The organism is Erwinia psychrophila (assembly GCF_039023475.1).
GTDB lineage: Bacteria > Pseudomonadota > Gammaproteobacteria > Enterobacterales > Enterobacteriaceae > Erwinia.
This window is the reverse complement of the sequence record NZ_JBCHVB010000002.1, coordinates 572,866-629,091: the sequence shown is the minus strand read 5'-3', so window position 1 is coordinate 629,091 and position 56,226 is coordinate 572,866. Positions and strand designations below refer to the sequence as shown.

54 protein-coding genes, 1 tRNA gene, 1 pseudogene and 1 other annotated feature (1 of these 57 only partly in view) are annotated in these 56,226 nt (G+C 55.0%); of the genes and pseudogenes, 29 read left to right on the top strand and 27 right to left on the bottom strand.

The features are described 5' to 3' along the window. Positions 1–945 precede the first annotated feature (945 nt). The 5 genes and pseudogenes from AAH446_RS08955 (at position 946) to AAH446_RS08935 (ending at position 4,545) form a co-directional block, all read left to right on the top strand. Positions 946–1,830, top strand: coding sequence for an integrase domain-containing protein (locus AAH446_RS08955; protein WP_342906353.1), 885 nt, complete (start codon positions 946–948; stop codon positions 1,828–1,830). Then, complete coding sequence (locus tag AAH446_RS08950; protein ID WP_342906352.1) at positions 1,827–2,021, top strand: helix-turn-helix transcriptional regulator; 195 nt, start codon at positions 1,827–1,829, stop codon at positions 2,019–2,021. The genes AAH446_RS08955 and AAH446_RS08950 overlap by 4 nt, the downstream gene beginning before the upstream one ends. Before the next feature lie 2 nt (positions 2,022–2,023). Further along, positions 2,024–2,530: an ash family protein gene (locus tag AAH446_RS08945; protein WP_342906351.1), complete on the top strand. Its 507-nt coding sequence runs from the start codon at positions 2,024–2,026 to the stop codon at positions 2,528–2,530. Next, positions 2,527–3,393, top strand: a pseudogene (locus AAH446_RS08940) (primase-helicase zinc-binding domain-containing protein); the annotation flags it as partial. The gene AAH446_RS08945 and the pseudogene AAH446_RS08940, both read left to right, overlap by 4 nt. A 54-nt stretch (positions 3,394–3,447) precedes the next feature. After that, positions 3,448–4,545, top strand: a complete 1,098-nt coding sequence (locus AAH446_RS08935; RefSeq protein ID WP_342906384.1) for a helicase RepA family protein — start codon at positions 3,448–3,450, stop codon at positions 4,543–4,545. A gap of 227 nt (positions 4,546–4,772) precedes the next feature. On the opposite strand, the gene AAH446_RS08930 is transcribed toward AAH446_RS08935, so the two are convergent. From AAH446_RS08930 to AAH446_RS08905, 6 genes are all read right to left on the bottom strand, one after another. Next, a complete protein-coding gene (locus tag AAH446_RS08930) occupies positions 4,773–7,889 on the bottom strand; it encodes an HsdR family type I site-specific deoxyribonuclease (RefSeq protein ID WP_342906350.1) in 3,117 nt (1,038 codons plus the stop codon). Positions 7,890–8,011: 122 nt separating this feature from the next. After that, on the bottom strand, positions 8,012–9,298 hold the full coding sequence (locus AAH446_RS08925) for a restriction endonuclease subunit S (RefSeq protein ID WP_342906349.1): 1,287 nt from the start codon (positions 9,296–9,298) through the stop codon (positions 8,012–8,014). After that, positions 9,295–10,851, bottom strand: coding sequence for a type I restriction-modification system subunit M (locus tag AAH446_RS08920; RefSeq protein WP_342906348.1), 1,557 nt, complete (start codon positions 10,849–10,851; stop codon positions 9,295–9,297). Before AAH446_RS08920 ends, AAH446_RS08925 begins: the two co-directional genes overlap by 4 nt. A gap of 130 nt (positions 10,852–10,981) precedes the next feature. Next, positions 10,982–11,230 (bottom strand): DUF2442 domain-containing protein, encoded by a 249-nt coding sequence (locus AAH446_RS08915; RefSeq protein WP_342906347.1) that lies wholly within the window; start codon positions 11,228–11,230, stop codon positions 10,982–10,984. 19 nt (positions 11,231–11,249) lie between these two features. Next, on the bottom strand, positions 11,250–12,431 hold the full coding sequence (locus AAH446_RS08910) for a tyrosine-type recombinase/integrase (protein WP_342906346.1): 1,182 nt from the start codon (positions 12,429–12,431) through the stop codon (positions 11,250–11,252). 165 nt (positions 12,432–12,596) lie between these two features. Next, positions 12,597–12,673 (bottom strand) — tRNA-Arg (locus tag AAH446_RS08905). A 184-nt stretch (positions 12,674–12,857) separates the two neighbouring features. Here AAH446_RS08905 and folD point away from each other — a divergent pair. The 4 genes from folD to malI all read left to right on the top strand — a co-directional run bounded on the left by folD (position 12,858) and on the right by malI (position 16,807). Beyond that, positions 12,858–13,724 carry a bifunctional methylenetetrahydrofolate dehydrogenase/methenyltetrahydrofolate cyclohydrolase FolD gene (gene folD / locus AAH446_RS08900; RefSeq protein ID WP_342906345.1) on the top strand — a complete coding sequence of 289 codons (867 nt, stop codon included), beginning with the start codon at positions 12,858–12,860 and terminating at the stop codon, positions 13,722–13,724. Continuing rightward, positions 13,724–13,936, top strand: a complete 213-nt coding sequence (gene ybcJ, locus AAH446_RS08895) for a ribosome-associated protein YbcJ (RefSeq protein WP_342906344.1) — start codon at positions 13,724–13,726, stop codon at positions 13,934–13,936. The genes folD and ybcJ overlap by 1 nt, the downstream gene beginning before the upstream one ends. Before the next feature lie 270 nt (positions 13,937–14,206). Next, complete coding sequence (locus AAH446_RS08890) at positions 14,207–15,706, top strand: PTS transporter subunit EIIC (RefSeq protein WP_342906343.1); 1,500 nt, start codon at positions 14,207–14,209, stop codon at positions 15,704–15,706. An 84-nt stretch (positions 15,707–15,790) separates the two neighbouring features. Next, a complete protein-coding gene (gene malI / locus AAH446_RS08885; protein ID WP_342906342.1) occupies positions 15,791–16,807 on the top strand; it encodes a Mal regulon transcriptional regulator MalI in 1,017 nt (338 codons plus the stop codon). A gap of 189 nt (positions 16,808–16,996) precedes the next feature. Here malI and cysS read toward each other — a convergent pair whose 3' ends face one another. Beyond that, on the bottom strand, positions 16,997–18,385 hold the full coding sequence (gene cysS / locus AAH446_RS08880) for a cysteine--tRNA ligase (protein WP_342906341.1): 1,389 nt from the start codon (positions 18,383–18,385) through the stop codon (positions 16,997–16,999). 241 nt (positions 18,386–18,626) lie between these two features. On the opposite strand from cysS, the gene ppiB reads away from it, so the two are divergent. The 5 genes from ppiB (at position 18,627) to AAH446_RS08855 (ending at position 22,816) form a co-directional block, all read left to right on the top strand. Further along, positions 18,627–19,121 carry a peptidylprolyl isomerase B gene (ppiB, locus tag AAH446_RS08875; RefSeq protein ID WP_342906340.1) on the top strand — a complete coding sequence of 165 codons (495 nt, stop codon included), beginning with the start codon at positions 18,627–18,629 and terminating at the stop codon, positions 19,119–19,121. Beyond that, complete coding sequence (lpxH, locus tag AAH446_RS08870; RefSeq protein ID WP_342906339.1) at positions 19,121–19,846, top strand: UDP-2,3-diacylglucosamine diphosphatase; 726 nt, start codon at positions 19,121–19,123, stop codon at positions 19,844–19,846. The genes ppiB and lpxH overlap by 1 nt, the downstream gene beginning before the upstream one ends. Before the next feature lie 158 nt (positions 19,847–20,004). Next, the gene (purE, locus tag AAH446_RS08865; RefSeq protein ID WP_342906338.1) at positions 20,005–20,514 is read left to right on the top strand and encodes a 5-(carboxyamino)imidazole ribonucleotide mutase; all 510 of its coding nucleotides are present in this window, start codon (positions 20,005–20,007) and stop codon (positions 20,512–20,514) included. Then, a complete protein-coding gene (gene purK, locus AAH446_RS08860) occupies positions 20,511–21,578 on the top strand; it encodes a 5-(carboxyamino)imidazole ribonucleotide synthase (RefSeq protein ID WP_342906337.1) in 1,068 nt (355 codons plus the stop codon). Before purE ends, purK begins: the two co-directional genes overlap by 4 nt. A gap of 491 nt (positions 21,579–22,069) precedes the next feature. After that, a complete protein-coding gene (locus tag AAH446_RS08855) occupies positions 22,070–22,816 on the top strand; it encodes a helix-turn-helix transcriptional regulator (protein WP_342906336.1) in 747 nt (248 codons plus the stop codon). On the opposite strand, the gene AAH446_RS08850 is transcribed toward AAH446_RS08855, so the two are convergent. The 3 genes from AAH446_RS08850 to ybbA all read right to left on the bottom strand — a co-directional run bounded on the left by AAH446_RS08850 (position 22,775) and on the right by ybbA (position 26,693). Next, the gene (locus AAH446_RS08850; protein ID WP_342906335.1) at positions 22,775–23,437 is read right to left on the bottom strand and encodes an acyl-homoserine-lactone synthase; all 663 of its coding nucleotides are present in this window, start codon (positions 23,435–23,437) and stop codon (positions 22,775–22,777) included. The two genes, AAH446_RS08855 and AAH446_RS08850, sit on opposite strands and share 42 nt — an antisense overlap. Before the next feature lie 155 nt (positions 23,438–23,592). Further along, on the bottom strand, positions 23,593–26,010 hold the full coding sequence (gene ybbP, locus AAH446_RS08845) for a putative ABC transporter permease subunit YbbP (protein ID WP_342906334.1): 2,418 nt from the start codon (positions 26,008–26,010) through the stop codon (positions 23,593–23,595). After that, positions 26,007–26,693, bottom strand: coding sequence for a putative ABC transporter ATP-binding protein YbbA (ybbA, locus tag AAH446_RS08840; RefSeq protein ID WP_342906333.1), 687 nt, complete (start codon positions 26,691–26,693; stop codon positions 26,007–26,009). The genes ybbP and ybbA overlap by 4 nt, the downstream gene beginning before the upstream one ends. Between ybbA and tesA the strand changes: the two genes are divergently transcribed. From tesA to AAH446_RS08815, 5 genes are all read left to right on the top strand, one after another. Then, on the top strand, positions 26,664–27,287 hold the full coding sequence (tesA, locus tag AAH446_RS08835; RefSeq protein ID WP_342906383.1) for a multifunctional acyl-CoA thioesterase I/protease I/lysophospholipase L1: 624 nt from the start codon (positions 26,664–26,666) through the stop codon (positions 27,285–27,287). The genes ybbA and tesA overlap by 30 nt on opposite strands. Before the next feature lie 31 nt (positions 27,288–27,318). Next, positions 27,319–28,092 carry an SDR family oxidoreductase gene (locus AAH446_RS08830; RefSeq protein ID WP_342906332.1) on the top strand — a complete coding sequence of 258 codons (774 nt, stop codon included), beginning with the start codon at positions 27,319–27,321 and terminating at the stop codon, positions 28,090–28,092. A gap of 77 nt (positions 28,093–28,169) precedes the next feature. After that, positions 28,170–29,027, top strand: a complete 858-nt coding sequence (locus AAH446_RS08825; protein ID WP_342906331.1) for a co-chaperone YbbN — start codon at positions 28,170–28,172, stop codon at positions 29,025–29,027. Between the two features lie 104 nt (positions 29,028–29,131). Next, entirely contained in the window at positions 29,132–30,046 is a 915-nt protein-coding gene (locus tag AAH446_RS08820; RefSeq protein ID WP_342906330.1) for an SPFH domain-containing protein, read from the top strand. Beyond that, positions 30,046–30,513, top strand: a complete 468-nt coding sequence (locus AAH446_RS08815; protein WP_342906329.1) for an NfeD family protein — start codon at positions 30,046–30,048, stop codon at positions 30,511–30,513. Before AAH446_RS08820 ends, AAH446_RS08815 begins: the two co-directional genes overlap by 1 nt. Before the next feature lie 60 nt (positions 30,514–30,573). Here AAH446_RS08815 and cueR read toward each other — a convergent pair whose 3' ends face one another. Beyond that, on the bottom strand, positions 30,574–30,993 hold the full coding sequence (gene cueR, locus AAH446_RS08810; RefSeq protein ID WP_342906328.1) for a Cu(I)-responsive transcriptional regulator: 420 nt from the start codon (positions 30,991–30,993) through the stop codon (positions 30,574–30,576). A 97-nt stretch (positions 30,994–31,090) separates the two neighbouring features. Here cueR and copA point away from each other — a divergent pair, with 97 nt between their 5' ends. The 3 genes from copA (at position 31,091) to ybaK (ending at position 35,151) form a co-directional block, all read left to right on the top strand. Beyond that, entirely contained in the window at positions 31,091–33,601 is a 2,511-nt protein-coding gene (gene copA, locus AAH446_RS08805; RefSeq protein WP_342906327.1) for a copper-exporting P-type ATPase CopA, read from the top strand. 91 nt (positions 33,602–33,692) lie between these two features. After that, entirely contained in the window at positions 33,693–34,493 is an 801-nt protein-coding gene (locus AAH446_RS08800; RefSeq protein WP_342906326.1) for a TraB/GumN family protein, read from the top strand. Between the two features lie 178 nt (positions 34,494–34,671). Further along, positions 34,672–35,151 (top strand): Cys-tRNA(Pro)/Cys-tRNA(Cys) deacylase YbaK, encoded by a 480-nt coding sequence (gene ybaK, locus AAH446_RS08795; RefSeq protein ID WP_342906325.1) that lies wholly within the window; start codon positions 34,672–34,674, stop codon positions 35,149–35,151. A gap of 62 nt (positions 35,152–35,213) precedes the next feature. On the opposite strand, the gene AAH446_RS08790 is transcribed toward ybaK, so the two are convergent. Next, positions 35,214–36,080: a LysR family transcriptional regulator gene (locus AAH446_RS08790; protein ID WP_342906324.1), complete on the bottom strand. Its 867-nt coding sequence runs from the start codon at positions 36,078–36,080 to the stop codon at positions 35,214–35,216. Positions 36,081–36,168: 88 nt separating this feature from the next. On the opposite strand from AAH446_RS08790, the gene AAH446_RS08785 reads away from it, so the two are divergent. Then, entirely contained in the window at positions 36,169–36,603 is a 435-nt protein-coding gene (locus tag AAH446_RS08785) for a multidrug/biocide efflux PACE transporter (RefSeq protein ID WP_342906323.1), read from the top strand. 47 nt (positions 36,604–36,650) lie between these two features. Here AAH446_RS08785 and ushA read toward each other — a convergent pair whose 3' ends face one another. Beyond that, positions 36,651–38,342: a bifunctional UDP-sugar hydrolase/5'-nucleotidase UshA gene (ushA, locus tag AAH446_RS08780; RefSeq protein ID WP_342906382.1), complete on the bottom strand. Its 1,692-nt coding sequence runs from the start codon at positions 38,340–38,342 to the stop codon at positions 36,651–36,653. A gap of 542 nt (positions 38,343–38,884) precedes the next feature. Between ushA and ybaL the strand changes: the two genes are divergently transcribed. After that, the gene (gene ybaL, locus AAH446_RS08775; RefSeq protein WP_342906322.1) at positions 38,885–40,567 is read left to right on the top strand and encodes a YbaL family putative K(+) efflux transporter; all 1,683 of its coding nucleotides are present in this window, start codon (positions 38,885–38,887) and stop codon (positions 40,565–40,567) included. 128 nt (positions 40,568–40,695) lie between these two features. Here the strand turns inward: ybaL and AAH446_RS08770 are convergent, their stop codons facing one another. From AAH446_RS08770 to AAH446_RS08740, 7 genes are all read right to left on the bottom strand, one after another. Continuing rightward, positions 40,696–42,000 carry an inosine/guanosine kinase gene (locus AAH446_RS08770; RefSeq protein WP_342906321.1) on the bottom strand — a complete coding sequence of 435 codons (1,305 nt, stop codon included), beginning with the start codon at positions 41,998–42,000 and terminating at the stop codon, positions 40,696–40,698. A gap of 82 nt (positions 42,001–42,082) precedes the next feature. After that, entirely contained in the window at positions 42,083–43,042 is a 960-nt protein-coding gene (gene hemH / locus AAH446_RS08765; RefSeq protein ID WP_342906320.1) for a ferrochelatase, read from the bottom strand. 116 nt (positions 43,043–43,158) lie between these two features. Then, positions 43,159–43,803, bottom strand: a complete 645-nt coding sequence (gene adk, locus AAH446_RS08760; RefSeq protein ID WP_342906319.1) for an adenylate kinase — start codon at positions 43,801–43,803, stop codon at positions 43,159–43,161. A 92-nt stretch (positions 43,804–43,895) separates the two neighbouring features. Further along, the gene (locus AAH446_RS08755) at positions 43,896–44,798 is read right to left on the bottom strand and encodes a DMT family transporter (protein ID WP_342906318.1); all 903 of its coding nucleotides are present in this window, start codon (positions 44,796–44,798) and stop codon (positions 43,896–43,898) included. Next, complete coding sequence (locus tag AAH446_RS08750) at positions 44,795–45,670, bottom strand: DUF6024 family protein (RefSeq protein WP_342906317.1); 876 nt, start codon at positions 45,668–45,670, stop codon at positions 44,795–44,797. The genes AAH446_RS08755 and AAH446_RS08750 overlap by 4 nt, the downstream gene beginning before the upstream one ends. Then, a complete protein-coding gene (locus AAH446_RS08745; protein WP_342906316.1) occupies positions 45,670–46,068 on the bottom strand; it encodes an NUDIX hydrolase in 399 nt (132 codons plus the stop codon). Before AAH446_RS08745 ends, AAH446_RS08750 begins: the two co-directional genes overlap by 1 nt. A gap of 55 nt (positions 46,069–46,123) precedes the next feature. After that, on the bottom strand, positions 46,124–46,831 hold the full coding sequence (locus AAH446_RS08740; protein WP_342906315.1) for a hypothetical protein: 708 nt from the start codon (positions 46,829–46,831) through the stop codon (positions 46,124–46,126). 201 nt (positions 46,832–47,032) lie between these two features. Between AAH446_RS08740 and AAH446_RS08735 the strand changes: the two genes are divergently transcribed. Further along, the gene (locus tag AAH446_RS08735; protein ID WP_342906314.1) at positions 47,033–47,908 is read left to right on the top strand and encodes a LysR substrate-binding domain-containing protein; all 876 of its coding nucleotides are present in this window, start codon (positions 47,033–47,035) and stop codon (positions 47,906–47,908) included. A 65-nt stretch (positions 47,909–47,973) separates the two neighbouring features. Here the strand turns inward: AAH446_RS08735 and htpG are convergent, their stop codons facing one another. The 6 genes from htpG to AAH446_RS08705 form a co-directional block, all read right to left on the bottom strand. Further along, positions 47,974–49,842 carry a molecular chaperone HtpG gene (gene htpG / locus AAH446_RS08730; RefSeq protein WP_342906313.1) on the bottom strand — a complete coding sequence of 623 codons (1,869 nt, stop codon included), beginning with the start codon at positions 49,840–49,842 and terminating at the stop codon, positions 47,974–47,976. 105 nt (positions 49,843–49,947) lie between these two features. Continuing rightward, on the bottom strand, positions 49,948–50,553 hold the full coding sequence (gene recR, locus AAH446_RS08725) for a recombination mediator RecR (protein WP_342906312.1): 606 nt from the start codon (positions 50,551–50,553) through the stop codon (positions 49,948–49,950). Next, the gene (locus AAH446_RS08720) at positions 50,553–50,882 is read right to left on the bottom strand and encodes a YbaB/EbfC family nucleoid-associated protein (RefSeq protein ID WP_342906311.1); all 330 of its coding nucleotides are present in this window, start codon (positions 50,880–50,882) and stop codon (positions 50,553–50,555) included. Before AAH446_RS08720 ends, recR begins: the two co-directional genes overlap by 1 nt. Positions 50,883–50,934: 52 nt before the next feature. Next, positions 50,935–52,872 carry a DNA polymerase III subunit gamma/tau gene (gene dnaX, locus AAH446_RS08715; RefSeq protein WP_342906381.1) on the bottom strand — a complete coding sequence of 646 codons (1,938 nt, stop codon included), beginning with the start codon at positions 52,870–52,872 and terminating at the stop codon, positions 50,935–50,937. After that, positions 51,532–51,593, bottom strand: a sequence feature (DnaX frameshifting element). It overlaps the preceding gene by 62 nt. 79 nt (positions 52,873–52,951) lie before the next feature. Next, the gene (gene apt, locus AAH446_RS08710) at positions 52,952–53,503 is read right to left on the bottom strand and encodes an adenine phosphoribosyltransferase (protein WP_342906310.1); all 552 of its coding nucleotides are present in this window, start codon (positions 53,501–53,503) and stop codon (positions 52,952–52,954) included. 158 nt (positions 53,504–53,661) lie between these two features. Next, a complete protein-coding gene (locus AAH446_RS08705) occupies positions 53,662–54,039 on the bottom strand; it encodes a DUF454 family protein (protein WP_342906309.1) in 378 nt (125 codons plus the stop codon). Positions 54,040–54,104: 65 nt separating this feature from the next. Between AAH446_RS08705 and priC the strand changes: the two genes are divergently transcribed. From priC to rsmS, 3 genes are all read left to right on the top strand, one after another. After that, the gene (gene priC / locus AAH446_RS08700) at positions 54,105–54,635 is read left to right on the top strand and encodes a primosomal replication protein (protein WP_342906308.1); all 531 of its coding nucleotides are present in this window, start codon (positions 54,105–54,107) and stop codon (positions 54,633–54,635) included. Positions 54,636–54,720: 85 nt separating this feature from the next. Further along, positions 54,721–54,966, top strand: coding sequence for a GlsB/YeaQ/YmgE family stress response membrane protein (locus AAH446_RS08695; protein ID WP_342906307.1), 246 nt, complete (start codon positions 54,721–54,723; stop codon positions 54,964–54,966). Positions 54,967–55,020: 54 nt separating this feature from the next. Continuing rightward, entirely contained in the window at positions 55,021–55,170 is a 150-nt protein-coding gene (gene rsmS, locus AAH446_RS08690; protein WP_342906306.1) for a pleiotropic regulatory protein RsmS, read from the top strand. A 15-nt stretch (positions 55,171–55,185) separates the two neighbouring features. On the opposite strand, the gene acrR is transcribed toward rsmS, so the two are convergent. After that, the gene (acrR, locus tag AAH446_RS08685; protein ID WP_342906305.1) at positions 55,186–55,824 is read right to left on the bottom strand and encodes a multidrug efflux transporter transcriptional repressor AcrR; all 639 of its coding nucleotides are present in this window, start codon (positions 55,822–55,824) and stop codon (positions 55,186–55,188) included. Between the two features lie 140 nt (positions 55,825–55,964). Between acrR and AAH446_RS08680 the strand changes: the two genes are divergently transcribed. Then, positions 55,965–56,226 carry the 5' portion of an efflux RND transporter periplasmic adaptor subunit gene (locus tag AAH446_RS08680; protein ID WP_342906304.1) on the top strand. Its footprint extends 923 nt past the window's final position, so only the first 262 of its 1,185 coding nucleotides appear in the window; the start codon lies at positions 55,965–55,967; its stop codon lies off the right edge, out of view.

Below are 56,226 nucleotides of genomic sequence, written 5' to 3'. Positions count from 1 at the left end.
ATTTACTTGAATGCCCCCATAAGTGCCCCCAATAAGTTTTTTGGCGCTCAATCTGACGGGTGTTATGAGTAAGGCCCACCTCTTTCATCTCATCGATGCCTTGAAAAATAAAACTCATTAACGTAGATTCGGGTTTGTAACTTTGCTGTCAATGACAGCCACCGATGTTTCGAGTATCAGGATGATGCCGGTGATCTGAGAGAAACGCCTTCGGGCGATCACACAAAACTTGTCGTAGCCTGAAAGGCAATGCTCTTGATTGAGCGGTAAATCTACTCACTCTTGGAAGTAGATATCGTCAACTAAAACCGCTCCTACTGCGTGACGATGAGGGTTCATTTAACTAACTAAACATCCTTATGTGATGTTTCTTGGGTCGAGAAGATTCCATATCAGAAGTAATTCGACTTTCAACCATGCTGATAGTGCTTCGCTATCAGCTTCTTGCGTCACACCACCACAATGCGTCAGTACTGACACAATTTTTACCACTTCACAGCGCAGTCATAACTGCATCAACTCAAAAAATCATTGGCGCGTATTAAACGCTGCGGGCTGCGCTTTGCTATGCCGCTTAGGCATGAGCAAGCGACAGTCGTGCTGCGTGCAATACGTGGCGTCACTTTTGCGTGCTAACGCCTGAAAGTGACGCCATAGCGTAAACCGCTGCCCATCCTCTACCTTCGCCCGTTTCAAGCGGGTATCTGAATCTGACACCGCGTTTTCATACACCAAATATCCATTTAAAGGAGATCTGAATTGTTGCCGAGGCAGGCATTAGCCTGGGGGATTACCTGCAATAGCAGGCAGTTGCACTGAGTGCATCACTGACACCCCGAAATACCTCAACTGCATCCGCTCTGGCGCACAGGCAACTTTCAGTCCGGAACAGCATCGCTGTATCCGTTATTTGCCACGCGCCAGAGAAGCAGATTGGAGTATCAGATGAGTAGAACAGGTAGAGAAATGAAGCAACTGTCGAAGCAGGCTGGCGGCAGTCACAAAACGGTACACGATCGCATTCGTATTGCTGACAGGTTTTGTAATCACTTACTGGCGCTAAATATTCAAATTCGCAGCGTCCAGTATTTGAAAACAAGGCATATCGAGAGCTATATCGCTGCACGCTGTGTACAAGGAATTGCCTTACGTACCTTGCAGAATGAGATGGCCGCTTTGCGTTCGGTTTTGCATCAAGCCGGACGGGAAAAATTAGTAGCCTCAGCGAGATTAACTAACAGGGCGCTGGGTCTCAGCGGCAGTAGCCGAGCAGGCACTAAATTCGCTATTCCAACAGAAAAATATCAGCAAGCCATTAATCAAGCCCGACAGCTTGATGAGGGATTAGCAATTGCCCTTCAGCTATCACGCTTACTGGGTTTGCGTTCACAAGAGGCTGTCCAATGCAGCGCCTCCCTTAAGACCTGGCAAAAACAACTTGGCCATGGAGCTGAAAGACTAAGTGTCGTCTTTGGCACCAAAGGTGGTAGACCGCGCGAAACACGCATTTTGGATCGTGCAGCTGTTAGCAATGTAATCGCTCAAGCTTTGGTTATTGCTAAACAGCGCAACGGCAAACTTATTGACCGCGCTGATCTCAAAACTGCCATGAATTATTGGCGCTCAGCTACAACCCGCATTGGTTTGATTGGCTCCTACTCCCCCCACAGCCTCCGCTATGCATGGGCACAAGATGCGATTCGCTTTTATCAGGAGCAAGGTTTTAGCCGCAAAGAAGCAAATGCCCTCACTTCAATGGATCTCGGTCACGGCGATGGGCGTGGTCGCTATGTCGAACGTGTCTATGGCCTTCAGGAGGTTCAAGCATGAGCACCCTCACCTTAATCCGACTTTGCGATGTGATGAATAAAACCGGTGTCAAAAGAGCCTGGATTTACAAGCTAATGAAAAAAAATGAATTTCCTCAAGCCGTCAAGCTTGGTTCGCGCTCAGTGGCATGGGTAGAGAGCGAAGTTGATGAATGGATCTCAAGTAAAATCAACCAACGTGATGGAGCATAGTAATGTTGAATTCAATTTTTTCCCTGGTAGGCGATTTTAAGTATAATCCGCGCACTGCGGCAAAATCCGTAGTCGGAATTAGCGTTCCGAAATTCTTCTTGATGCCCAAGTATTTGGGCAATGCTTGCGCTCGCCTGTCAATGGTGGCTCAGGCGGGGGCTTCGCAAGAAGCGCCGGTTTCCAAGAAGGCCGGTAACGCTAACTCCGTCTGGGCTACCACCCAAGGGGTTAGCGTCTCTAGTGGTAGTCAACACAACTACTTCTTGGAGGCGGCCCTATGGCTACTACCCTTCCTTGTTTGCACCCGCAATACACCCCTCTTCTTTCGGGGGTGCAATATGTTTGATCTAACACCATTTTCTGCCAAAGAAATCCTCGACTACTGCCGTGCGTTAGCCTTTACGATCGTCAAATCAGACAATGCTCTTGCCAAGGAACTGCTTACCGATGTGTTATGTGAGCGCCTTAATGTGCTGAATGAAAAGATGAAAGCGGGAGGCAAACCATGACTAATTGCGTAACTGAAACCATTTCCGCATCTCGTCATCGTTGGGAGGAAATCCTTCTTCAATTAGGTATCGACTTACCCGGCCTGAACAAACATGGTCCTTGCCCATGCTGCGGAGGAACAGACCGCTTTCGCTTTGATGATAAAGATGGCCGTGGTACATGGTTCTGCAATCAATGTGGAAATGGCGATGGTTTGGATCTGATTGCTAAGGTAAAAAAGTGCAACCCACTGCAGGCGACAAAACTCATTTCAGAACTCAGTCTGCCCTGCCAAACTGCGCCTGCCAGGGAAAAAGTATCAAAGCCCTGTGCATCAATTGAAGCAATGAGACTGCTTAACTCATCGCGCCTTGCTACAAGCCCGTACCTGAAAAACAAAGGGTTATCCGCATCTGTTCAAATGCTCAGCATTCAGAAAGCACTAACAATAGGCGGGGTCAGTTTTGATAACGACTCAATTGTCCTACCAATTCAAGATATCGATGGGACGTTGATTAGCGCACAATTGATCAACGCGGCCGGTGAGAAACGATACTTGCCAGGTACTCGTCAAAATGGTGGATTCATCAAGGTTGGCGATTCGAGTAATACAGCAAACATCATCATCGCGGAAGGCTATGCCACTGCATTAACGGTAAACATTGCAACAGGTCATTTGGCGTTAGCGGCGATGTCTGCAAATAACTTACTGAATATCGCTGTCACTGCGAGGCATAAATATCCCAATAGCAACATCATCATGGCTGCTGAAAATGATTCAATTGAGGCTAATAACGTTGGTTTAGTACAAGCAGAAAAAGCGGCAGTAACCGTGAATGGCTGGGTTTCGTTACCCCCTGATCAAAATGTTAGCGATTGGGATGATTACCGCCAAATTCATGACGAGGCGGCGGTTAACGAAGCATTTCATCTGCGAATGTACAAGCCAGACTCACAGCTCTCATCAATCTCGCGCATTCAAGAACGTAAGCCAGACCTCAGCACCTCCCTCCCTTTGCGCAAAGGCTCTGATGGTTTTGATACCCGGCAGGATTACCTTATCAAGGGGTATCTCCCTAGCGCATCAGTAACCAGCGCATATGGTGCAAGTGGATCTTATAAGTCCTTTCTGGCGGTCTCTTGGGGATGTCATATTGCAACAGGCAAGCCTTGGGCAGGCAGGCCTGTTACGCAAGGTGCAGTAATCTATGTCGTTGGTGAAGGAGGAATTGGGGTTCCACGCCGAATTCGTGCCTGGGAAGAAACTCTCAATAACGGCTCGCCAATCGATACACTCTATCGCATCGACTGCCCCATTTTTCCTGCCAGTTCCGAAAGCGTGCAACAAGTCATCAGGGCCGCCAATGATGTTAAAGCAGCTTCAGGCATGCCTGTTAGATTGATTATTTTAGATACTCTCGCCCGCTGCTTTGGTGGCTCAGATGAGAATGCTGCCAAAGATATGGGTGCATTTATTCAGGGTTGTGATGTTATCAAGGCAGCTACTGAGGCTACAGTCTTAGTCATTCATCACTCCGGTAAAGATCAGGACAAAGGTGCGCGAGGTTCCAGTGCATTCCGTGCTGCCCTTGATGTTGAATTTAACGTCCGCCGCGAAGGTGAAGGCGGAGCGCTGATTCTTAGCTGTACCAAAATGAAGGATGCCGAGGAGCCACCACGGCAGGCTTATGACTTGGTGCCGGTAGATCTCTACATCGATAATGATGGTGACCAGATTTCCTCGCTAGTTTTGAATGATGAGGGACGACCTGTCATGGATGACACCGATCCCGAGCTAACCGGCATTTCACGTCTGACTGACAATCACGTTGCCCTTTGGCAAGCCATTCGCTCCCGAACCGCCAACGGTGATGCCTGTACTCGTGCGCTAGTTAGAGATGACATGCGAGCGATGGGATTCGATGTCTCTAAGAAATTCACTCGTTGGCTGGATAAGCTGGAAAAGGAAGGCCGTGTCATTTGTGACGGTGATCATATCAGGCCGGTTTCTCAGGAATTTAAAGCGGGGGAATAAATGGGGATTATGTGGGGGAAGAAATAATGCAATGTGCATTTGATAATGATTCCCCCACTTCAATGCCTTATATGCGCATCAAGTGGGGGAATCGAACCAAAACTTAAAGTATCAATAGGTTACATTCATTCCGCAGTAATTAATCAGCTAATCTCTTAAACCTTCTAAGCGGGGGAATAAATGGGGGAGTCATACCATCCTTGATGGCCTCCCCTTTTTAACAATTTTTAGATCTGACCACCTACGCCTTTAAACTTCTCAATAAATGATACTATTTTTTGAAATACAGTCTGTTTTTTGGTTTTGTATTGCGGATTCAGTGGGCTTAATTTTGGCAGTGCCTCATTAAGTTCGGTGCCATTTTCCGTCGCGTACTCACGTTTCAGGGATGTACGGATATAGCGCCTTGCGGCTTCTTCGTTAAGATTTTCTGTCTTAATCAACTCTTCCGCCTCACGCTGCTGCTCACGTTGAGCGAAGGTGAAGAATGCATCAATAATTCCAGCCTTATCCGGCAATTCATCAAGATTCGTCTGCTGAATAAAGTCAACGACCAGCCCTTCTTTGGCACGGTTACCCAGACTGGAGCGTATCAGGCGTCTAACTTCTTGGGTCAGGCCTGCTTTGTTTTTACTCTGCTTGTTACGTTCAAATATTAGGCCGAGAATGTAGTCCAGATTGATTTCCTGCGACTTCAGCAGGTCGATCTCAAACACCACGTCTTCCCAGTTGATGGTTGATTTATCTTTGTCATCGGCTGCTTTTTCTTTGCGCTGCCAGTCACGGATATCGTTGTACACCGAGCGATAATCCTGCACCTTCCGCTCGGCTGGCAGGCGGATAGTCTGAAGTTCTGCGAACTTATCATCATCCAGATAATGCGCGGCCTTGAACGCCTCGACGGCTTTCGGGTTACTGATATCGGCTGTTTGCAGCGCTTTCAGCGTGGCAAATTCATCATAGTTTTGCAGGATGTTCTCCGCCCGCAGATATTCACCAAACAGCTTCACAAAGGCTTTTTTCTCTTTCTCGCTTTCAATGTCAGCCGGATCAGGAAAACGGTGTTCCAGTGTAGTGACGATGTCCATAAAGCCACGCTTCGCCTCACCGGTGACGATATCGGTAAAGCCCTCCATGTACTCTTTGTAGCTTTTTTCCAGCACCACGTTTTTCGTATTTTTGTCGCCAAACAGCGTGATGGCATCAATCGTTGCACGCTCCAGATTACGGAAAGTCACAATATTGCCGAACGTTTTGGTCGCATCGTAGATACGGTTGGTGCGTGAAAACGCCTGCATCAGCCCGTGATAGCGCAGGTTTTTATCAACAAACAGGGTGTTCAGCGTCGGGGCGTCGAAGCCGGTCAGGAACATCCCGACAACAATCAGCAGGTCGATATCCTGATTTTTCACGCGCTGGGCTAAATCCCGGTAGTAGTTCTGAAAGCCATTACTGTCAGTGCTGAAGTTGGTTTTAAAGTAGTCGTTGTAGTCATCAATCGCCGCATCCAGGTACTCTTTGGCGCTGCTGTTCATCGCGCTGACATCAAAGCTCTCATCGGTGATATCGCCGATAGCGTTCTGCTCTTCGTTGGCAGCAAAGGAGTATATGGTAGCTACTCTCAGCGGTTTATAAGTTTCTGAGGCCGCTGATGCTTCCTGCTGTTGAGACTTAAAGGCTTCATAATAGGCCTTGGCAGCATCGACACTGCTCACTGCGAACATGGCATTAAAGCCTTTCGCCCCCGGGAAAGCACGATGGGTCTTCTGACGAAAATGCGTCAAGATATAGCGGGTGATTTCATCAATGCGGCGCGGGTGCAAAAAGGCCTGTTGGTTTTCCGCTGCGCTGAGTTTTTTGTCATCGGTTTCCGTTTCCATTGCCTTGAACTGCGGGCGGACATCATTGTAGTCCACCTTAAATTTCAGCACTTTTTCATCCCGGATGGCATCAGTGATTACATAAGAGTGCAACTCGCGACCGAACACGCTGGCCGTGGTTTCTGCCCCCAGAGCGTTCTGCGGGAAAATCGGCGTGCCGGTAAAGCCGAACTGATAAAAGCGGGTGAATTTTTTGTTCAGGTTCTTCTGAGCCTCACCAAACTGGCTGCGGTGGCACTCATCAAAGATAAACACCACCTGCTGCCGGTATACCGGTAAATCTGCCTCTCCCTTCATCAGGTTATTGAGCTTCTGAATGGTGGTGACGATGATTTTATTATCATCCTTCTCCAGATTACGCTTCAGGCCGGCGGTGTTATCTGAGCCATTGACGCTGTCCGGTGAAAAGCGCTGGTACTCCTTCATGGTCTGATAATCGAGGTCCTTGCGATCAACCACAAAGAAAACTTTATCGATGAACTCTAGTTCAGTAGCAAGCCTTGCAGCCTTGAAGCTGGTAAGGGTTTTACCCGAGCCGGTGGTATGCCATATAAAGCCGCCGCTCTCAGGTTTTGACCAGTCTTTTGATTTAAAGGAGCTATTAATTTTCCACAGAATGCGTTCAGTGGCAGCAATCTGATAGGGACGCATCACCAGCAGCGTCTGGCTGCTGTCAAACACGCTGTAGTTAAACAAAATATGCAGTAAGGTATGCTTCTGAAAGAAAGTGGCAGTAAAGTCCTTAAGGTCTTTAATTAGCGTGTTATCGGACTTCGCCCAGTTCATGGTGAAGTCAAAACTGTTTTTATCCCGTTTAGTGGTGTTGGCAAAGTAGCGGGTATCGGTGCCGTTAGAAATCACAAACAGCTGAAGATACCTGAAAAGGGAGTTATCGCTGTTAAAGCTCTCTTTGCTGTAACGGTGTATCTGGTTAAAGGCCTCCCGAATCGCCACGCCACGTTTTTTCAGCTCAACCTGAACCAATGGCAGACCATTGACCAGGATGGTGACGTCATAGCGGTTTGCGCGTGAGCCGGTCTGCTCAAACTGCTGGATAACCTGTACCTTGTTGCGGACCAGATTCTTTCTATCAATCAGGTAAATGTTTTCAAGCTGGCCATTATCAAAGGTGAAGTCGCAGATGTAATCGATATGAATTTTACGGGTCTTATCCAGGCTGGTGTCGCCCGGGCTGTCCAGATAGCTCTCACAGAACCGTCGCCATTCACTGTCATTAAATACCACGCCGTTAAGCGCCTGAAGCTGCGTGCGGATATTCGCCAGCATCAGCGGCTGAGTGGTGAAGGAAACAAATTCATATCCCTGATTGCACAGGTCCTGAATCAGTTCACGCTCCAGATCCGATTCACTCTGGTAGTTATCACCTGTCTCCCATGCTTTAGAGTACTTATCGAGGACAATGAATTTATTCGATTCAGCAATGGTGTGAGTCTGTTGAGTCATCGCGCATCCTGTGTGCTGTATGGCAAAGACCGGCAGCAGATAAAGTAAAAGCTACCAGCCGATGAATTTGCTTATGTATGGCACGGCCAGCAAACGCTGACCGGTTAGTTATAGCATGACTGTCACTGACTGACGGCATCAGGCTTCGGGAAGCTGAACAGCAAATCTCGGTAATACTCATATTGCTTCTGGCGTAGCTCGATTTCGCGGGGGAGACCTTTGCTAATTGAATTTGTTAAAATATCAAAGTTATCCAATATTCTGACAATTCTGTCTTGTTCTGCTAAAGATCTTTCAGGGTCATTTGGATACGGAACAGGAATTGATATTTTTGAAAAACCGTTAATGAGCAATGTATTAACTTTTGTCCTCGCAACATATTTTGCTTTTTTGGCTATGAACGATGCTGTTTGCATACAATACGAAACGAACTTAGGATTCATCGTATGTCGGAAAGCATAACAGTGATCGTGAATAGCCACTTTCTCATCACCAAGCCAAGCCACTGCTTTACCAACATCCTCAACAGTTTCTCCGACATCAGTTAAAACTACATCTCCCGGCTCAGCGTAGCGCAGTGAGTTAGCCATATCAGCTCTTACCTGAGACAACGAATCGGTAGCATAAACACCATAACGAGTGTAAATTTCACCATAGTGGATAACTTTAATTCCCTCTGCTACATAATCCGCTTTAGTAAATCGCTTTCCACGAATAAACTCACCAATATCTCCCAAAGTCTTCCACTCAACCTCACCCTCTTCAAAACTCAGTAACTGATCGCGATAGTAGTTGTACTGTTTTTTCCGTGCGGTAAGCTCAGCGGTAAGCTCAGCGGTAAGCTCAGCGGTAAGGGCGGTAAAGCTATCCAGAATCCGGACGATTTCAGATTGGATAGCGAGCGACTTTTCCGGGTTGTCCGGGCACGGGATAGGAATCACTATTTTCGCCAAGTCACTACTGGAAACCCTGCGAACTTTAGCCCCAGTGATATATTTCATCTTTTGCGTCTGAAATATTTCGGACTGGAAAAAGTAGGCGAGATATTTAACATTCCGCTCATGCCGGAATAACATCATATCCCCGGAAATGGCCGTTTCCCCACCAAGCCAAGCTAAAGGCTTTACGACATCCACATCGTTTTCTGATGTTGTAGCTAACAATAAGTCATTTTTTTGAGCCTTTCGCAGCTTATTAGCTAGCTCTGATGAAACAAAAGTAAATGTTTTATCTGCTGATAATCCATATCGTGTATAAATCTGACCGTAATGTATTGCAGGAAAACCACTTTCAATAAAATCTTTTTTCTGTAGCCCATTTCCTCGTATAAAATTGCCAATATCTCCCAGAGACATCCACTCAACATCAAAGCCATCCAGTAGCTTTTCCAGATAACTCAGCTCACTCATGCCTGCGCCTCGCTGCTTTCTATTTCTGCCACAATCGCATCAATGTCGTTGCGCAACTGGTCAATCTTGCCGACCGTGATTTTCAGTTCGGCATTCAGCTCGGTGATATCCACTATTTCACGGGTGTCTTTGGCTTCCACATAGCTGCTGATAGACAGGTTATAGTCATTGGCAAACACTGCCTCAAACGGCACGGACTTCGCCAAGTGTTCGATATCTGCTTTGCTGTCAAACACCTGCATAATCTGCTGAATATGCGCATCCGTCAGGATGTTATTATTAGTTTCTTTCTTAAACAGCCCGCTGGCGTCAATAAACTGCACGCTGGTATCGGTTTTATGCTTTGACAGCACCAGAATGTTAACGGCAATGGTGGTGCCGAAAAACAGATTTGGCGCGAGTGAAATCACCGTCTCAACATAGTTGTTATCGACCAGATACTGACGGATTTTTTGCTCAGCACCGCCACGGTAGAAAATCCCTGGGAAACAGACAATTGCTGCGCGGCCTTTGGGAGAAAGATAATTCAGCGCATGCAGCACAAAAGCAAAATCGGCTTTTGATTTCGGAGCCAGTACACCTGCCGGAGCAAAGCGCTCATCGTTAATCAGCGTCGGGTCGTCGCTACCAATCCATTTCACCGAGTAAGGCGGGTTGGAGACAATTGCATCAAAGGGTTTCTCATCGCCGAAATGCGGCTCAGTCAGCGTATTCCCCAGTTTGATATCAAATTTGTCGTAGTTGATGTTGTGCAGAAACATGTTCATACGCGCAAGGTTAAACGTCGTATGGTTAATCTCCTGCCCGAAAAAGCCTTCTTCGATGATATGATTATCAAAGTGCTTTTTCGCCTGTAATAGTAGTGAGCCAGAGCCTGCTGCTGGGTCATAAATTTTGTTAACGTGGGTCTGACCATGCATTGCCAGTTGGGCAATCAGTTTAGATACATGCTGTGGCGTAAAGAACTCACCGCCTGACTTCCCGGCATTCGCTGCGTAGTTGGAAATCAGGAACTCGTAGGCATCCCCGAACAGGTCAATCTGGTGCGCATCAAAGTTACCCAGCTTTAAGCCTTCAACGCCTTTCAGCACGGCAGCGAGGCGGCTGTTTTTATCTTTAACGGTGTTACCCAAGCGGTTACTAGTGGTGTCAAAGTCAGCAAACAGGCCTTTGATGTCGGCCTCAGAAGGATAGCCATAGGCTGAGCTTTCGATGGCGACGAATATGCTGTTCAAATCAGCATTCAATCTGTCGTTATTGTTCGCTTTCTCGGCCACATTGCAGAACAGCTGGCTCGGATAAATAAAATAGCCTTTAGTTTTGATGGCATCGTCTTTGATGTCATCGGTAATGATGCTGTCATCCAGCGAGGCATAGTTAACACTGTCATCACCGGCTTCGATGTAACTGGAAAAGTTTTCGCTGATAAAACGATAGAAAAGTGCGCCAAGTACATATTGTTTGAAATCCCATCCATCCACCGATCCGCGAACATTGTTGGCAATTGCCCAGATTTGACGGTGTAATTCTGCTCGTTGTTGGAGGCTTGTCATTTTCATCCTGTCATAATTCTTTAAGTTTATGTTATTTAAGCAATTTTACAGCAACGCACTCTTAAATATGGAACCAAGCGATACTTTATAGCGTAAGCAGCAAAGAGAATCCGATAATTGACCTTGGGTTCTAATTGCTTCCATTCTTTTGATCCCTATCCCTTCCCTCATACAGAGAAGGAACATAAATATCTTCGTCCAGCTCCCCCCAATGAATCCCCGGCCCCAATCCAGATAGCTCCCACTGATTCCGCTGCTCAGGTGTACCGAGCAGCAATCTTGGGAAATTTTGCAATGGGATGTCCAATTGCTCTTTCCCCTCTAGCTGCACATGCATAAATTCATCTGAGAAGTAGATAGTCACTTTAGGTGCTGTCATGCCGTATTCCTCATTGCTATCAAGCATTGTCATGCAGCGTACCGAGATAATCGGCATACCATTGAAGCATTTCACGCCGTCCATCGAGGTACTGAGCATGGTTGTAAGTCCCGCGAATGGTATTTTTATCCGCATGCGCCAGTTGAGTCTCGATCCAAGCCGTGTTGTAGCCCTGCTCATGCAATATGGTGCTCATTGTGTGTCGGAAGCCGTGCCCTGTCGCTTTCCCATCGAATCCAACACGTTTGATCACTTGGTTAATGCTCGCCTCGCTCATGGGCTTACCTGCATGATTTCGGCCTGGAAACACAAATTTACCTCGACCGCTAAGCTCATGCATTTCTTCAAGCAGCGAAAGAGCCTGACTTGAAAGAGGAACAACATGTGGACGCCTCATCTTCATCCGTTCAGCGGGAATCTGCCAAGTTCCCTTCTTCAAATCGAACTCACGCCACTCAGCGGCACGTAATTCGATGGTTCGAGTCCCAGTGAGCATAAGCAAGTGTGTTGCGTGATGTGTGATGCGGCTGCCGCTGTAGCCACTTAACGCACGCAAGAAACCACCGATTTCATGACTTAGTAGATGCGGGAAATGCTTTTGCTTGGGTGCTCTCAATGCCCCCGCGAGATCGGTCACAGGATTATGCTCTGCCCTGCCGGTGATGATGGCATAGGTAAATATCTGCCGGCACGCCTGCCGCGTTTTCTTTAACTTATCCAGCACGCCGCGCTGCTCCATCTTACGCAGCACGGCTAACATTTCAGCCACTTTAATCTCTGCAATAGGTCGTTTGCCCAGCGCGGGGAAAACATCTTTGCGTAAATATTCAAGGATGTCGTCAGCATAGCCCTGGGACCAATTGGGCCGCTTATGTTCGTGCCACTCCTGCGCCAGTGATTCAAAACTGTTGTTGATGGCGAGGATTTTGGCCTGCTTGGCTTCTTGTTTGGCTAGTCCGGGATCTCCTCCCGCTGCCAGTATCTTTTTGGCCTCTTCGCGCTTACCCCTCGCCTCGGCAAGAGATATGGCGGGATAAAGCCCGAATACCACGCGCTTTTCTTTCCCTGCAAAGCGGTACTTTAATCGCCAGCTTTTGCTACCGCTGGGGAAAATTTCGAGATACAAGCCAGCTCCATCAGCCAGTTTATAGGCTTTCTCTTTCGGCTTAGCAGAGTCGATTTGACGGGCATTTAGCTTCATGTGGGGGCATCGTGATCTATTGAACGGGACAATGCCCCCTATGATGCCCCCAATCGAGTGTAGCTTTCAATAGACAAACAGATACAACGCTGGATGTAGTAACCAGTATTGGCAAGGGGTTAGGAGGTATTTGTAGACTTTAGGAGACACTAGCAGAAGAAGAGATGGTACGCCCTACAGGATTCGAACCTGTGACCTACGGCTTAGAAGGCCGGTGCTCTATCCAACTGAGCTAAGGGCGCATGGAGAACTGCGTCGAATTATACGGTGCGAACCTCCTGAGTCAACGATTTTACTCCGAAGCGCGTCCTGTTGCTGCACTCTTGAGCAATGCCCCGACATTCTCTGCCTGACAGCAGCGCCCGCTTCTGACAAAATAGGCGCCACTCCCCGTTTTAAACTCAACACAGATGGATCCTTTCTCTGATGGCAGCAAAAATTATTGACGGTAAAACGATTGCGCAGCAGGTGCGGCAGGAAGTTGCACTAAAAGTCGGGCAGCGTCTGGCCGCCGGAAAACGCGCCCCAGGTCTGGCCGTGGTTCTGGTGGGTGAAAACCCGGCGTCGCAGATTTACGTCGGCAGCAAGCGCCGCGCCTGTGAAGAAGTCGGCTTTGTTTCACGCTCCTACGATCTTCCAGCTGCCACCAGCGAAGCCGATCTGCTGGCGCTGATCGATAAACTGAATCACGACAGCGAAATCGACGGCATCCTGGTTCAGCTGCCGCTGCCAGCGGGCATCGATAACGTGAAAGTGCTGGAAAGCATCTCGCCCTCCAAGGATGTGGATGGTTTCCATCCCTATAACGTTGGCCGTCTCTGCCAGCGTTCGCCCAAGCTGCGTCCCTGTACGCCGCGCGGCATCGTTACGCTGCTGGAGCGCTACAACATAGACACTTTCGGCCTGAACGCCGTGGTCGTTGGCGCATCGAATATCGTGGGCCGTCCGATGAGCATGGAGCTGCTGCTGGCAGGCTGCACCACCACCGTAACGCACCGCTTCACGAAAAACCTGCGTCATCACGTTGAAAATGCGGATTTACTGGTGGTCGCCGTCGGCAAGCCGGGTTTTATTCCCGGTGACTGGATCAAGCCCGGCGCCATCGTCGTCGATGTCGGTATTAACCGCCTGGAAAGCGGCAAGGTGGTGGGCGATGTCGATTTTAACGCCGCCTCCGCCCGCGCCTCCTACATTACGCCCGTTCCGGGCGGCGTCGGCCCGATGACGGTCGCCACGCTGATCCAGAATACCCTACAGGCATGCGAAGAATTTCATGATGGAGCAGAACAATAATGGCAACTTTTTCTCTGGGTAAGCACCCACACGTCGATCTGTGCGATCTGCTCAAGCTGGAAGGCTGGGTAGAAAGTGGCGCGCAGGCGAAAATCGTTATCGCCGATGGCCTGGTAAAGGTGGATGGCGCGATGGAAACCCGCAAACGCTGCAAAATCGTCGCAGGCCAGGTCGTCAGTTTTGAAGGTCAGAGTATAACGGTCACGGCATAAGCCTGCCGCTTCCCGGTAGCTTTGCGCTGCCGGGACTCTCTTATTATCCCCGCGCCGGCTCGGCGCAGTCGCAAACCCTCTTCCATTGCCACACCTTACCTCCCGTAGGGCAATATCCGATCGACTTCAAAGTATCACTATTTCCTCTCGTACTTTGTAAAAATCTTGTTGCAGCAAAATCAGGCTTCTCTCACGATAGGTAGAACGTTCTACTAAAACGTTCTACTTACAATAACAGGGCGTAAAAAGCGCCATTCGGGGGAAGTCAGCATGAGTCTGATATCAAGGTTTGTGAAATCGTTATCTAAATTGTCGATGATTGGCCGCGCGTTAATGCTGCCAATCTCGTTGCTGCCTGCCGCAGGGCTGCTGCTGGCCTTCGGCGACAAGTTCCATCTGCCGCTGATGATGAACGCAGGGGGCGTGATTTTTGACAACCTGCCGATGCTGTTCGCCATCGGCTCCGCCGTCGGTCTGGCGTCAGAGTCGGGCATTGCCGCCCTGTCGGCTGCCGTATCGGTGTTTATTACCAATATCACCATCGGCACGCTGTTAGGCATTACGCCGGAAATGGCATCACAGGGCGGCAAATACGCGATGGTGGTCGGTATTCCGACACTGCAAATGGGCGTATTTGGCGGGCTGATCTGCGGTATTCTCGCCGCCTGGTGCTACAACCGCTTCCATACTCTGCAACTGCCGGAGTTCCTTGGCTTCTTCTCCGGTAAACGCTTTGTTGCCATCGCGACGGCTTTTCTCTCCTTCATTCTGGGGCTGCTGCTGCCGTACGTCTGGCAGCATGTTCAGGCAGGTATCGATGCGCTCTCCCTGGTGGTCAACGGCGATAATCAGGCGGCCTCAACCTTTATTTTTGGACTGGTGGAACGCGCGCTTATCCCGCTCGGCCTGCACCATATCTGGTATCCCTCTTTCTGGTATTCGTTTGGCGACTACACGACGCTGAGCGGCCAGGTGATCCACGGCGATCAGACTATCTGGTTCAAAATGCTGGAAGAAGGACAGAAAACCTTCAGCAGCGATACCTACCAGAATGCCGGTAAGTTTATGCAGGGTGAATTCCCGCTGATGCTGTTCGCCCTGCCCGCCGCCTGTCTGGCGATGTATCACGAAGCGCACACCAAAAATAAGAAAATCGCCTCCGGTATTCTTTTCTCGGCGGCCCTGACCTGCTTCCTGACCGGGATCACCGAGCCGGTAGAGTTTACCTTTATCTTTGTTGCGCCCATCCTGTATGTCTTTAACGCCATCATGGCCGGCGTGGCTTACATGGCGATGTATCTGCTGCATGCGCATATTGCGAAATCGTTTTCCGCAGGCCTGATTGACTACATCTCCTTCGGCATCCTGCCCTCATTCAACGGCTATCAGACCAACTTCCTGAACGCCGTGATTGTCGGCGTGCCCATGGCGCTAATCTATTATTTCACCTTCCGCTTCGTCATCCGGCGCTTCGATGTCAAAACGCCGGGACGGACCGAGGTGACGGCCACGACGGACGATAAAACCGATAAAGAGCTGGCTGGCGAAATTGTCGCTCTGCTGGGCGGTGCGCAAAACATCGACTCCGTCGGTGCCTGTATCACTCGCCTGCGTCTGGAAGTGGCGAAGAGCGAGAATGTGGACAGAGACGGGCTGAACAGTCTGGGGGCACGCGGCGTGGTCTTCGTCGGTGATAATGGTATTCAGGTGATTTTCGGCGCGAGAGCACAGTTTATTGCCCAAAGTATGTCTGAAATAACGGGCAAATAATAAGATGCCTGCCTGACACGTCTCCTGTAGTCTGGGAGACGTTGTCATATCAGGCGGATATGGGTGCAATGTCAGGGAGGGGGTTTGAAGAAAGTCAGTATCATCGATGTCGCAAAACGCGCGGGCGTGTCGGTTTCCACCGTCTCGCTGGTGCTGCGCCGTAAAGGAAAAATTTCGGATGCGACCATCGAAAAAGTGCAGGCTGCCATCAACGATATTGGCTATATCCATAACGTCGCCGCCGCCAATCTGCGTGCCAATACCTCCAATCTTATCGGGCTGATCCTGCGGGATTTCAGCGACAGCTTTTCGATTAAAGTGATGGCAAGCATCGTTCAGGAGCTGGAAAAACAGGGATTTATGGTTTTTCTCGGCCAGCCGCTAAACGATGGCGGGCATCTGGAGCGCTGTCTGCTCTCGTTCAAACAGCAGGGCGTTGCCGGCGTAATTTACCTGGCCTGCGATGCTCGCTCATCACATCTGCCTGAGCAGATCCGGCTCTGTCCGCTACCGCTGGTGGTGGTGTCTCAGCTCATGCTGGAAGATGAGTGCAATCTGGTGATGCGCGATAATCGCCAGGCGGCGACTCTGGCGGCACGCTACCTGATCGAGCGCGGCCATCGCAATATCGCTTATATTGGCGGCACCGAAGGCGACCTGATACGTCAGCAGCGTCTGGCAGGGTTCCGCAGTGCCATGAGCCAGTATGGCCTGGTCTTACGGGATGAAGCGACGCCCGCCTGTAGCGAGGATACCCGCGCAGCAGGTATCGCCACCCGGCAGCTGCTGGAGCAGCATAACACCTTCACCGCCCTGCTCTGCCACTCCCCCGATGCGATGATTGGTTCGATTGCCGGTATCCATCAGGTGGGCCGCACCGTTGGCAAAGATGTGTTTTTAACCCAGCAGGTGGCGCTGATCGGCTTTGAAGATATGCTGCACGTTAACCTCACCTCGCCGTCGTTTACCTATGTCTCTTCCGCCAGCGAAGAGTCAGGACGCCAGGCGGCCGGGCTGATGATCCGCAAGCTGAAAGAGCCGGAACTGCAAACGCAGCGCATCACCCTTTCCGGGCAGCTTATCGCCCGGGAATCGGCGTAAAAAAGGAGGCTTTCGCCCCCAAGGTCATCGACAATGTGCAGGCTCCGGAAACAGGGCCTGTTCGTAAAGACGCAAAAAGCATCATCCCTGACAGCTCGGCCGCGCCGTCCATGGCGCGGGACGCTTTACTCCCAGTCCCTGTTCCCATCGCTTAAGGTTTCTCAGGCGGGGCTTTCGCTCCCTGTTACCTTATTTACGGCGCCAGCTGGTGCCCTGCGGGCCATCTTCCAGCACGATGCCCAGCTCGTTGAGCTTGTCGCGGGCGATATCGGCCTGCGCCCAGTTTTTCTCCTGACGGGCGGTGATGCGCATCTGGACCAGCGCTTCGATTTCCGCCACGTCATCCTCGCCGCCCTTCACGCCGCTTTGCAGGAAAAGTTCAGGATCCTGCTCAAGCAGGCCCAGCACGCCAGCCAGCTTACGCAGGGAGGCCGCCAGTCCGTTCGCGGTCGCCGGTTCTTCTGCCTTCAGACGGTTCACCTCACGGGCCATCTCAAACAGCACGGAATAGGCTTCCGGCGTGTTGAAGTCATCATCCATCGCTTCGCAGAAGCGGGCCTCGAAGGCTTCACCACCGGCGGCTTCCGCTGCGGCATCGGTGTTACGGATAGCAATATAGAGGCGCTCAAGCGCGGCGCGAGCCTGCTTGAGGTTATCTTCACCGTAGTTCAGCTGGCTGCGGTAGTGCCCGGACATCAGGAAGTAGCGCACCGTTTCCGCATCGTAATGCGCCAGCACGTCGCGCACGGTAAAGAAGTTATCGAGAGATTTGGACATCTTCTCCCGGTCAACCATCACCATCCCTGAATGCATCCAGTAGTTAACGTAAGGGCCATCATGCGCACAGGAGGACTGGGCGATCTCATTTTCATGGTGCGGGAACATCAGATCCGAGCCGCCGCCGTGAATGTCGAAATGTTCGCCAAGCTGCTTGCAGTTCATCGCCGAGCACTCAATGTGCCAGCCCGGACGGCCTTCGCCCCACGGCGAGGCCCAGCTTGGTTCGCCAGCTTTCGACATTTTCCACAGCACGAAGTCCATCGGGTTGCGCTTCACGTCAGCGGCCACTTCCACGCGGGCGCCCGCCTGGAGCTGCTCCAGATCCTGACGCGACAGCAGGCCGTAATCCGCATCGCTCTCTACCGAAAACATGACGTCGCCGTTGCTGGCAACGTAGGCGTGATCGCGCGCGATAAGCTTACCGACGATCTCAATTATTTCCGCGATGTGACGGGTAGCGCGTGGCTCCTGGTCCGGCGGCAGAATATTGAGTGCGGCAAAATCCTTGTGCATTTCAGCGATCATGCGGTTGGTGAGATCCTCAACCGTTTCGCCATTTTCGTTGGCACGTTTAATAATTTTGTCGTCAATATCGGTGATATTACGCACATACTTCAGCTCGTAACCGCTGTAGCGCAGGTAGCGCGACACGACGTCAAACGCCACAAAAGTCCGGCCATGGCCGATATGACAGAGGTCGTAAACGGTAATGCCGCACACGTACATGCCGATTTGTCCGGCATGGATAGGTTTGAATTCCTCTTTTTGACGACTCAGGGTGTTGTAAATCTTTAGCATTGAGACATTCCGTTTTGACGTGTGCGGGATAAACCAGGCAAGCTGGTATTTTGCCGTATTGTTAACGCAAGCGCCACGCAAAGCAAGGCAATGCCGGTATCCCTTTACGCGGCTTACGCGGCGAGGCTGACTCGTCATCAGATTTTGTGATATAAAAGCCGTCTGTCAGAAGCGTGCAGCGTCCTGGCGGGCGCTGACACCGGCTTACCGTTAAACACTTCAACCTTTACAGGATGAGAATATGGTCACTTTCCAGACTAATCATGGCGATATCGTTATTAAAACTTTTGACGATAAAGCACCAGCAACCGTTAAAAACTTCCTGGATTACTGCCGTGAAGGTTTCTACGATAACACCATTTTCCACCGTGTTATCAATGGCTTTATGGTTCAGGGCGGCGGCTTCGAGCCGGGCATGACGCAGAAAGCTACCAAAGAAGAGATCCGCAACGAGGCGAATAACGGCCTGAAGAACACCAAAGGTACGCTGGCGATGGCCCGTACTCAGGCGCCTCACTCTGCGACCGCGCAGTTCTTTATCAACGTGGCGGATAACGACTTTCTGAACTTCCGTGACGAAAGCCTGCAGGGCTGGGGCTACTGCGTCTTCGCTGAAGTCGTGGAAGGAATGGACGTCGTGGATAAAATCAAAGGCGTGGCAACCGGCCGCAGCGGAATGCATCAGGACGTGCCGAAAGAGGACGTTGTGATCCAGAAAGTGACCATCAGCGAATAATGTCCCACACGCTGTTTATCGCAGATCTCCATCTGTGTGCTGAAGAACCGGCAATTACTGCCGGTTTTCTTGCATTTTTACGGCGTGAAGCGCGGAACGCCGATGCGCTTTATATCCTGGGCGATCTGTTTGAAGCCTGGATCGGCGATGACGATCCCGATCCGCTTCACGCTGAGATTGCCGCCGCGCTGCACGATCTTCAGCAGCATGGCACCCCCTGCTATTTTATTCACGGCAACCGCGACTTTCTTATCGGCAAGCGTTTCGCTCGTCGTAGCGGCCTTGCTCTGCTGCCGGAAGAACAGGTGCTGACGCTTTATGGCCGGCGCATTCTGATTATGCACGGCGACACGCTTTGTACCGATGACGAAGGCTATCAGCGCTTCCGGCGTAAGGTGCATCAGCCCTGGCTACAGAGGCTGTTTCTGGCGCTGCCCCTTTTTATCCGCCAGCGCATCGCTGCGCGAATGCGGGCAGGCAGTAGAGAGGCCAACAGCAGTAAAGATATGACCATTATGGATGTGAACCCCACGGCGGTAGCGCAAGCCATGACGCGCCAGCAGGTTCACTGTCTGATCCACGGTCACACTCATCGTCCCGCCGTCCACACGCTGGAAATAAATGGCCAGCCGGCCGAACGTATCGTACTGGGTGCCTGGCACACGGAAGGATCAATGATCCGCGTCAGCGCCAGCGAAATCACGCTGGTTTCTTTCCCTTTCTGAGCGGCACAAAATTGCTCATATGGCGCGCATGACGCCTACGCAACCGTTTTCCTTGCCGTACAGTCATGCTATTCTCTCTGCCCTTCCCGTCTGACAGCCTGCCCTGAAACCGCGCAGGCGTCCGGCGACGTTTGTACAATCACAGGAGTCATACCCGCATGTCATCCAACGCCGCACCGGCCCGCATCGCCATTATTATGGGTTCCAAAAGTGACTGGGCAACCATGCAGTTTGCTGCGGAGATCCTCACCAGCCTGAACGTTCCTTTTCACTGCGAAGTGGTCTCTGCCCACCGGACCCCGGATAAGCTGTTCAGCTTCGCCGAACAGGCGGCGGAAAACGGCATTCAGGTGATTATTGCGGGCGCGGGCGGTGCAGCGCATCTGCCGGGTATGCTGGCGGCGAAAACGCTGGTGCCGGTACTCGGTGTACCGGTGCAAAGCGCAGCGCTGAGCGGCGTGGACAGCCTTTATTCCATCGTTCAGATGCCGCGAGGCATCCCGGTCGGGACGCTGGCCATTGGCAAAGCGGGCGCGGCCAATGCGGCGCTGCTGGCGGCGCAAATTCTGGCGATTCATGACACAGAGATCGCTTCCCGGCTGACGCTCTGGCGCCAGACGCAGACCGATGAAGTGCTGAATAACCCGGATCCGCGGGAGGAAGCATGAAGCCGGTTTGCGTACTGGGCAACGGTCAGCTGGGGCGCATGCTGCGTCAGGCCGGTGAGCCGCTGGGCATTGCCGTTTATCCTGTCGGGCTGGATGCCGAGCCGGAGGCGTTGCCGATCCAGCAAAGCGTGATTACCGCTGAAATCGAGCGCTGGCCGGAAACGGCGCTGACCCGTGAACTGGCTAACCACGCCGCGTTTGTGAACCGCGATATTTTTCCCCGGCTGGCCGACAGGCTGACGCAGAAGCAGCTGCTTGACCAGCTTGGCCTGGCGACAGCGCCCTGGCAGCTGCTGGCGGCGGCGACCGACTGGCCGCAGGTCTTTGCTTCACTGGGCGAGCTGGCTATCGTTAAGCGGCGCACCGGCGGCTATGATGGCCGGGGCCAGTGGCGTCTGCGTGCTGATGAGACTGAAACGCTGCCGGCGGAGTGCTACGGCGACTGCATTGTTGAACAGGGCATCAACTTTAGCGGCGAAGTCTCACTGGTAGGCGCGCGCGGTCATGATGGCAGCACCGTATTTTATCCTCTGACGCATAACCTGCATCAGGATGGTATTCTGCGCACCAGCGTGGCGCTGCCGCAGCCGGATCCGGCTCGTCAGCAGCAGGCTGAAGCGATGCTGTCCGCTATCATGCATGAACTCAACTATGTTGGCGTGATGGCGATGGAGTGTTTTGTGGTGCCGGAAGGATTACTGATAAATGAACTGGCGCCGCGCGTACACAACAGCGGTCACTGGACGCAAAACGGCGCTTCCATCAGCCAGTTTGAGCTCCACCTGCGGGCCATCCTCAGCCTGCCTCTGCCGAAGCCGGTGGTCAGCTCCCCTTCGGTCATGGTGAACCTTATTGGTACCCCGGTGAATCTGCACTGGCTCAACGAGCCGCTGGTCCATCTGCACTGGTATGAGAAAGACGTCCGGCCAGGCCGTAAAGTGGGGCACCTTAATTTGTCAGACGTCAGCGTCAGCGCGTTACAAAAGGCGCTTGAAAAACTTGTGCCACAACTACCAGAAGAATATGCCAGCGGTATTGCGTGGGCCATAGAACGCCTTAAGTAAAGGAGCACACCTGGGGTCAGCACTGAAGGGCTCCAGTAATTACCTGTTTTATTTCAAAAGTATAAGACAGGTAACCCGCTTTTTTGCAAAACTGTTACGCAATTTTTCACCACTTTTATCCTGTACGTAACAGAGTGAATTCAGCTTTGTTAATAAAAAGGACAGTGCTTAACTGTACTTAAGTATGGCTATTATTTTTCAGAAAACTTCAGTATTGTATACCCCAGCAGTTAATAAAAAATATATAGTTTACAATTAGTTATTTATTTTTCGTCAACACCAGGGGAACCTTTGCTATCCCGGCGCGGCAATTAAAGATTAGTTTTCCTTACAACTTATTTGATTTCTGTGTCCTGCATCGGTTCCATCTCCCCCTCCCTCATGCTCCCGCGCTTCGCCACAGGCCCGCCGCCGTTCCCATGGGCGAATCAATGAAATTATGTTAACATTACGTTGTTACGGAGGTTTCAGAAACCCAGGGACAACGTTATATGACCAAATCGTCTTTTAGTAACCCAACCATCAATGCTTCGGTCCAGGAATATCTGGAGAGAAAGCTGAATCTGTACAGCAATATCAAATACGCCTACGCCATTATGAGCAAACGTAACCCGGCGGATTTTTCGATCATTTCTAACCGCCGGGAGTGGTTTAAGGTTTATACAGAAAATAATTTCCAGTTTATCGATCCGGTTCTGATCACCGCGCTTTATCGCATGACGCCTTTCTCCTGGGATGAAAACCTCATGCTGAATAAAGGGGTTAAGGTGCCCAAGCTCTTTGATATGGCGAAAAATCACGACATTATCAATGGCTATACCTTTGTCCTGCACGACCACAATAATAATCTGGTGGTGCTCTCTATCATGTTAGATAGAGACTGCGACGAGAATACTGAAGAGCTGATAAAAGAGAACAGGCACAAAATTCAGATGCTGCTTATCGAAACGCATGAGAAGCTGACGACCCTTTATCAGGAACTTTCCGGTAAAAAATATTTTGAGGAGATGAACAATCGTGAAATTTTCTCAAAGCGGGAGAATGAGATTGTCTACTGGGCCAGCGTGGGAAAATCCTATCAGGAAATCGCGTTAATTTTAGGGATTAAGCTGACCACGGTAAAATACCATATTGGCAACGCGGTAAAAAAACTGGGCGTCACCAATGCCAAACATGCGATCAGGCTGGGGATCGAGCTAAATCTCATCCGCCCCATTCTTCCTGACGGGGAAGGCTAAAGGCCAGCTATCCAGCCTGCAGCCGTTGAGCCGGGGGACCTTTGCGCGAAGAGCCTCAATCAGCGTCTGCTGATTCTCTTTGTCCACCGGCATAAAAATAAGATAAATGTTTTGATCCTTTTCGGATAGTCCCTGCTCCATCACCTCTATCTTCCACCCGGACCGTTTAAAAATAAGATACATAGGGTGACTGACGATGGCGTAAATCCCCGCATAGTTATTTTCTCTGGCGTAGTTAATCATTGACAGGAAAAGGAGCGTGCTGATGGGCTGGCGCCGGAGCTTAAGCGCCTGCACCCGCGCTTTATCAATAAATAACCGGCTCGCCTCCAGATAATTTCCGTCAGGAAGATCAAAAGCACGAAAGTAGGATTTGAAAGTGCCGGTAATCATATTGGGGTGCCGGGTTTCAATAAACCGCAAGCTACAGATACAGACATCATCAAACATGCCAAAAACGTAGGTTGTCAGTTCATTATCATACTCATCGGACTCCATATTATCTTCACTGTTTACCATCCAGTTTAGTCTGTCCTTGAATACCGATTTTCTGAGAGTAAACAGCTCTTTCCCCCTTACTTCAGAAAGAGATCGGTAATTAATATCAAGTAAGTGCAACATTGACATGATTCCCTGACGTAAAAATGAACGCCGCATTCATTCTCACTCAGGATGATAATGGATGCGGCGAACGAAAATCTTCCGGTTAAGCGTTTACCGGAAGCGGCTTTGGAACGGCCAATAAAGCGTGAGGCCAGTTTTAACTGGCCTCTATATTACGCAGCATTGTAGCTTCTGAAAAGCGCCTTGCCTTTCAGCAGACGCACGCCCAGCCAGCCGCCGCACAGCGAAAGCAGGATCGCGCCGGTCAGGGGAAGCGTCAGCCAGAGCAGCAGATTTGGCTGCCAGGGGAAGTCGAAGACTTTACGCTGCAGTCCCCACAAGGCCGCCTCGGCACCGATGGCTGCCGCCACGCCGGCCACCACGCCAAGCAGCGCAAACTCACACCAGAGCGTGGTCCGCAGCAGTTTTTTGCCCGCGCCAAGCGTGCGGTAGACCACCAGCTCCTGCCGGCGCTGACGCATACCAACCTGGATCTGCGCCAGCAAAAGCAGTACGCCACAGGCGGTCACCAGAACCACCATGATCTCCAGCGCCTGGCTAACCTGTGCCAGCACCTGGCCTATCTGCCGCAGAATGCCGCCGATATCAAGCAGGCTCAGCGTAGGAAACTCACGGTTCAGCTGGGCCAGCAGGGCATTATTTCCCTCCAGCCGGAAGCTGGTCAGCCAGGTTTGCGGCTGGCCGTCCAGGGCGCCTGGCGGGAATATGAAGAAGAAATTGGGCTTAAGGCTTTCCCAGTCTACCTGACGGAAACTGGTGATTTTGGCCCTGAACTGCTGGGTGTCGCCGGTAAATGTCAGCGTATCGCCCAGCTTCACGCCAAGCCGTTCTGCCAGCTCTTCCTCAATGGAGGTCTCTCCTTTCCCCGGCGGCCAGCTTCCCGCCGTCAGCGGATTATGGTCAGGCAGATCCGCCTGCCATGTCAGATTCAGCTCGCGCTGGAGGGCGCTGTCCAGCGCCGGATCGGCGGGCTTATCATTAATCCCCGTCAGCCTGACCCGCGCAATCGGGTAGAACGTTTGCGGCTCAATCTGATGCTGCTCCAGGAAAGTTTTCACCTGGGGCACCTGATCCTGCGTCAGGTTCAGCAGGAAATAGTTCGGGCTCCCCGGAGGCAACTGCTGCTGCCAGCGATCCAGCAGATCGCCACGCATCACTAACAGCAGAGCCAGCAGCATAAACGACAGCGAGAAGGCAGCCAGCTGACTGAGCGTGGTCCAGGGCTGACGCAGTAGCCGGTTGATCGCCAGCCGGAAGGCGAGATTGCGCACCCGCAAGCGCCGCAGAAGCATCAGAGACGCCCAGCCAAGCCCTCCCAGCAGCAGTGAGAGCAGCACGATCCCCGCCACCAGCGCCCAGAGCAGCTTACTGCCCCCGACCAGCAGCGCCAGCAGGCCCGTTACCACTACCGCCATCGCCGGAAGATAAAATTTCAGCGGCCAGACGTTGGCAACCGCATCCCAGCGAAGAACCCTGAGCGGCTGAGTCGCCAGCAGCAGCCGGTAGGGGCGCAGTCCGACCAGCAGCGAGATGATAAACAGCGCACCCGTGGCCCAGAGCCAGGGCCACGCGCTGGCGGGCGGAAGCTCGCCAGGCAGAACGGGCCTCAGCATCCGCAGCAGCACGGCTTCAAACCCCAGCCCGACCGCGCCACCGGCGACGGCAGCCAGCAACAGAACCGCCAGCCACTGGCCGACAATCAGCTTTCGCAACGCGGCGCGGTTAGCGCCCAGGGTTTTCAGCACCGCCACCAGGTCATAGCGGCTGCGGCAGTAATGGCTCATCGCCACCGCCACGGCAGCAATAGCCAGCATCAGCGTCAGCAGCGCGGAGAGCAGCAGGAACTTCTGGGCGCGCTGCATCGATCTGCCCAGCGCATCCTCCGAATTTTCCACGCTGATCCAGCGCTGATCCGGCTTAAGGCGGGAGGCTATGTAGCTGTCATAGCGGCTCAACTCGTCGGGGTCACCGGCAAACTTATAGCGCCAGGTGACACGGCTGCCGGGCTGAATAGCGCCGGTTTTCGCCACGTCGGCCAGGTTCATCAGTAAGCGGGGGGCGGTCTGGAACGGGTTAAAGCCGGAATCCGGCTCGCGGATCACCTCCCCGGCAACCCGCAGCGTGGTATCCCCCACATCCAGACTGCTGCCCGTTTTGAGATCAAGCAACGCCATCAGCCTGGGCGCTGCCAGCACCGTACCGGCGGCAGGCCGCAGTCCGGCAGGCTGCGTGGCAAGCTCACCAAACATGGGATAAAGATCGTCTACGGCCTTTACCGACGCCAGCTGCGGCGTCTCTCCGGCGAAGGTCATGGTCATAAATGTGAGCTGCCTGCCCACCGTCAGCCCTTCCCGCCTGGCCTCATCAAGCCATTCCGGCGGCACTTCGCGCGCGCTTTGCAGCGTGCGATCGCCCGCCATAAAATCCCGGCTCTGCTGGCTGAGCCCTTTCTCCATGCGGTCGCTGAGCGATCCGAGCGCCAGCACGCACGCCACGGCCAGCGTCAGCGCCAGCCAGACAATCAACAGCGAAGGCGATTTCCATTCACGCCAGAACCAGCGCCAGATCATGCTTCCTCCCACAGCTTGCCGTCGCGCATGCGCAGCCGGCGATCGCAGCGCGCAGCCAGTTGTTCATCATGCGTGACCAGAATCAGCGTGGTGGCTAAATCCCGGTTAAGCGAGAAAAGCAGGTCGGCAATGCGATCGCCGGTTTTCCGGTCAAGGTTGCCGGTGGGCTCATCGGCGAACAGCAGCGCGGGTCGGCCGCTGAAAGCTCTTGCCAGCGCCACACGCTGCTGTTCGCCGCCGGAGAGCTGCGAAGGCATATGCGTCAGGCGCTCCGCCAGCCCCAGCTGGGCAAGCAGCTCGCGGGCCTGCTGACGGCTTTGCCGATCGCTTTCACCGCGCAGCAGGGCGGGAAGCTGTACGTTTTCCAGCGCGTTCAGGGTAGGAACCAGCATAAACGACTGAAACACAAAGCCGACGCTTTTCGCCCGCAGATCGGCCCGCTGCTCTTCATTCATCTGATGCAGGGGATGATCGAGTAAAAACACCTCCCCTTCGCTCCCGTCATCCAGCCCGGCCAGAATGCCTAACAGCGTGGATTTCCCCGACCCCGACTCGCCAATCAGGGCGATGGTCTCAGCTGGTTTGACAACCAGCTCAACTCCGGTAAGGATGGAAAGCTGATGCTCACCCTCACCGACGGACTTACTAAGATGATGAACTTCAAGAATGTTTTCCGCTGGCATTTTCCTTTCCTGTTATTATTGGCCCTGATGACGCTGCGCACGGCGACGGCGGATACGCTGCTGGTCCTCGGCGACAGCCTGAGTGCCGGTTACCGGATGTCCGCCTCCGCCGCATGGCCGGCGTTACTCAATGATAAATGGCAAAAAACGCCCACTATTGTTAACGGTAGCATAAGCGGTGATACCACCACTCAGGGGCTGGCGCGCCTGCCCTCGCTGCTGAAACAGCATCAGCCTCGCTGGGTCCTGATTGAACTGGGTGGTAACGATGGGCTGCGCGGGTTTCCGCCGAAAAACATCGAACAGGACCTCAGTAAAATTATTACCCAGGTGAAGGCTGCCAATGCGCAGCCGCTGCTGATGCAAATTCGCCTTCCGGCTAACTACGGTCGCCGTTATACCGAGTCCTTTAGCGAGATCTATCCCCGTCTGGCGAAGGAGTTCTCCATTCCACTGCTGCCCTTTTTTATGGAGCAGATCTATCTGAAACCGGAATGGATGCAGCAGGACGGCATTCATCCCAGCCCTGAAGCCCAGCCGTTTATCGCCGGGCTGATGGCGAAGGAACTGGCTCCCCTAGTTAAGCATGAGTAAACCGCTTACACCGGGCCTTACAGGTAAAGTTATGCAAAAAATAGTCGTAATCACCGGCAGTTCCAGCGGAATTGGCCTGGCGGCGGCCAACGATCTACTCCGTCGCGGCTACCGCGTGCTGGCAGCCTGCCGTAAGCCGGAGGATGTGCAGCGTATGAATGCACTGGGGTTTACCGGCGTTGAGCTGGATCTCAACGACAGTGCAAGCGTGACGCGGGCCGCCGCGACCATTATCTCGCTCTGCGATAACCGCCTTTATGGACTGTTCAATAACGGCGGCTATGGGGTTTACGGTCCGCTGGCGTCCATTTCACGCGAGCAGTTGGAGCAGCAGTTTGCCACCAATCTGTTTGGTACCCATCAGCTGACCACCCTGCTGCTCCCCGCCTTACGGGCGGGCGGCGGGGCAAGGATCATCAATACCAGTTCGGTGCTGGGCCTGATTTCCACGCCCGGGCGCGGTGCCTACGCCGCCAGTAAATATGCGCTGGAAGCCTGGTCCGACGCGCTGCGGATGGAGTTGCACGGCAGCGGCATCCGGGTAAGCCTGATTGAACCCGGTCCCATAAAGACCCGCTTTACCGACAACGTCCGCCAGGCACAGCAGGAGAAGCCGGTAAAAAATCCCGGCATCGCCGCACGTTTTACCCTGCCGCCGGAAGCGATATTGCCCAAGCTGCGCCATGCTTTAGAGAGCCGCCATCCCCGTTTGCGCTATCCTGTGACCCTGGTCGCGCATGTAATGGCCCTGTTACGCCGGTTGCTACCGGGCTGGATGCTGGATCGTATATTGCGCGGGAAATAACCTGATGCCATTAATAAGACTTGAAGCGCATCAGCGCGCCCCCATAGAGTAAGAAACCCAGAAAAAGAGACGAATTCATGTCACCACAAGCTGCCATTATCCCGATTAACGAAACTAACCTGCAACAGACGCTGGAGCAGTCGATGCAGGTGCCGGTCCTGTTTTACTTCTGGTCAGGCCGCAGCCAGCACTGTCAGGAGCTGACGCCGGTGCTGGAGCGTCTGGCGCAGGAGTATGCAGGTCAGTTCGTGCTTGCCACGCTGGACTGTGATGCTGAACCCGCCGTTGCCCAGCAGTTTGGTCTGCGCTCAATCCCGACCGTTTATCTGTTCCAGAACGGCCAGCCGGTTGACGGCTTCCAGGGCCCGCAGCCGGAAGAGGCGATCCGGGCGCTGCTGCACAAGGTGCTGCCGAAAGAAGAAGAGCTGAAGGCGCAGGAAGCGATGCAGCTGATGCAGGAAGGAAAAACGCTGGAGGCCCTGCCGCTGCTGAAAGATGCCTGGCAGCTGAGCAATAAAAACAGCGAAATGGGCTTTCTGCTGGCGGAGGCGCTGATTGCGCTGAACCGCAGCGATGAAGCGGAAACCGTGCTGAGCGTGGTGCCGTTGCAGGATAAAGACACCCGTTACCAGGGGCTGATTGCGCAGATTGACCTGCTGAAGCAGGCGGCCAACACGCCGGAGATTCAGGAGCTTCAGCAGCAGATTGAGGCGGACCCTGACAATGCAGAGCTCGCCACCAAGCTGGCGGTTCAGCTTCATCAGGTTGGCCGTAATGAAGAGGCGCTGGCGCTGCTGTTCACCCACCTGAAAAAAGATCTTGGCGCTGCAGAGGGCCAGGCGCGTAAAATTCTTCAGGAAATTCTGGCCGCGCTCGGTACCGGTGATGCGCTGGCGGCGAAATACCGTCGTCAGCTCTACTCCCTGCTCTACTGATAATCTGTCTCTTATGTGAGTAGAGTTCAGCCTCCGTAGCGGCCCCGTCGTTGCGGGACAGGGCCGAATGACTCGGCCCTGATATTAACAATCCGGAGGTTAGTATGCTGACAGTGATCCCTGTCATTATTGTCCTTGCCCTGATCCTCGTCTGGTCAGGGATCAAAATCGTTCCGCAGGGCTATCAGTGGACGGTGGAGCGTTTTGGTCGCTACACCACAACGCTGCAGCCCGGGCTTAACCTCGTCGTGCCGTTCATGGATCGCGTGGGCCGCAAAATCAATATGATGGAGCAGGTGCTCGACATCCCTTCCCAGGAAATCATCTCGAAAGATAACGCCAGCGTCACCATCGACGCGGTCTGTTTTATTCAGGTGGTGGATGCGCCCCGTGCGGCCTACGAGGTCAGCAACCTTGAGCTGGCCATCGTGAATCTGACCATGACCAACATGCGTACCGTGCTGGGCTCCATGGAGCTGGACGAAATGCTGTCGCAGCGCGATAACATCAATACGCGCCTGCTGCGGATTGTCGATGAGGCCACCAACCCCTGGGGCGTGAAGATCACCCGCATTGAGATACGTGATGTGCGCCCGCCCGCCGAGCTGATCGCCTCTATGAACGCCCAGATGAAGGCGGAGCGGACCAAGCGGGCCGATATCCTTGAAGCAGAAGGCGTCCGGCAGGCGGCGATCCTGCGCGCGGAGGGGGAAAAACAGTCGCAAATCCTGAAGGCGGAAGGGGAACGGCAGTCGGCCTTTTTGCAGGCCGAAGCGCGGGAGCGTAGCGCAGAGGCGGAAGCCGCCGCCACGAAAATGGTTTCGGAGGCCATCGCCGCCGGCGATATTCAGGCGATAAACTATTTTGTCGCCCAGAATTATACCGAGGCGCTACAGAAAATCGGCACCTCAAACAGCAGCAAGATGATTATGATGCCGCTGGAGGCCAGCAGCCTGATGGGCTCGATTGCGGGTATCGCCGAGCTGCTTAATGAAACCAAAAAAGACCGGAGCCGGTGATGCTTTCCGATCTGTTAGCGAATCCCTGGCGGCTGTGGCTGACGCTGGGCGGCGTGCTGCTGGCGGCCGAAATGCTGGGTGCCAGCGGCTACCTGCTGTGGAGCGGCATCGCTGCCGTGCTGGTGGGCCTGCTGGTCTGGCTGGTGCCGCTTCCCTGGGAGTGGCAGGGCCTCAGTTTTGCGCTGCTGACGGTGCTTTCCGCCCTGTGGTGGTACCGGTGGCTGAAAGGCCGGGTGCGTGAACAGCCGCAGAATTCCCTTAATCAGCGCGGTAGCCAGCTTATCGGCCAGCGGCTGACGCTGGACGAGGCGCTCTCCGGCGGGATCGGCCACGTCAGGGTCGGCGACAGTAGCTGGCGGGTGCAGGCCGCAGAAAACTACCCGGCCGGAACGCCCGTCGTTGTTGTCGCCATCGAAGGAATTACGCTTAAGGTGGTCAGGGAGGATCGGGAGAAAAGCCCGCGCTGACAACCTTCATGAGGCGGATTTAAATGAAGATGCAGAAAATCCGGGGCGAAGATCGCCGATCTAACCGGCTTTTTCTGCGGATTCAGCGTGGCAGCAGCCGGCCAGATTATTGATTATCGGACATTCTGCCCCTTCGTCGCCGGGGCAGCTATCCGCCAGCGCCAGCAGCCGCTCGCGCATCTGGCTTAGCTCAAGAATGTGTGACTCAATTTCTGCCACTTTACTGAGCGTACGGGCCTTAACGTCGGCGCTGTGCCGGTGAGGATCGTTGAAGAGTCCGACCATTTCGCGGCACTCTTCCAGATTAAATCCCACCTGCCTTGCCTGTCGCAGCAGCGTCAGTTCTTCCAGATGCTTCGCCGTGTAGCTGCGGTAGCCGTTTTCACTGCGCAGCGGTGCCGTTACCAGCCCCTTCTCCTCATAAAAACGGATCGCTTTACTGGTCAGCCCGGTTTTTTTCGCCACATCGCTGATATTCATTTCACTCCCCTTGACCTTCCCCTTGATGGAAGGTTTACGCTTTATAACTACTGCAAAACCCGCAAGGGGTCAAACCACACTATCAGGAGTCCTTACTATGTCACAGACTACGTTACTGACGCTGGACGGCTTGTCCTGCGGCCACTGTGTAAAACGGGTGAAAGAGACGCTGGAACAGCGTGATGACGTCACCCAGGCCGATGTTACCCTTGAAGAGGCCCGCATCAGCGGCAACGCCAGCGCGGATGATTTAATCGCCGCCGTTGAGCAGGCCGGCTATCACGCCAGCCTGAAGCAGGACGACACCTCCCCAAAGCCTGATCCGCTGACAGACTCAGAACCTCAGCCGGAAGCGCTGACGGCGGAATCAGAAGCGCTTCCGGCAGAAACGACAGAGAGCTTTCATCTGTTAATTGACGGTATGAGCTGTGCCAGCTGTGTCAGTCGGGTGGAGAAGGCGCTGACAGGCGTTCCCGGCGTCAGCCGGGCGCGCGTTAACCTTGCCGAGCGCAGCGCGCTGGTGATGGGTCAGGCCGCGCCTCAGGCGCTGACCGAAGCGGTTAAAAACGCGGGTTATGGCGCAGAAATTATTGAAGATGACAGCAAACGTCGTGAAAAACAGCAGAAGACGGCGCGTGAGGCAACGCGCCGCTTCCGCTGGCAGGCCATTCTGGCGCTGGCGCTGGGCATCCCGCTGATGGGCTGGGGGATGATCGGCGACAATATGATGCTGACGGAAAGTAACCGCAGCGGCTGGCTTGCCATCGGTGTGGTGACGCTGCTGGTGATGATTATCGCCGGCGGACACTTTTACCGCAGTGCCGCCAAAAGTCTGATGCAGGGCACCGCCACGATGGATACGCTGGTGGCGCTGGGCACCGGCGCGGCCTGGATCTACTCCATGGGCGTTAACCTCTGGCCCGACAGCGTTCCTCCCGAAGCCCGGCATCTCTACTATGAGGCCAGCGTGATGATTATTGGCCTGATCAACCTCGGCCATATGCTGGAGCAGCGAGCCCGCCAGCGCGCCTCTCAGGCGCTGGAGCGCCTGCTGGATCTGACGCCTCCCGTCGCCCGGGTCGTCACGGAGGCGGGCGAAAAAACCCTGGCCTTAAGCGACGTTGAACCCGGCATGACGCTGCGCCTGACCACGGGCGATCGGGTGCCCGTTGACGGTACTATCACCCAGGGGGAAGCCTGGCTGGATGAGGCGATGCTGACCGGTGAAGCTATTCCACTACAGAAAGCCACCGGCGACGAGGTTCATGCCGGTACGGTGATGCAGGATGGCAGCGTGCTGTTTACCGCCAGCGCGGTGGGCCGGAATACCACACTGTCGCGGATCATTAACCTGGTCCGTCAGGCACAAAGCAGCAAGCCGGAAATAGGTCAGCTTGCCGACCGCATTTCAGCGGTGTTTGTGCCGGTGGTGGTCGCCATCGCCCTGATCAGCGCGGCGATCTGGTATTTTGTCGGTCCTGCCCCTCAGCTGGTCTATATGCTGGTGATCGCTACCACGGTGCTGATTATCGCCTGTCCCTGCGCGCTGGGCCTCGCCACGCCGATGTCGATTATCGCAGGCGTGGGCCGCGCCGCTGAGTCTGGCGTACTGGTCCGCGATGCCGACGCGCTACAGCGGGCCAGCACGCTTACCACGCTGGTGTTTGATAAAACCGGTACGCTGACCGAAGGCAAGCCGCAGGTCGCTGAAATCGCGCTTTTCAACGGGACAAGCGAAGCGCAGGCGCTTGCCTGGGCGGCGGCGCTGGAGCAGGGGTCTCAGCATCCGCTGGCGCATGCCATCCTTGAACGCGCTGGTGAGCTGTCGCTGCCGGACGTTGCGCAATTCCGCACCCTGGGCGGGCTGGGCGTCAGCGGTGAAGTTGCAGGCACTTCACTCTGGCTCGGCAATGCTGCGCTGATGGCACAACAGCAGATAGAGATATCCGCTATTTCGGCCCAGCTTGACGAACAGGCAGGTCTGGGCGTGACGCCGGTGCTGCTGGCCGCTGACGGAAAGATTGTTGCGATGTTTTCCGTGCGCGATCCGCTGCGTAGTGAAAGCGTGACGGCACTGCAACGGCTGCGCCAGCAGGGATACCGGCTGGTGATGCTGACCGGCGATAACGAGAAGACCGCCCGCGCCATTGCGCGCGAAGCGGGCCTGGATGACGTCATTGCCGGCGTGCTGCCCGACGGTAAAGCAAAAGCCATTGTCGATCTTCAGCAAAAAGGGGAGCAGGTCGCCATGATTGGCGACGGCATCAATGACGCCCCCGCGCTGGCGCAGGCTGACGTGGGTATCGCCATGGGCAGCGGCAGCGACGTGGCCATTGAGACGGCGGCGATCACGCTGATGCGCCATGATCTGAACGCCGTGGTGGATGGCCTGGCGATCGCTAAAGCGACCCTGCGAAATATGAAGCAGAATTTGCTGGGCGCGTTTATCTATAACGCCATCGGCATTCCCATTGCGGCCGGGGTGTTATATCCGCTGACCGGGACGCTGCTCAGCCCGGTAGTGGCGGGCGCGGCGATGGCGCTCTCGTCCATTACCGTGGTCAGTAACGCCAACCGCCTGATCCGCTACCGGCCTCCGGCAGCCTGATCGGCTACGCGCTTCGCCACGGGCGTGGTATCACTGTTCCTGAGCGTGGTAAACCGTTAGCATGAAGGGTTAACGGACAGGAGGCGAGAGTATGGGAACACTACTGCGTAAGATAACGGGACTGTGGCGAAAATTGTCGCCGGTGCGCTACGCCTATCCGGCACAGGATCTTATTGTTGGGCGCAGCAAGCTGCATCTGGTGGGCAGTATTCATATGGGTACGCAGGGAATGATGCCGCTGCCTGCGCAACTACAGCAGCGGCTTGCCGGTGCCGATGCGCTGATTGTGGAAGCGGATATTACCACTGGCGCCTCTCCGTTCTGCGAGAGCGAGCCCTGCCCGCCGCTGGCTGAACGGCTGAACGCGGATGAGCTGGCTCTCTTCCAGCGCTTATGCGGTGAGGTGGCCATCGCTCCCGAAGCGGCAGACAGGCTGCCCGCCTGGCAGGTGGCGCTGATGCTTCAGGCTCAGCAGGCGCAGCGCTTAGGACTGAGGGCTGATTACGGCATTGATTATCAGCTACTGAAGGCGGCACGCGCCCAGCAGAAACCGGTGATTGAGCTGGAGGGGCCGGAGACTCAGCTGGCGCTGCTCAGGGCGCTGCCGGATAACGGGCTTTCTCTGCTGCAGGACACGTTCAGGCACTGGAATACCAATGCCCGCCTGCTGCAAACCATGATCGGCTGGTGGCTGGAGAGCCCGCCCACCGCCCGTCAGACGGTGCTGCCCGGCACATTTAACAGTGCGCTGAATGATGTGCTGATGCTTCAGCGCAACCGGGAGTGGAACCTGGCGCTCAGGGCGCTGAAGCCGGGTAACTATGTGGTCGCCGTCGGCGCGCTGCATCTCTACGGCGAAGGCAACCTGCCCGGCTTACTGAAAAAAGCATAAAAAAAAGGCCAGTATCGCTACCGGCCCGTCAAAGTAGAATTTTTTTATGATTTTCGTTATCCATCGCAACCAGGTTGCTGATGGGAGGCTGATTGTCGCTCAAAGCCTGAATTTTCGCCACTATTTTCTCTTTTAATGTCCCGGCCTCCGGCCATTACCTGATAAAAGGACCGTTCAGATGACGCCCGCGGTAAAACTTCTCGAAAAGCAAAAAATCCCTTTTCAGCTCCACAGCTATGAGCATGACGCCAGCGACACGCACTATGGCGACGAGGCGGTACGCAAGCTGAACCTTGATGCCGACAGGGTGTATAAGACGCTGCTCGTGGCGCTGAATGGCGACAACAAAACCCTGGCCGTGGCCGTCACGCCGGTGGCAGGGCAGCTCGATCTTAAAAATGTGGCTAAGGCGCTCGGGGCCAAGAAAGTGGAGATGGCCGATCCGCAGATCGCTCAGCGCACCACCGGCTATCTGCTGGGCGGTATCAGTCCGCTGGGCCAGAAAAAGCGCCTGCCTACCGTGATCGATATCCCGGCGCAGCAGTTCGCCACGGTGTTTGTCTCCGGCGGCAGACGGGGACTTGAGATCGAACTTTCGCCGCAGGATCTGGCGGATCTTCTCAACGCAAACTTCGCCGCAATAGCCCGGCTTGTTTAACTTTATCCGGCCGGCCACGGGGAGCAACCTGACGCCGCTATTTTTCCTTATCTCCGCAGGCGCTAACTGGCGCGCTGCGCCATAAGCTGATCGATCATCCAGCGTCCCGCCGGACCAGGCGGCTTGCGTCCTGACCAGACCACATCGACGGAGATCCGCTGCGGCCAGCCGGTTACCGGCAGCTCCTTCAGCACGTTATGCCCAAACTGGTGCGGCATCCAGCGCGGCAAAATGCTCCAGCCGAATCCCTGCTCCGCCATCTCCAGCAGCAGCCAGTAGGAGGGCGCCGACCAGACGCTGCCGGGCTGGACGCGCTCTTTCTCAATCCAGGTGTTCAGGCAAAGCTGCCTGACCGAGTTAAGATCGCCTGCCGTCACCCGATCCTGCTGCGAAAGCGGATGATCCTGATGCAGAAACAGCGCCATTTCCGCCTTAACCTGGAGCCGGGAAGTGATTATGCCAGGCGGGTAGTCAGGCTGGACGCGGATGACACCCAGATGCGCCCTGCCCGCCTGAAGCAGATCGATCACATCAGCATCTTCAGCAACCATGCATTCAAATTCGATGTCAGGATAGCGTCCGGCAAAGCGTTGCAGCAGCGATGCATGATAATCCGCCTGCCAGAAATCTGAGATAGCCAGGCTCAGGCGGGGTTCCACCTCGCCCGTCAGCCGCACGGCCAGATCGTCCAGCTGCGCGCTGGCCGCCAGTATTTCTCTGACCTGGGCCAGCGCCCGCTGGCCATTTTCAGTTAATACCGGCAGACGGGCATCACGACTGAACAGGGCGAAGCCCAGATCGGTTTCCAGATTGGCCACGGCGGTGCTGATCGTTGACTGGCTTTTTCGCAGCGTACGGGCGGCGGCAGAGAAGGAGCCACACTCTACGGTATGAACAAAAGCTTCCAGTGATTCCGGTGAGTAACGCATACTTCTATCGCTTTTTTCGATGGGTACTCATTTTATCTTAGCAAATAATCGGACCAGAATAGCCCGCATTACTGATGGAGGAGTTATTATGCGTACCTGGACGCTTAAAGAGCGTGTTATTCACGCAACAGGCTATGAAGGCGTGGCCATTGTGCTGGTCGCCCCGGTCGCCTCATGGGCGCTTGATAAGCCGCTGTTTCAGATGGGCGCGCTGGCGATCATGCTTTCGACGGTGGCGATGATCTGGAATATGATTTATAACGCCGGCTTCGATCGCCTCTTTCCCCGTGGCGTCGTTGAACGTGGTCTGAAATTGCGTATAGCGCATGCGCTGGGGTTTGAAGGCGGATTTGTGCTGATAGGGCTGCCGGTAGCGGCCTGGATGCTGGGAACGACCCTGTGGCAGGCCTTTCTGCTGGAAGTCGCGTTTTTCCTCTTCTATCTGCCCTATACCGTGGTCTATAACTGGCTTTATGACAAGCTGCGCGGCTGGTGGATGCAGCGCAACGCCTGCCGTGTCTGAGGCGTCTGGCTGACTCTGGCGGCTCCCTCACCGGGAGCCGCTGGCCTTTATTCTGCCTTGTGCATCGCGATCTGGATATTAAACAGCCGCCATTTTTTAGGCGGAGCCGTCTTTTCTTCTGCCGGCGTCGCCGCTTTCTTTTCCTGGCGCACAATTTCACCACCCGGTTCAAACGCCGCCGCGTCCAGCGGTGAATGGCTCTGGATATATTGTTTCAGCACTTCCGCATCAACAAAGCCGGTGTTCACATAGCCCGGCAGTTTATCCACCGCGGGATAGCCATCGCCGCCCGTCGCATTAAAGCTGAGCGTCGCCATGCGATAGATTTTATCCGCCTGAAGCGGTTCGCCCTTGATTTTGATATTACTGACGCCGGTGCCGTCTGCCGTCAGGCTGACGTTAGCAAACTGCGCATAGCCGCCCGAATCCGCCTTGATATTGGCAACCGTGGCCAGATATTTTTCTACTTCACTTCCTTTCATCTCGACCCAGGTCAGCGTATTACCAAAGGGCTGCACTTTCAGCACATCTTTATAGGTAATGACGCCTTCTTCAATGGAATCCCGGATGCCGCCACCGCTCATGACGGCGAAGTCTGCCTGGGTACGCGCAATCTGCGAGGCCAGTAGCAAACGGGCAAGATTGGTCTGAACAAAACGGACTTTGCTGCGATCGCCCTCAAAACGGCCTTTAACGCTGCCAATCTTAACGCCGAGTTCCGCTTCGCCTTTTTTCTGGAAAGGCATCAGCAGCTTCACCATGCCCGGATTTTTTTCGATCTCAGCGGCGTAATTCACCCAACTGGTTGTGCCATCCTCATTTTTAACCATGCGCTTCAGGTTAATGGGCACCAGCTCGTAATGCTCCAGCGTGAGCTTACCGTTGACAAAGCTGAAGTCAGCCCGGCCAATATATTTTCCCCATTCGTGCGCCTGCACGATCCAGGTGCCGTTCTGCTGGTCAGGCTGGCAGGGCGTGCCGGGGACATAATTGGTTTGCCTGACGTTCTCTTTCTCCATGCAGACCGGATTCTGCGAATGTCCGCCGACGATAACATCCAGATAGCCTTTGGGCAGTTCGCGCGCCATCGTAACGTCGCCAGGCGCATTCGAGCCGTGTTGGCCGTTGTCGTAATGTCCCATGTGAGTGGCGGCGATAATAACATCCGGTTTTTCATTTTCACGCAGCGCTTCCACCACCGCTTTCGCTTCCGTTACCGGCTTATGGAACTCAATATCGGTGAAATACTCCGGATTGCCTATCTTTGCCGTGTCATCAGTGGTCAACCCAATCACCGCGATTTTCAGCCCCATCCGGTTAAAGAGCGCATAGGGTTCAAAGAGACGTTTGCCGGTGCTTTTCTGGTAGATATTGGCGGAAAGCAGCGGGAACTTCGCCCATTTCTGCTGCTGACGAAGCACCGACAGCGGATTATCAAATTCATGGTTACCAATAGCCATTGCGTCATAGCCAATCAGGTTCATGCCGCGGAAATCGGGTTCGGCATCCTGAAGATCGGACTCCGGTACGCCAGTGTTGATATCGCCGCCGGACAGGATCAGCACCTGCCCGCCGTGCGCCTGAACGTCGTAACGGATTTTATCCATCATCGTTTTCTGTGCGGCCAGACCATACTCATCATGTTCGTTCTGCCAGAAATGACCGTGATGATCGTTGGTATGCAGAATCGTGAATTTATAGACGCGATCTTTTTCCCAGGCCTGCGCGACTAAGGGCATGCTGAGCAGGGCCAGCGACAGCAGGGTTAGCGCTCTTTTCTTACAGGAATACACAACGGATCTCCTTGTTTATCAACTTAGACGCACCAGCGTAGCGAGTGAGGTCAATCTACCGCAGTTACCTGCAACTAGTGTGACTCTTTTTTGCTTTTGGCGCAGCCTCATCCCGTGATGATACGGGAAAGTCAGCTAAGCAGACCTTCAACGCGGCTAACTGCCGACCTTTAAATACGAGCCTCGCGGCCAGATTAAAGGCTTTTTCTACTCCTTTCAGCAATTTATAGAAATTAACAACTCATTTGCGTTAACAATTCAGCCTCTCCTCTCCGCATTTTTAGGGTTAAAGGAGCAAATCATATTTTTGTGACGCTCATAATCAATAACTTAAGGAGTTAATGCGGCAAAATCCCTCTTACATCATATCAGCGCTTGATCATGGGTTTTTCGGCACCATATCCGCGTTAATGTCAGGCGAAAGGCGCTGAAATGCCATACACTCATTGCTGCGCCCCAACACTATCCGCCCATTAAAGGAGAGAGGCATGCACCATACCACCCCGCTTATCACAACTATTGTCGGAGGCCTCGTTCTCGCCTTTCTCCTGGGAATGCTCGCTAATCGCCTGAAATTCTCGCCGCTGGTGGGATATCTGCTGGCGGGCGTAGTGGTCGGGCCTTTTACGCCAGGCTTTGTGGCCGACACTAATCTGGCGCCGGAGCTGGCCGAGCTTGGCGTGATATTGCTGATGTTCGGCGTGGGGTTACATTTTTCCATGAAGGATCTGCTGGCGGTAAAGAATATCGCGATACCCGGCGCCATTGCTCAAATTATGGTGGCGACGCTGCTGGGGGCTGCGCTTGCCCGGCTGATGGGCTGGCCCTGGATGACCGGACTGGTCTTCGGGCTTTGCCTTTCTACCGCCAGTACGGTCGTGCTGCTGCGTGCGCTGGAGGAGCGACAGCTGATTGACAGCCAGCGTGGACAGATCGCCATCGGCTGGCTGATTGTGGAAGATCTGGTGATGGTACTGGCGCTGGTGCTGCTGCCTGCGCTTGCCGGCATGTTTGAGGAGGGCAATGCCAGCCTGGCTACCGGGCTTACCGACCTGGCGATCGCTATCGGCAAGGTGACCGCCTTTATGGTGCTGATGATGGTGGTTGGACGCCGGGCCGTTCCCTGGATTCTGGCACGTAGCGCCGCCACCGGCTCCAGAGAGCTGTTTACGCTCGCCGTGCTGGCACTCGCTCTGGGTATCGCTTTCGGCGCGGTGAAATTTTTTGACGTCTCCTTTGCCCTGGGCGCGTTTTTCGCCGGGATGGTGCTGAATGAATCTGAGCTGAGCCACCGTGCCGCTCACGACACGCTGCCGCTTCGCGATGCCTTTGCCGTCCTGTTTTTCGTCTCGGTCGGCATGCTGTTTGATCCGATGATCCTGTTGGAGGAGCCGCTGGCGGTCCTCGGCGTGCTGGCGATCATCGTGGTGGGAAAATCGCTTGCGGCCCTCTTGCTGGTGCGTCTGGCTGGCCACTCAAAGCGCACTGCCCTGACCATTTCCGTCAGCCTGGCGCAAATCGGTGAATTCGCCTTTATTCTGGCGGGCCTTGGCATTTCACTCAACCTGCTGCCCGCTGGCGGACGTAACCTGGTGCTTGCGGGCGCGATCCTTTCCATTATGCTCAATCCTGTCCTGTTCGCCCTTCTGCAACGCTATCTCGATAAAACAGAGACGATAGAAGATCAGACGATGGAAGAGGTGCTGGAAGAAGAGAAACAGCTGCCGGTGGATATCAGCAATCACGCGGTGGTGGTCGGCTTTGGTCGCGTGGGCAGCCTGCTGGGCAGGAAACTGCTGGCAAACGGCATTCCAATCGTGGTGGTGGAGAACAGCCGCAGCCGGGTGGAGGCGCTGAGGGAACAGGGTGTCCCGGCGATCCTGGGCAATGCCACACGGAGAGAGACCATGGATCTGGCCTGCCTGACGAGTGCCCGCTGGCTGCTGCTGACTATTCCTAATGGCTATGAGGCTGGCGAGGTCGTGACCGCAGCGCGGGAGAAGCATCCGACGATTGAGATTATCGCCCGGGCGCATTATGACGATGAAGTGGATTACATCATCGGGCGCGGAGCGAATGAAGTGGTGATGGGAGAGCGCGAGATTGCCAGCAGTATGCTGACGCTGATGAAGCTGGAGGCGGATGACGCGCCCCGGTCCTGTCCGGCCTGAGCGCGCCAGTCTGTTAAGAGGCAGAAAGCAAAACGTCCTGAAGGCACAGAGCACAGCAGGACGATTTTTTGCCAGTGACGGTCTGCCCCGGCTCACGCCGCAGGTAACGGGTCAGCTCAGGCGCGGCATTATCTTTCCCAGTATGACTCTTCCAGACTGTCTTCCCGCTCCGGCAGTCCGCGCGTCAGCCGCGGCGAATGCTGGTTCAGTACCTGATAGCTGACGCGGTTGGCGTATTTACACACCTGGGCCAGGGAGGAGTAGGTCAGGTAGCTGCGCCCATGCTTGCTGGAGTTCGGCACGTTCAGGCGATGATAATTATTTGCGGTGATATCATGCAGCAGCGCCGCCAGCGCGCCATCTCCCGCGCCGTTAGTGTTCATTATCTTTTCCGGGCCGCCCATATAAGGGGCGATATGGGAGAATATCCGCAGCGGCTGCCGGCAGTCCTGATGGCGCATCGCCCGGCTGAATTCATACTGGTTAAACTCAGGGATGGCGCCCGGCAGCAGCGGATGCTGCGTTGTACGCTTGCCCTCTTCTTCCGTGAAGCCCGCCATATAGAGCCCGTTAGGTCCCGCTGTGCAGAGCACCAAATCCACCCAGTCCAGCGCCATATCTGACGCCTGAAGCGGATCGTTCAGGCCGGTCAGCGCTTCCGCTTCATCCTCGTTCATCGCCACGATAGAGACATGCTCTTTCAGGAAGTCCCGCCAGAATTGCGGATTATCGCCAATCACATATTTGGTGCCCAGCGTCAGTACGACCGGCACATTGTACTTTTTCGCCCAGGCAATAGCCTGCATGGTCGCCTCCGGCATCGGTTCGCCGTCTTTACAGCGCACCAGGTAAGAGGTCAGCACCAGCGCCGAGGCGCCGGCGATGACCGCTTCCGGAATGCTCTCGGGCTTAAGCTGGTTCATCATGCCGGGACTGATAGCGAAGGTCCGCTCGCCGTGTTCGCCAATCAGCGTAAAGCAGCGGCCAATGGCTCCGTCCACGCCCTGCAAATAGTTGAGGTCGGTGCGGCTGGAGGTATTACAAAGGTAGCGATAAGCGTAGCCGCCAATCTGCACATTGCTGCACATCACGCCCAGCAGTACCGAACGGTCATCCGCCAGCACCGAGTAGTTATGCATGGTGTTCCCTATGGTGCCGCCCGCAAACTGATGGGTAATCAGCCCTTCACGGTCCAGCTCTTCATACAGCGCTTCCGCCACTTCATCTTCAATCACCAGCGAATGGCCGCTGCTCAGGCCGTAGCGGGCGATAAAGGCGTCATCCACTTTCGCCTCAATGTCCACCAGCGTCTGGTCGATGCCGACAATCCAGCTGCTGGCCACGTCGCTGTCGGGCAGCGTCTGGTGAAGAAGGGGGTCACGTGCGCTGACGGGAAAATAGTGTTTGGATTTACGCTTACCGGGAAATTTCATCTTGCAGGCTTCTGGAGAAAACGGACGGGAGATGATAGCACAGGGATAGCGCCGGATGCGCGCATCCCTGTTACGGTGGTGTTTAACGCTGTTCGTTGACCAGTTCGACCATCATATCAATGTGGAGCTTGTCATCGTTGAGGGCCGGAATGTACTCAAACCGGGTGCCGCCCGCGTGCAGGAAAAACTCACGGTTCTGTTCGTTGATCTCCTCCAGCGTCTCCAGACAGTCAGAAGAGAAGCCGGGGCTCATAATCTGCACATGCTTGATCCCTTTCGCCGGGAGCGACTTCATGGTTTCGTCAGTATAGGGCGTCAGCCAGGGCTCGCGGCCAAAGCGTGACTGGAAGGTCAGCATCGCGTTCTGGCTGGTAAGCCCGAGCGCGGCGGTCAGCGCTTCACTGGTGTCGGCGCAGCGCTGCGGATAATCATCGCCCTCGTCAGCAAAGCGCTGCGGAATACCGTGGAAGGACATTACCAGCAGGTCGGGCTTGCCGTGGGTGGCAAAGGACTTTTCCACCGATGCCTTCAGCGCGGCGATATAGGCAGGATGTTCAGCATAATCCCGGATAAAGTGCACCGACGGCAGGCTGCGGTAACCCGAAAACACCTGCGTAATACCATCCCAGACGGCGGCCACGGTGGAGCAGGAAAACTGCGGATAGAGCGGCAGGACGATCAGGCGGTTCACGCCCTGCGCCATCAGGCTGTCGAGCGCGCTTTTCAGACTGGGGTTGCCGTAGCTCATGCCCAGTTCGACAGGAATATCGAGCCTCGCCGCCAGCGCGTCGCGCTGCCGCCTGCTGTAGACCATCAGCGGCGATCCCTCCTCCATCCAGACCGAGGCGTAGAGCTTCGATACGCGGGGAGAGCGGATCGGTAATATTACCCCGTTAAGAAGAGGCCACCACAGCCAGCGCGGCGTGTCCACAACGCGCTTGTCGCTCAGAAACTGCTTGAGATAGCGCTTAACGGCGGGAGTGGTTGGCGCGTCAGGCGTACCGAGATTTACCAGCAGCACGCCGGGTTTATCTTGCCTCATTGTTATTCCTTATCAGGGCAACGTTGGAGATGAAAACGAGACTTATTCTAGCGGAAAAAAGCGGAGGGAAAACCAATTGCTGTAACAGGGCCAGGTGAGGCCTGGCCCGGCGTGCGTTAACCGAGGATTTCAGCCAGCTCGGCGCTGATTTCCGCGACTTTGCGCGTACCGTCGATTTTGTGATAGTCGGTGTTACCGGCTTCCGCTTCTTTGCTGTAGTAAGCAATCAGCGGCGCGGTCATCTGATGGTATTCCACCAGACGCTTACGCACGGTCTCTTCCTGATCGTCTTTACGCGTGGTCAGCGGCTCGCCGGTCACGTCATCTTTACCTTCTTCTTTCGGTGGATTGAAGGTGACGTGATAGACGCGGCCAGAAGGCGCATGTACCTGACGGCCAACGATGCGCTCAACGATCAGTTCGTCAGGCACGGCAAATTCCAGCACGTAATCCACTTTAATGCCCGCTTCCTTCATGGCGTCCGCCTGAGGAATGGTGCGTGGAAAACCGTCCAGCAGGAAACCGTTACGGCAATCTTCCTGAGCGATACGCTCTTTTACCAGCGCAATGACCAGTTCGTCAGTAACCAGCTTACCGGCGTCCATGATCTCTTTGGCTTGTTTGCCCAGTTCGCTGCCCGCCTTAACGGCGGCACGCAGCATGTCGCCCGTGGAGATCTGCGGAATACCGTACTTCTCCATAATGAACTGAGCCTGAGTCCCCTTACCTGCACCCGGTGCACCGAGCAGAATAATACGCATTGCGTAAATCCCCTTGCGAATCGCTTAAATGATCAAATTATCAGGCCTGGAACCATACCATCTTGGTCCTTTATCCACAAGGAACGCGGCGGTTAACCTGCGTCGGCGTAGCGCGGCGGCGCGGCATGTCGCCGCGCCCACACCGTCTGCGCAAGCACCGCGATAACGATAATGGCTCCGCCGGTAACGGCCTGAATAGTCGGCATTTCATGCATAAAGATTGCCATCCACAGCGGCGCCAGCGCCGTCTCCAGCAGCAGGAACAGTCCGGCGTTGGCGGGCGAGACGTAGCGGGTCGACAGGGCGATCAATCCCAGCGCCAGCGGCATGATCAGCGCGCCCTCCGCCAGCGACCAGCCATACTGCGCCAGCGACAGCGTTTTCAGATTCTGGACAATATCTTCTCCAGACCAGAGCAGAATAATTACGGAAGCCAGCGCGCCGCCCAGAGAAGGCAGCCCCACCGTGCCGCCCGCCACCCGCGAGGTAAAGATGAAAGCGAGAGCCATTGAGACCGCCGTGGCCAGCGCAAAGACATTGGCGATGGCGCGATCGCCCTCCGTCCGGCCTGACATCACAATAATCACGCCGACAATCCCGGCCAGCGCGGCCAGCATCACGCTACGATCGATCTTCATGCGGAAGAACAGACGGGAAATCAGCGCCGAAATAAAAGGCGTGGAGGAGATAATAACCAGTACCGTTGCGACATTGCCGCGGTTCAGGGCATTCACGAAACAGGCGGAAGAGATACAGAAAAAGAGGGTCGAAAGGATGTTATCGCTGGTCAGCCAGGGTTTGCCAAGCGTCGTGCGACTTTGCCGCCAGCAGCTCCAGATCAGCAGGCAAATCCCCCACATAAAGAAGCCACGCAGCGTCACGATCGTCCATGAGTTTTCAATACCCATCATACGAATAAACAGCGAGTCGGTACTTAAAATCACGCCGCCAGCAATGCCGATGACGTTACCGTTCACGGGAAGATGTGCTTTCATTGTTGCTCCCAAATCCGGGTCAGTTCCTGTTCAACCTGCGCGGTCATATCGACAGGCTTTTTGCCGTCGCCGCGCGCCCAGCATGAAAACCGCAGCGTTCGTGCATGAGGGAAATAGCTGGCGCCAGCCGCCTTCACCTGTTTTTGCAGCGTTTCACTGAGCGGCGGTACGCTGAAGCAGCTGAAAGGAAGGTTGCCGGCGCTGATGGAAGCGAAATCCATTCCGCCAACATCCTTCATATTTACCGGCCCGATCTGCGCCACGTTGAAAGGCTGCCACGCGTCGCTGGCGACGTTACGCAGCGCTTCTTCCAGCGGTTTCGGTGAGGCGGTCGACTCCTCAAACAGCCTCAGCTCGCTACGCATCAGCGTACTGTAATGCTCCGGCCGCAGCGCAATGATGGCCAGCCCGACGGTTAACGAAGCGTGCTTGTGGAGCGGCGCGACAAAAATGGAACTCTGCGCTATCAGCTTTGCATGCAGATTGGTGGCAAAACTGTGCGACGCATCAACCACGCCTTTGCCCTTGCAGTTACCGAGTTCGTTGATGGCACCGGTATAAGGGTTAACGTGCGTGATCAGCGGTACGTTGCCCGGGCCGGAAAACTGTGACGCAGGATGATGAAAAAGCTCGCTGATGGGCTGGTAGTGCGCATGTTTTGCCAGACAGAGGGTGGTTTCCTGTTTATGAAACAGGTGCGACAGGATGACCAGCCCAACCCGCACGGACTGCACAAAGAAGATTTCGTAATCCTGGAGCTTATAAAGCCGGGTTAATTCGTCTCTCAGTTCGTCTCGCTGCATACGCGCTCGCTTAAAAAACTGTTCGCCATGAAGAGCCTGTAGCTCCGGAGATAAAGAGGATGCATCCATTAGTTAATCAACTCTTGCTGATAAAGCAGTGGCAAAACGTTATCGCGAAAAATGGATCCGACCGCAATTTCACAAGGGGGTTTGCGGTAGTTGACCCACGCAATTTCTTCAATTTCCGAACCGGCTCGCGGCTGACCTGCGATCTCCACGTGATAAACGTGATTCTCGATAGCCACGGACTCAAACTCGGCCTGCCCGTGAAACAGGCCAAACGGCCTGAATGATTTGACCTGAACGCCCAGCTCCTCCTGAAGTTCACGCTTCAGGCAGGCAAGGTGATCCTCGCCCGGCATCGGCTTCCCGCCGGGTGAAATAAACGTCCCTGTCCCGCGTTTACGCGTCAGCAACAGCGAGCGCTGATAAATAATGATAGCCGCACATTTCACAATAACTTTCATCGCAGGCTCCGCAGAATGAGGTGGCTCTTCAGCCACGTCACCGAAATAGAGAGTTTCAGGCTGCTGCACTGGTCGCTTTCTCCAGCGGCGTATTGAGGATTTCCCCCGACAGGAAGCGCACAATGTTGAGCGCCAGAGGCGTTTTATCCTGCAAATAAGCGAGGATGACATCGTCGCCAGGCGTGGAGAAACTGTCGGCGAAGATACTGATCCCCTCCAGCGATTTGGTGGAGATGCCGAGCTGGAGCAGGCGATACTTCACGTCATCCGCTGACTGGGCAAACTCATAAATGGGGGACTGATAGTTAATATCGAACTGCGCCATCATATCGACCAGCCACGCTTTTGCGACCTGCCGCTGTTCCGGGAACTCCATCTGATAGTGGGTGATGCCGTCGTTGATGGTGTTGATATCGTTGCGCCGGCAGAAATCCACCAGATGCGCATGAATCGCCAGTTTTTCGCCGAGCAGAACCAGATTTTTACGATACTTCAGAATATCGCCTTCCAGATTTTCGATGGCGATTGAGCGGAACGCGCCGCTGATGTCGGCCACCGTATGGGCGACGACCAGATCGCCAAAGCGCGCTTTCAGCTCTTCAACGCGGTGCGATAAAATGCCGCGATGCAGTGAACAGCCGCTGTTGCCTGACCAGAGATGCACCGGGATACCCTGTAACATCAGATAACAGGCTGTCAGCGTGCTGTCACGCCCACCGGTAAACATCACGAGCTGTGGTTTTACGGAATGCTGAGTTGTCATTTTTACTTTCCTTCACATAGCTGTTGAACGTCATCATCGGCAAATCCGGGGGGGAACTGGGGCCCGGCAGAAGTCTGAACGGGCATCCGCTTCGCTGTCGCGCAGCCGCTTCCGTCTCCGCATCCACATTAGGGAAAAGAGGCTGGACTTTAAAATGATAAAAACAGACACTGCCTGTTAGTTTTTCTCACAGGGTTACCTATGTCCGGTCTGCCGTCTCTCCGCGCCCTGCGCTATTTTCACCAGGCCGCGCTGCATCAGAGTTTCAGCCTGGCGGCGCAGTCGCTTAACGTCACGCACAGTGCCGTAAGCCATCAGATCAGGCAGCTTGAGGAGTGGCTGGGGAAGCCCTTATTCCTGCGGGCCAACGGACGGGTTCAGCTCACCGCTGACGGGGAAAGGCTGAAAGTCTGCTGCATACAGACATTTCGTGAGATCGAAGCGACCTGCGAGAAGATCCGCGCCCGCAATACCAACACCCTTTCCGTCTCCTGCGCGCCCAGTTTTCTGGCGCAGTGGTTAATCCCGCGCATCAGCCGCTTTACCGAGAAGCATAAATCTGTCGCCCTCACCTTTCAGACGCATATCGATGTTGAGCGGGTACGTAATGAACAGTCAGACGTGCTGATTCTCAGTCATGAGCAGCCGATGCAGGATGATATTGCCGCGACGCTGATCACGGTCGATTACATTGGCCCGGTCTGCGCGCCGGCATCCGGTCATCGTTTTAGCTATGAAACGGATTTTTCCACCCTGCCGCTGCTGCATGCCGACACCAAGCTGCACGCCTGGGCTGAATGGGCGAAAAAGACCGGCGCGCGCGGCGATTTCTGGGCCGGGAAGCACTTCGATAATCTGACGCTGGCCATTCAGGCTGCGCGTAACGGGCTGGGTATTATTATGACGCCGCAGATCCTGGTAAAAAAAGAGATCCGGGAAGGGACGCTGATTGCGCCACTGGGCTTTGCTGAGGTGGATCGGGCGACCTGGATGATGGTGAAAGCTTCCCGCCAGGAGGAGCCCGAGATTGCGCTGTTTCGCCGCTGGCTGCTTGAGGAGGCGGGGATGGTAGGCTGAGCCGGAGGCGGACAAAATAAAGCCCCGGCAGGTTACCCGGCCGGGGCTTTCAGCACATCCTTACCTTATGCCAGCAGCAGCTGGTTCATACGGCGGATAAACTGGTTGGGATCTTCCAGCGTGCCCTTTTCAGCAAACATCGCCTGATCCAGCAGCAGTTCAACCCACTCGCTGAAGCGTGCCTCATCCTGCGTATCCGCGGCCCGCTTCACCAGCGCGTGCTCGGGATTCAGCTCAAACAGGTATTTCACTTCAGGCACTGGCTGTCCCGCCGCCGCGAAAAGCTTCGCCATCTGGGTGCTCATGTCGTTAGCGTCGGTGGTGACGATAGCCGGCGTGTCGGTCAGACGATGCGTCAGACGCACATCCTTCACGCGCTCGCCCAGCAGCGTTTTCACGCGCTCAACAAACGGCTCCAGCGCTTTTTCAGCCTCTTTCTGCTCGTCGCTCTCTTCGTCGGCAAGCTTGCTCAGCTCATCGTCAGCCTTACTGACGGACTGGAACATTTTGCCGTCAAACTCGGTGAGATAGCTCATCATCCACTCATCAATGCGGTCTGAGAGCAGCAGCACCTCAATGCCTTTTTTACGGAACAGTTCCAGATGCGGGCTGCTCTTCGCGGCGGCATAGCTGTCGGCGGTGATGTAGTAGATTTTATCCTGACCTTCCACCATGCGGCTGACGTACTCTTCCAGCGAGACGGACTGTGCCGCGCCCTCGCTGCTGGTAGTGGCAAAACGCAGCAGCTTCGCGATGGTTTCGGCATTGGCGCTGTCTTCCGCCGGGCCTTCTTTCAGCACCAGGCCAAACTGCTGCCAGAACTGCTGATATTTTTCGGCATCGTCTTTCGCCACTTTTTCCAGCATCTGCAGCGCACGCTTGCTCAGCGCATTACGCAGGGTCTGCGTGATGCGGCTGTCCTGCAAAATTTCACGGGAAACGTTCAGCGGCAGATCGCTTGAGTCGATCAGCCCCTTCACGAAGCGCAGATAATTCGGCATAAACTGCTCGGCATCATCCATGATAAACACGCGCTGCACGTAAAGTTTCAAACCGTGCTTGTGGTCGCGGTTCCACATATCAAAAGGTGCCTGGGTTGGGATATAGAGCAGGCTGGTATACTCCTGCTTCCCCTCCACCCGGTTGTGGCTCCAGATCAGCGGATCGGCAAAGTCATGAGAAACGTGCTTGTAGAACTCTTTGTACTCTTCATCGCTGATTTCAGACTTGTTACGCGTCCACAGCGCCTGGGCTTTGTTGATCTTTTCCCAGGTGGTGGTGTCGTCTTCTTCGTTGTGGTTTTCAATCTCAACGGGCAGCGCAATGTGATCGGAGTATTTGCTGATAATGCTGCGTACGCGCCAGGCATCGAGGAACTCATCTTCGCCTTCACGCAGGTGCAGCGTGATTTCAGTACCGCGATCTTCTTTGGTGATATCGGCCAGGGTGTATTCGCCCTCGCCTGCCGACTCCCAGAACACGCCTTCATCAGCCGTTGCGCCAGCTGCTCGGGTGCGCACGGTCACTTTATCCGCCACGATAAACGCGGAGTAGAAGCCGACGCCGAACTGGCCGATCAGCTGGCTGTCCTTCGCCTGATCGGAACCCAGCGATTCGAGGAAAGATTTCGTGCCCGATTTGGCAATGGTGCCCAGGTTTTCAATGACTTCGTCACGGCTCATCCCGATGCCGTTATCGCTCAGCGTCAGGGTCCGGTTTTCCTTATCAACGGAAACCCGCACGCGGAGATCGCCGTCGCCCTGATAGAGATCCGGCGTGGAAAGCGCGCGGAAGCGCAGCTTGTCAGCGGCATCAGAGGCGTTAGAGATTAGCTCACGCAGGAAGATTTCTTTGTTTGAATAGAGGGAATGGATCATCAGGTGCAGAAGCTGTTTTACCTCTGACTGGAAGCCACGCGTCTCTTGTCCTTTCATGGTCATTGCTACCTCAACTAATTCAGGTTGGTATACGTTGAGAAGTAGTGTGGGGGCAAAGATGGGTATTTCAAGACGGCACGATAAATCGTGCCGTGTGAATGGCTAAAATCTGATCTTGTGACGCCCGGCCAGAGAGTGGGAGAGCGTGGTGCCGTCTACCATCTCCAGCTCGCCGCCGACCGGCACGCCGTGAGCGATTCGGCTGGCGTCTACGCCATACTGACCGCAAAGCCCGGCGATATAGTTGGCGGTTGCCTCCCCTTCCACCGTGGGATTGGTGGCGAGAATAACTTCCTGAATCGACTCCTGCTCCAGCCGCTGCTCAAGACGATCCAGCCCGATATCATTCGGCCCGATGCCGTCCAGCGGGGAAAGATGGCCCATCAGCACAAAGTAGCGGCCGGCAAACTGCCCGGTCTGCTCAATGGCGTGAATGTCCGCCGGACTTTCCACCACGCAAATCAGGCCGTTTTGCTTACGGCGTGCGTTGGCGCAGATGGTGCAGATTTCCTGCTCGGTAAAGGTCCGGCAGTCGGCGCAGTGGCCGATTTCAGACATGGCACGCGTCAGCGCCTGCGCCAGGCGCATGCCGCCGCTGCGATCGCGCTGCAGCAGCTGAAATGCCATGCGCTGGGCCGACTTCGGCCCCACGCCCGGCAGGCAGCGCAGCGACTCCATCAGAGTTTCGAGGAGCGGGCTGGTTTGCATCAGAACGGCATCTTGAAGCCAGGCGGCAGCTGCATGCCGTTAGACACGCCGGCCATTTTGTCTTTCTGCGCTTCGGCTATACGGCGGGCCGCATCGTTAAAGGCTGCCGCAACCAGATCTTCCAGCATATCTTTGTCATCTTCCAGCAGGCTTGGATCGACTTCCACGCGACGGCAGTTATGCGCACCGTTGATCGTCACCTTCACCAGGCCTGCGCCTGATTCACCGGTCACTTCCATGGCGGCGATCTCTTCCTGCACCTGCGCCATTTTTTCCTGCATTTGCTGGGCCTGTTTCATCAGGTTACCCATTCCGCCTTTTCCAAACATAGTTTTCTCTCTCAGATCGGGCCGCACTGACGCCGTGGCGCTGTGCAGCGTTTCAAAGGGGGCGGATGCTCTCTTCATCCACATCGGCGTCAAAAAATCGACGCAGCGTCTGAATATGATTATCCGCGATAATCGACTGGCGCGCCTGCGCCAGTTTTTCTTCATAGATCGCCTGGCGCCATTCCAGCGGTGTTAACACTGCCGGATTGTCATCCTCAACGATAGTCAATTCTAGCGGAGTGCCCGCTGCCTCGCTCATCGCCTCCGTCAGCGTTTGCCGTGCCGAAGGCGAGTTCAGATGGCGCTGGGCCGATCTGAGGTGCAGGCAGATACCGCTTTCCGTCACCTCTTTCCACGCATTAAGCGCCAGCTGCTGTACCAGCTTCGGCAGCGCCATCGCCGCAACTTCCGCCGCCCAGGGATCGCGAAGCAGCGACTCAGCCGCCAGCTTCGCCATCAGCTCTGGGGTTTTCTCATGCTCCAGCGCCGTACGCAAGAGCTTTGGCGTCGCCACCGGCTCCGGCCTGGCCGCTTCCGGATTTTGCGCCTTCCAGCGGTAGGCTTCCTTTTTTACCGCAGCAGCAGGTTCGGCGGCAGCCTGCCGCCTCTGCCCGCGCTCGGTAACTGTCGCCAATCGCTCCAGTGCCGAGGTCGCCGGCCGCGCATTCTGCGCCGCCGGCTCACTCTTTTTTGGTTTGGTTACTCCCTGCTGGCGCATCAGTTGGGTACGCGCCTGCAGGAGCTGGCTGGTGGTGCCGGAGAGCTCCCCTCCGGCATCGGCCTGCTGACCGGTATGGGGAGACGGCGGGCCCGGCGGCGGCGATGGCTCAGGCGTGTTCTGTACGGGAGCAGGCTGCGCCTGTGGCGTCATCGCCGGGCGCGCCACGGGCTCGGCAATCACCTGGGCGGGATGAAAGGCCAGCGCTCTCAGCAGCGTCATCTCCACGCCCATCCGGCGATCCGGCGCCAGCGGCAGTTCTTTACGCCCCACCAGCAACGTCTGGTAATAGAGCTGCACGTCCGTTGGCGGCAGAACGCGGGCCAGTTCACGCAGCCGTTGCTCAACGGCGGCGTAATCATCGCCCAGCGCCGAGGGCAGCAGCTGGACCATAGCCACCCGATGCAGAATGGTCAGCATCTCCACCAGCAGCGCTTCCCACTCCACGCCACGCGATGCGGCCTGGTTGAGCAGCGACATCACCTGCTCACCCTCCGCGTTAACCAGCGCCTCAATCAGCGCCAGCGGCTGCTCATCATCGAGCGTGCCGAGCATCGCGTTTACGGTGTCGGTGGTGACCGCGCCCTGACCCATCGCAATGGCCTGATCGGCCAGACTCAGCGCATCGCGCATACTGCCGTCCGCAGCGCGGGCCAGCAGCTGGAGGGATCGCGCTTCCGCGGCGATCGCCTCTTCTTTTAAAACGTGCTCAAGCTGTCCGCGGATCTGCTCAACGTCCAGCGCCTTCAGATGAAACTGCAGGCAGCGCGACAGGATAGTGACAGGCAGCTTTTGCGGATCGGTGGTCGCCAGCAGAAACTTGACGTGCTCTGGCGGCTCTTCCAGCGTTTTCAACAGCGCGTTAAAGCTGTGGCGGGAGAGCATATGCACTTCATCGATCAGGTAAACCTTGAAGCGGCCCCGGGCGGGCGCGTACTGGACGTTGTCCAGCAGATCGCGGGTATCTTCCACCTTCGTCCGGGATGCCGCATCGATCTCAATCAGATCGACAAAACGCCCCTGTTCGATTTCACGGCAGTTATCGCATTTGCCGCAGGGCGTGGCGGTAATGCCCGTTTCACAGTTGAGCCCTTTGGCTAACAGACGGGCGATGGTGGTTTTCCCCACCCCTCGGGTGCCGGAAAAAAGATAGGCGTGATGAATGCGGCCGAGCGACAGGCCATTAGCCAGCGCGGTCAGAACATGCTCCTGACCGACGACATCAGTAAACGCTTGAGGACGCCACTTGCGGGCCAGTACCTGATAGCTCATTAATTCGCAGAATATGTTGAGTGAACCGGAGGGTAATGCTAACACAGCCCCACCCCGACGGCGAGGCTGAACGTCAGGCTCAGTGGCCGGGGAAGTTCACCAGGCTGAAGCACTCGATGCCCATCGCCTTCAGGCGCGCTTCACCGCTGAGGTCAAACAGGTTGATGATAAACGCGGCGTGTTTCACTTCGCCACCGGCGCGGCGGATGAGCTTTACCGTGGCTTCGATCGTTCCGCCCGTGGCCAGCAAATCGTCCACTACCAGTACGGTATCATCGGCATTGATCGCATCACAATGGAGTTCCAGCTGATCGGTACCGTATTCCAGTTCGTAACGCTCGGCATAGGTTTTGCGCGGCAGCTTACCGGGCTTGCGCACCGGGACAAAGCCCACGCCCAGCGCTAACGCCACGGGCGCGCCGAACAGAAAACCTCGCGCTTCGGTGCCTACCACTTTGGTAATGCCCGCGTCGCGGTAACGCTCAACCAACAGTTCAATACTGAGGGCGAAGGCTTTGGGATCTTCCAGCAGGCTGGTGACGTCCCGGAACAGGATGCCCGGCTTGGGATAATCCGGAACGCTTTTGATACTCTCTTTCAGAAATTCAAGCTGCTGTGCAGTTGCGGTCATAATGTTATGCCTGGTAAATACAAATCTGAATCACGCAGCTTCAGACGCGCCTGTAACAGAACTGACAGGGCGTATCGGGAGAAACCGGGGGGAAGCCGCGCATGAAAACGATCAAATTTATGCAAACTGCCGGACAATTGCAACAGGGAGAAGTAAATTCAGGGCTTTTGCTGCTCGTCATCCACCACCGGTAGCCGTAACATAAAGAGCAACAGCCCCGCGAGCAGGCAAAGAAGCATTATCCTTACCCAGAGCACTTTGACCAGCCAGAGCGAAACGGCAAACGTCAGCAGGGTAAATGCGATCATCCGGCCCTTCGTCCGGGGCGGCAGCGCGCGATGCTGCTGCCAGTGGCGCAGATAGGGCCCAAACAGCGAGCGGTTGAGCAGCCAGTCATGAAAGCGTGGCGAAGAGCGGGCAAAGCACCAGGCCGCCAGCAGCAGAAACGGCGTGGTCGGCAGCAGAGGCAAAACTACCCCCAGGGTCGCCAGCCCCATCGCCAGCCAGCCAATGATCAGTAAAATGATGCGTTGCATAACCTGATGTCCTTGTCATTCGCAGCAAGAGTATCACACTGACAGCGTTCACCGGAGAGAACAACATGAAAAGTGCCCTGCTGCTTCAGCAGCTGGAAGAAAAGCTGAATCAGCTGGCTCAGGCCATCGCGCCCCATGCCGGCAAACGCACGCCCGCCGCGCGCTTTGATCATCAGCTGTTTCACTGCCACACCACCCGGCTGGGTGACTATCTGCTGGAGCTTCAGCAGAGCATGGCGCAGCTGAAGCAGAGCGTGCAGGATCAGCGCACCGAGCGGGTGGCCTGGATGGCCGAACGGGTTGTCATGCAGATAGGCGCATTGCAGCGCGAGCTGGCTACGCAGACGCTGCGTAAAGGTGAGACGCGGGCAGAACCCGCCGCGGTGAATCTCTATGAGAAACTGGCTGAACATCAGGATTATGAGCGCCGGCTGCGGGCAATGGTTGCCGATCGGGAAAGCCAGCTCGCCACGCGCGATACGCTGGCGCAGCAGCAGACGCTACAGCGCGAAATCGCGGCGCTTGAAGGGCGTTTACAACGCTGCCTACAGGCTCTGAAACGTATTGAACGCGCCATTGAGAAAGGCGAACAGTAAACCCGTCCGGGCAGCCGCGGGCTTTTTGGCGCGCTCCCCTGCCCGCTCTTGCTATACTCGGAGAAATTGAGACTGGAGAACATATATGGGACTGCTCTCGTGGATCGTCATCGGATTACTGGTAGGTATTATTAGCCGTCGCTTTTTCCCTGGCCGCCCCGGCGGTATGCTGCTCACGCTGGTGCTGGCCGTCGTCGGCGCGCTCATCGGGGGCTATGTCAGCGCCTTCTTTAATTACGGAACGCTGGCGGAGATGGAACCACGCGCCATGCTGATCTCGCTGGCGGGCGCGCTGTTAATGATGGTCATTGTTAAAAAACTGCGAATTTGATCCGCGTCTCCTCCCGCTAAAACCCTGCTGAAAACCCAGAAGAAGGAGGAAAGGATGTCGCTGGAAACCGCATCTGAAGAAGTGAAACTGGCCGTCGATCTCATAATGCTGCTGGAAGAAAACCGGATCCCGCCGCAAACGGTGCTTGCCGCGCTGGCGATCGTACAAAAAGACTTTGAGAAGAAAATCAATACGCCGGAGTAAGCATCCGGCGTGACGTCATTGAGCCTTGCGGAGCGTCTTTCCATGCTTGAGCATATCTATCAGGACTTCCACCAGCGGCGGGGCCTCGGTTGCCAGATCGTAGATATCCGGCATAAATAACCAGTTCTCCATAATGCCGGTGATATAACCGCGCATTACCACTGCCGTGCGGCGCGTATCAAGGTCGGCCGGCAGCTGCCCGCAGGTGATACACTCTCTCAGAACCTCTTCAATTTTATCGTAGCACTCCAGAAACAGCGTTTGCTGCATCAGCTGTAACGGCGCGACCTCCCCCACAAATTCACACTTATGGAAAAAAATTTCCATCAGCGAACGCCTGCGCGGGTCTCTTACGGTGGCTTCAAGTACATAGACCAGCAAAGCCCGCAGAATGGAGAGTGGATCGGAAGGATATTTTAACTGATACTCATGCTTTAAATCTTCCAGCCCGGATTCGCTCAGGGCCCAGATCTCATTGAGCAGATCGCTTTTATTTTTGAAATGCCAGTAAATCGCACCCCGCGTTACGCCTGCAGCGGCCGCGATATCGGCAAGGGACGTTTTCGACACGCCGTGTTCCGAAAAGCGTTCTATTGCGGCATCAATGATGTGATTTCGCGTTTCTAACGCCTGTTGTTTGGTTTTTCGTGCCATAGGGTGATTTTTACAAAAGGGCAGACTTACATACATTTGCGAATGTATGTAACATAGCACGACCATAATTTAAACGCAGCAATGGGTTTATGGGTTTGTGATCCATTGAACAATCGATATCGGACACTCGAGGTTTATTTATGAACAAAAACAGAGGGTTAACGCCTCTGGCGGCCGTTCTGCTGCTTTCAGGCAGCTTAGTGCTAACAGGATGTGATAATAAAGAAGCCCAACAGGGTGGACAGCAGAAAGCGCCTGAAGTGGGCGTTGTCACGCTGAAAAGCGCTCCGTTAAAAGTCACCACCGATCTTCCGGGTCGCACCTCATCATTCCGTATTGCTGAAGTTCGCCCTCAGGTTTCGGGCATAATTTTGAAGCGCAATTTCGTTGAGGGGAGTGATG

Coding starts and splice junctions, on each gene's coding strand:
- AAH446_RS08955 (WP_342906353.1), top strand. CDS start 946: ATGAGTAGAACAGGTAGAGAAATGAAGCAACTGTCGAAGCAGGCTGGC.
- AAH446_RS08950 (WP_342906352.1), top strand. CDS start 1,827: ATGAGCACCCTCACCTTAATCCGACTTTGCGATGTGATGAATAAAACC.
- AAH446_RS08945 (WP_342906351.1), top strand. CDS start 2,024: ATGTTGAATTCAATTTTTTCCCTGGTAGGCGATTTTAAGTATAATCCG.
- AAH446_RS08935 (WP_342906384.1), top strand. CDS start 3,448: ATGTACAAGCCAGACTCACAGCTCTCATCAATCTCGCGCATTCAAGAA.
- AAH446_RS08930 (WP_342906350.1), bottom strand. CDS start 7,889: ATGACTCAACAGACTCACACCATTGCTGAATCGAATAAATTCATTGTC.
- AAH446_RS08925 (WP_342906349.1), bottom strand. CDS start 9,298: ATGAGTGAGCTGAGTTATCTGGAAAAGCTACTGGATGGCTTTGATGTT.
- AAH446_RS08920 (WP_342906348.1), bottom strand. CDS start 10,851: ATGACAAGCCTCCAACAACGAGCAGAATTACACCGTCAAATCTGGGCA.
- AAH446_RS08915 (WP_342906347.1), bottom strand. CDS start 11,230: ATGACAGCACCTAAAGTGACTATCTACTTCTCAGATGAATTTATGCAT.
- AAH446_RS08910 (WP_342906346.1), bottom strand. CDS start 12,431: ATGAAGCTAAATGCCCGTCAAATCGACTCTGCTAAGCCGAAAGAGAAA.
- folD (WP_342906345.1), top strand. CDS start 12,858: ATGGCAGCAAAAATTATTGACGGTAAAACGATTGCGCAGCAGGTGCGG.
- ybcJ (WP_342906344.1), top strand. CDS start 13,724: ATGGCAACTTTTTCTCTGGGTAAGCACCCACACGTCGATCTGTGCGAT.
- AAH446_RS08890 (WP_342906343.1), top strand. CDS start 14,207: ATGAGTCTGATATCAAGGTTTGTGAAATCGTTATCTAAATTGTCGATG.
- cysS (WP_342906341.1), bottom strand. CDS start 18,385: ATGCTAAAGATTTACAACACCCTGAGTCGTCAAAAAGAGGAATTCAAA.
- ppiB (WP_342906340.1), top strand. CDS start 18,627: ATGGTCACTTTCCAGACTAATCATGGCGATATCGTTATTAAAACTTTT.
- lpxH (WP_342906339.1), top strand. CDS start 19,121: ATGTCCCACACGCTGTTTATCGCAGATCTCCATCTGTGTGCTGAAGAA.
- purE (WP_342906338.1), top strand. CDS start 20,005: ATGTCATCCAACGCCGCACCGGCCCGCATCGCCATTATTATGGGTTCC.
- purK (WP_342906337.1), top strand. CDS start 20,511: ATGAAGCCGGTTTGCGTACTGGGCAACGGTCAGCTGGGGCGCATGCTG.
- AAH446_RS08855 (WP_342906336.1), top strand. CDS start 22,070: ATGACCAAATCGTCTTTTAGTAACCCAACCATCAATGCTTCGGTCCAG.
- AAH446_RS08850 (WP_342906335.1), bottom strand. CDS start 23,437: ATGTTGCACTTACTTGATATTAATTACCGATCTCTTTCTGAAGTAAGG.
- ybbP (WP_342906334.1), bottom strand. CDS start 26,010: ATGATCTGGCGCTGGTTCTGGCGTGAATGGAAATCGCCTTCGCTGTTG.
- tesA (WP_342906383.1), top strand. CDS start 26,664: ATGAACTTCAAGAATGTTTTCCGCTGGCATTTTCCTTTCCTGTTATTA.
- ybbA (WP_342906333.1), bottom strand. CDS start 26,693: ATGCCAGCGGAAAACATTCTTGAAGTTCATCATCTTAGTAAGTCCGTC.
- AAH446_RS08830 (WP_342906332.1), top strand. CDS start 27,319: ATGCAAAAAATAGTCGTAATCACCGGCAGTTCCAGCGGAATTGGCCTG.
- AAH446_RS08825 (WP_342906331.1), top strand. CDS start 28,170: ATGTCACCACAAGCTGCCATTATCCCGATTAACGAAACTAACCTGCAA.
- AAH446_RS08820 (WP_342906330.1), top strand. CDS start 29,132: ATGCTGACAGTGATCCCTGTCATTATTGTCCTTGCCCTGATCCTCGTC.
- AAH446_RS08815 (WP_342906329.1), top strand. CDS start 30,046: ATGCTTTCCGATCTGTTAGCGAATCCCTGGCGGCTGTGGCTGACGCTG.
- cueR (WP_342906328.1), bottom strand. CDS start 30,993: ATGAATATCAGCGATGTGGCGAAAAAAACCGGGCTGACCAGTAAAGCG.
- copA (WP_342906327.1), top strand. CDS start 31,091: ATGTCACAGACTACGTTACTGACGCTGGACGGCTTGTCCTGCGGCCAC.
- AAH446_RS08800 (WP_342906326.1), top strand. CDS start 33,693: ATGGGAACACTACTGCGTAAGATAACGGGACTGTGGCGAAAATTGTCG.
- ybaK (WP_342906325.1), top strand. CDS start 34,672: ATGACGCCCGCGGTAAAACTTCTCGAAAAGCAAAAAATCCCTTTTCAG.
- AAH446_RS08790 (WP_342906324.1), bottom strand. CDS start 36,080: ATGCGTTACTCACCGGAATCACTGGAAGCTTTTGTTCATACCGTAGAG.
- AAH446_RS08785 (WP_342906323.1), top strand. CDS start 36,169: ATGCGTACCTGGACGCTTAAAGAGCGTGTTATTCACGCAACAGGCTAT.
- ushA (WP_342906382.1), bottom strand. CDS start 38,342: ATGCCCTTAGTCGCGCAGGCCTGGGAAAAAGATCGCGTCTATAAATTC.
- ybaL (WP_342906322.1), top strand. CDS start 38,885: ATGCACCATACCACCCCGCTTATCACAACTATTGTCGGAGGCCTCGTT.
- AAH446_RS08770 (WP_342906321.1), bottom strand. CDS start 42,000: ATGAAATTTCCCGGTAAGCGTAAATCCAAACACTATTTTCCCGTCAGC.
- hemH (WP_342906320.1), bottom strand. CDS start 43,042: ATGAGGCAAGATAAACCCGGCGTGCTGCTGGTAAATCTCGGTACGCCT.
- adk (WP_342906319.1), bottom strand. CDS start 43,803: ATGCGTATTATTCTGCTCGGTGCACCGGGTGCAGGTAAGGGGACTCAG.
- AAH446_RS08755 (WP_342906318.1), bottom strand. CDS start 44,798: ATGAAAGCACATCTTCCCGTGAACGGTAACGTCATCGGCATTGCTGGC.
- AAH446_RS08750 (WP_342906317.1), bottom strand. CDS start 45,670: ATGGATGCATCCTCTTTATCTCCGGAGCTACAGGCTCTTCATGGCGAA.
- AAH446_RS08745 (WP_342906316.1), bottom strand. CDS start 46,068: ATGAAAGTTATTGTGAAATGTGCGGCTATCATTATTTATCAGCGCTCG.
- AAH446_RS08740 (WP_342906315.1), bottom strand. CDS start 46,831: ATGACAACTCAGCATTCCGTAAAACCACAGCTCGTGATGTTTACCGGT.
- AAH446_RS08735 (WP_342906314.1), top strand. CDS start 47,033: ATGTCCGGTCTGCCGTCTCTCCGCGCCCTGCGCTATTTTCACCAGGCC.
- htpG (WP_342906313.1), bottom strand. CDS start 49,842: ATGAAAGGACAAGAGACGCGTGGCTTCCAGTCAGAGGTAAAACAGCTT.
- recR (WP_342906312.1), bottom strand. CDS start 50,553: ATGCAAACCAGCCCGCTCCTCGAAACTCTGATGGAGTCGCTGCGCTGC.
- AAH446_RS08720 (WP_342906311.1), bottom strand. CDS start 50,882: ATGTTTGGAAAAGGCGGAATGGGTAACCTGATGAAACAGGCCCAGCAA.
- dnaX (WP_342906381.1), bottom strand. CDS start 52,872: ATGAGCTATCAGGTACTGGCCCGCAAGTGGCGTCCTCAAGCGTTTACT.
- apt (WP_342906310.1), bottom strand. CDS start 53,503: ATGACCGCAACTGCACAGCAGCTTGAATTTCTGAAAGAGAGTATCAAA.
- AAH446_RS08705 (WP_342906309.1), bottom strand. CDS start 54,039: ATGCAACGCATCATTTTACTGATCATTGGCTGGCTGGCGATGGGGCTG.
- priC (WP_342906308.1), top strand. CDS start 54,105: ATGAAAAGTGCCCTGCTGCTTCAGCAGCTGGAAGAAAAGCTGAATCAG.
- AAH446_RS08695 (WP_342906307.1), top strand. CDS start 54,721: ATGGGACTGCTCTCGTGGATCGTCATCGGATTACTGGTAGGTATTATT.
- rsmS (WP_342906306.1), top strand. CDS start 55,021: ATGTCGCTGGAAACCGCATCTGAAGAAGTGAAACTGGCCGTCGATCTC.
- acrR (WP_342906305.1), bottom strand. CDS start 55,824: ATGGCACGAAAAACCAAACAACAGGCGTTAGAAACGCGAAATCACATC.